Origin of the sequence: Mucilaginibacter lappiensis, assembly GCF_050433765.1 — a bacterium.
GTDB lineage: Bacteria > Bacteroidota > Bacteroidia > Sphingobacteriales > Sphingobacteriaceae > Mucilaginibacter > Mucilaginibacter lappiensis_A.
Map to the genome: position 1 here is coordinate 403701 of NZ_JBNPWP010000005.1, position 57671 is coordinate 461371.

Below are 57671 nucleotides of genomic sequence, written 5' to 3' on the forward strand. Positions count from 1 at the left end.
TTGTACTTGCCCTGGGCACGCAACAGCTATATGCTCAATCTATCGAAAAAAAGCTGCAGCTATCTTTAGCTACGGGTTATCAGCAGGAAAATTTTCACTGGTCAATAGCCGGCAATATTACCGGGCAAAACCCCAATGTTTATTCGGAACTTAAATGGAAGCACCTTGGCGGGCAAAGCATTAACGCGGTTACGCAATGGAATATATGGAGGCGCTTTTCCATATATGCTGATTATTCCAGGCAGTTCATATCATCGGGCACTATAACCGATACCGATTATGGGGCTGACAACCGCAGCAACCCTACCTATAATGAAACATTTAATGGCGATAAAGGCAACACACAAGCATGGAGTGCAGGAGCCGGGTTTATCCTTTTTAATAATAATCTTTTTAGCCTGATCTCTTATGCCGGGTACGGAACTAATACACAGTCGTTGCACCTGTTTGATCGCAGCGGAAACTTCCCCAACCTCAACAGCACTTATCAAACCACGTGGAAAGGGCCTTTTATAAAGTTAACTTCTTCTATAAGGATCATAAAGAAATTTAAATTCGCTGCTGATATTACCTACAACCAGGTAAGCTACAACGGCAAAGCCAACTGGAATTTGATCCAGAGTTTTCAGCACCCGGTGAGCTACCGTCACCATGCAACCGGTTACGGGATCAATGCAGGCGGACAATTTGTTTATACCGTGTACCATAACCTCGAGGTACATGCAGGCGGCGGATATTTTAGCTGGCAAACAGGTACCGGCACCGATGAGCTTTACCTTAACAACGGCCAAACCGATAAAACCCAATTGAACGAAGCCGTGCGTACCGGCTTCAGGCTACAGGGCGGGATAGGGCTGACCTTTTAATATATCTCCTGATTACAGCCCACTTAGCGGCTTTATTGACAGATGTGCCCCAAACACCCCATGTGCTAAATCCGGGTATATGTCTCACCTGTATTGGGGATATGAACCCAACGCGTCAGTCAATAATATTGTATCATGTTTAATACCCTACATGATATTTCTATGAAAACACAAACTCGTCGTCCGCTTGGTGGACCAGAAAGATTTTTTTGGCTGCTTGATCAGCAAAGACCCGTACATTTTACCATGGCTGCTACAGTTACAGGTACCCAACCCATTACAAACTGGCAGCAGGCTTTGGCCGCTATACAGCAACAGCATCCTTTATTTTCGGTATGTATCAGGCTTAATGAAAATAACTCCCCTGAGTTTGTAACACAATCCGGCAACCCAATTCCGTTAAAAGTTGTAAAAACCATTTCTGAAAACGCCTGGGTAGCGGAGTTGGAGCATGATACGACCCAAAGGTTTGATAGTACCTCTGCCCCCCTTGTAAGGGCAACTGTATATGAATTTGAAAACCAATCGGTTATTGCGTTAACCGCCCATCATGCCATAAGTGATGGCCGCTCATTAACATATGCTCTGCGCGATCTGTTGAACGCAATGAACGGCAAGTATGCTTCACCTTATGTTATGCCTCCATCAATAGACCCTTATACCGATCTTCCTGAAAATGCTGTAAACGAGATTCCGGTAAGTGATGAGGTTATTACCGCGTTTAAACAAGCACCGGTTGCCGGGGCAAACCCGCAAATACAACTGCTGGAATTATCAAAAGAGCTTTCCAGCCTGATCATTTTGCGCTCAAAACAGAAAGGGACTACTGTTCATGGTACTTTATGCGCGGCCCTTGCACTGGCAAGCAGAAGCTGGAAACCAAATCCAATCCGTTTATATTCTCCAGCATCGGCACGTGAAACACTGGGGACAGGAGAAACATCCTGTTTATCAATTGCCGGTCGGGTAGTGCCTTTTGATATGGATACAATCGGATCTTTTTGGGAAACTGCGCGTTATGCCAAAGAAACTTTAATCGGCGCCAATTCCATGGAAGATATTTCAGGGTTTGCACACTTTGTATTCAGCGTGATAAAAGATGGTATGAATGTAGAGAAAGCCGGGCATTTTGTAAACACCGTATTGGCCAATGAATACCTGGTAACCAATGTTGGCTCATTACCATTTGACACCGACTATGGTCAATTAAAATTAGATGCCATTTGGGGTCCCTTCACCATGACGGGATATGAAGATAGCCAAACCGTGGGTATAGCAACCATCAACGGTTCCATACGTATAGCTTTCACCTCTTTAGGGCACATTCAGGTTAAACCGGTTCTTGAATTTATGGAGCAGATTTTAAGCATGGAATGCATCCCGTTGAACAGTTTATCGGAGGAACAAAGCCTATAATAACAGCCCTCATTAAATAGTCAAAAGGCCAGCATTTTAAACAAATGCTGGCTTTTGTGATAGTGTAGTTGCAGCTACGCGGTAATAACCATATTATTAAAAAGTGTAATATTACTATTACAGATTATATTGTTTAAACTATTGTATGTTTTATAAATCATATAGATACTAAACTATTATTTATATGACCTTATTTACATCACACCCTGTTTTTAATACTTTGAAAGTATTAAAATATTTTACAGTCCTCCTTGCCATCACCATTTTCAGCGGATGCGCTGTTTCGAACTTTAAAACGGTAAACAACACCAAACTTATTGATCCTTACGGAAAAATTGCGGTTATCGTTATCAACACGCAAGAGGAACTAATAGATTTTACGGAGCAATCCTTTGACGATTTGGTGAGGCCAACCTTTAATGACCTGAAAAATATAGAGGTTAGATCGCAACTGGAAAAAAGTTTTCAAAACAATCTAAGCTCCGCACATACAGCCGTTGTTAAATCTTCTGATCTGTTCAAGGTACATGAAAATGTATCATATGATGGTTTTATGAACCAATTAAAAGATAATAAGGTTGAAGCAGTGTTGGTACTTAATATGAGCGGCTATTGGAACACCTATTCAGAATCTAATAACGCGATACCTAATGCCTCGTTTCTTTGTTACCTGGTAGATTTGAAATCGGGGCAACAAGTTTGGCTGGCAACATCAACTGTAAATGGAACAACCGAATGGGCTGCATACAACAATGTATGTAATACGCTGGCCCGTGGCACAAGCCGAAAACTTTATAAAGCCGGGTTTATTTATAAATCAGGCTTTCCGTATGTGGAACCTGGGCAATAATGAAGTAAAAGAACAGCAGCCATCCGGTAATCATATTATTAAAATAGTTGGAAAATTATTAACGGGCGGCTTACTGCCCGTTAATAAACTTTCTTACCTGCGGGTTAACGGCATTTCTGTCTAAACCATCTGTAATTTTAAGATATTTCCTGGCACTATCCTTTTGAATAAAAAAAGTGTATGCGGCTGTTAATGAGGCGTAAGTTCTTGGGTTATTAGCATCAAGCTTAATGGCTGTTTTTAAATATTTGATAGTTGTATTCAAATAGGTTTTATCCTTGGTTTTAAAAAACAATTGCCCATAACTATTCGACGCGCTTTCCCATATTTTGGCATTTGTACTATCAAGCTCAATAGAGCGCCTAAATAGTGGTAACGACTCTTTGAACTTTCCCTGTCTGCCAACCAGGTTTGCAAACCCCCAGTATATATTTGCATTTAAACTATCCAATAACCAAGCTTGATTAAACCTCATCATGGCTGTATCGGCTATATTTTTATAATAATAATCCCATCCGCGGTTAGTAAAATATTTTGCAGCCTCTTTTCTGTTATTAAAATCATGGTCACATTGTTTTAAAAATGTGCTGTCGCTTTCAATTTGTGCACTGCACTTTTTAACCCTTCCATACATTGGCAAATGATTAATACCCTCCGGGCAATCTTCATTTAAAGAGCAGCCTAAAAGCAGAGCGGACATAAGGCAAATTAACCGGGAGATCTTTTTCATAAATGCAATAAGGTTAATAAGGTGTAAATACATATGATTTGACTATTGTATCTCACTATGGTTACAGCTCTCCCTTAATTTTCCTTTACAAAAAGATAAGGGTCAAACTCCAAACCGTCGTTCACTTTAATTTCATTGGATATTACCTTATTGTTCTCTGTTTTAAACTTTAATGGAAAAATACCATAGGCAGGGTTGTTATAGATTAACAACCATTCGTTATTATCCATGTATTGCAGGGTGGCCGTAAGGTCCTTATGCAGGTTGAACTTGATCAGCAGATCTTTCTTGTTTACCGAAATTTCAATAGGGCCATACAACGTGTTTTGATATTGGCCGGCATAAGCTTTAAGCGGCAGCTCGGGCGATTTTCCTTTTACACGTGCCTGCATATCATTGGTTTTCTTTACGGTTTCCTGCTGTTCTTCATTAAACCCCTTTAGCATAGCCTGGCTGCGGTCAACGTAGGGAACGCCCAGGTAAGCATCCAGGATCTGGTAACGCAGCGCTTCAAAAAACGACTGGTTATCATTATTGGTTAAAATGGTAATGGCCAGCTTTGCTTCGGGCACAAAGCAGGTGTTGGTAACAAAGCCATCCGCGCCGCCGGTGTGCCAAAAAATCTGTTTGCCATTATAATCGGCCTCAAAAACACCCAGACCGTAGCCCCTAAAATGCGTTGGATAAACCGCCGATGCCCTGCTGCTAACGATAGTGTTTTGGTCGCGGGTCTTTTGCAGGGCCCTCCATGATACTACTTGTTTACCCTCATACTTGCCGCTGTCCAACTGCATGGTGAGCCATTTGGCAACATCTTTTACACAGCTTACTATACTACCGGCGGGTGCCAGGTTATCTATCTGGTCATAAGGCAGCTCGGCCATTTTACCTGTAAAAGCATTAGTATAGGGTTTTGAAACCCCTTTACGCTCCGCTATGCCAGCAGTAAGCGGATAAGTATTGTTCATGCCTAATGGCGTAAGTATGCTATCCTGAATATAGGTTTCCCAGGGCTTGCCGGTAACCTGTTGTATCACCTGCCCAGCGGTTAAAAAGCAACTGTTACAATAACCATAACTTTGGCGAAACTCCATGGAGGGTTTCAACAGCTTCATTTTATCTATAATTTGCTGGCGCGATAGGGTAGTATTCCAAAAGGTAAAATCGCCCTGAAATGTTTTGGTACCCAAATGGTGTCCCAATAAATCCTTTATCGTTATTACTGCAGTTGTATTGGCGTCATACACCGAATAATCGGGGAAATATTTGGTGATCTTATCGTTCAGCGAAAGCTTTTTAGCCTCATCCAATTGAGCAAGCGCGGTACCTGTAAAAAGCTTGCTGTTGCTGGCAATCATAAACAGGGTATTCTCGTCAACAGGCTCATTGGTTTTAATGTCCTTAACGCCGTAGCCCTTCATCACAACCACCTTACCATCTTTAACAATGGCTATGGCCAGGCCGGGCAAATTCCAGTCTTTGAGGCCTTGTTTAATATAAGTATCAAGGTTGTTTTCAATAAACGATGGTTGTTGCTGCCCGAAGGTAAGTGTTGCAGCAAAAAGGTTAAATAATAGGAATAAGGCTGGTCTTTTCATTTTGATTTAAAAAATGAAAGATAGGAAAATCCCACAGACGAAAAAAACCTGCTATAAATAGCAGGCTTTCCTTAAAAATATATTATCAACCACTTATCTCAAGTGCACCTTATTTATTTTATACTGATAGCCATGCCGCCGCCCGAGGCAACTTTTTGTTTCAGTACGGTTTTAGACGTAACCCTGATCTTTCTGATAGCATAACTTTTTGGGTTTTTATCATAGCTGGCATCTTTACCATCAGCATAAATGGTTGCTTCATAGGTTTTACCTTTAGGCAGATACTCAAAAGTGATATTGGCTATGCGGGGGTTTTCATCGGTAATGCTACCAATGTACCATTCGTCTTTATTTTTGGCTTTACGGGCAATGGTGATATAATCGCCGGGCTCGGCTTCCAGTATGTGGGTTTCGTCCCAGTCAACAGCTACATCCTTAATAAACTGAAAAGCATCCATATATTTATTATAGGTTTCGGGCAGGTCGGCAGCCATTTGCAGCGGACTGTACATGGTAACATATAGGGCCAGCTGATGCACCAGCGTAGTGTGTACAAATGATTTATTTTCGGGGTTATACGCGCTTACATGGGTTTCAAATATACCCGGTGTATAATCCATTGGTCCCCCCATCAGCCTGGTAAACGGCAGGATAGTAGTATGATCGGGATTGTTACCGCCAAAGGCCTCATACTCCGTTCCGCGGGCCGCTTCATTACCAATGAGGTTGGGATAGGTACGACTTAAGCCTGTTGGCCTGATGGCCTCATGCGCGTTAACCATAATTTTATACTTGGCAGCTTCGGTAATGGTGTACAGGTAATGGTTTACCAGCCATTGGCCATAATGATGCTCACCGCGTGGGATGATTTGCCCTACGTAGCCGCTTTTTACAGCGTTATACCCATTCTCGACCATGAATTTATAGGCAGTATCCAAATGGCGTTCATAATTACGTACCGAGCCCGATGTTTCATGGTGCATAATGATCTTTACCCCTTTTTCTGCAGCGTAACGATGTAGTTCCTTTACATCAAAATCAGGGTATGGGGTTACAAAGTCAAATACATAATCTTTGGTTTTACCAAACCAATCTTCCCAGCCCTGGTTCCAGCCTTCAACCAATACGGCATCAAAGCCATTTTTTGCGGCAAAATCAATATATTCCTTCACATGTTTGGTATTGGCGGCATGCTTTCCGTTAGGAGTGGTTTTTGAATAATCGGTTACGCCAAGCTGAACGTTTTCAAGATCGGTATAGGCCCAGGTGCTTTTTCCGGTGATCATTTCCCACCATACCCCAATGTATTTAACGGGTTTTATCCATGATACATCCTTGTATTTGGTTGGTTCGTTTAGGTTTAATATCAGTTTGGATGCTAATATATCAGCAGCCTTATCACTTACAACTATGGTACGCCATGGCGATTGCGTAGGTGCCTGCATATAACCTTTATCGCCAATGGCATCAGGAGTAAGGAATGACTCCAGCACAAAGTTTTTGTCGTCGAGGTTTAATGACATGCACGAGTAGTCAACCAATGCGGCTTCATGAATATTAATATACAGGCCATCCTTACTTTTCAGCATCAGGGGCGTTTGTACTCCCGTTGGCGAAAATGTTGTTTGCGAAACATTCGGTGTAACCGCTGCTTTCATCTTACCGCGTATTTCTGACAGGTTTGATGTAACCGTGCTGTACTCCTGCGTGTCAAAGTCGCCGGGCAGCCAAAATGCTTTGTGATCGCCGGTTAAGGCGAATTGGGTATGTTCTTCTTTGATGATGAAATAATTCAGGTTTTTTTGTGAAGGGAACTCATACCTGAAACCCAAACCATCATTAAATAAACGGAAACGGATGCGTATAAACCTGTCCTGAACTGCTTTTTGAGTTAAAGTAACAACCAGTTCATTGTAGTTGTTACGGATGGTTTTCTGCTCGCCCCAAACCGGGTTCCAGGACTCATCAAAAGTATTTTGCTCTGATTTGGTTACCGTAAAACCATCCAAAAAAGAAGGGACATCTTTGGTTTCCAAACCCAGCTTACTTGATTTAATAACCTCCCTTTGTTTGTAATTGAGCTGGTAGGTGGGTACGCCGTTGTCTTTAAGCTCAAATTTGAACGTCAGGTTTTTGTCGGGCGATGATATTTCCTGTGCCTGTAAAAAAAACACACCATGAAGTATTAGTACTGCAACGAGTAAAGTTTTACGCATAATTTTTATGGGATTAGTATTGGCTTGGTCTATTGGTTACAGCAAATTTTATAATCCTTTTATCAGCCTCCTATTTATTTATGTAAAATATAAATAATTTTTTTATTAAGATTCTATATATCAATATGTTAAATATATTTTATTGTCGTTTTGGTTTGTTTTTTTTAACAATATTATATGCTTTTTATTCGCTAAAAAATAAGAAAGCCCTAAATCTTCCGATTAGGGCTTTTCTGCAATATTGCTTTTAGGTGTTACTTGCCAAATACGTAGTAAACAGACAGCGCCAAATTATCAACAAAACTTAAGTTAAAAGTATTGGATGTGCCCACACTGGAGCCTGTGTCTTTTTGATGAAAATAGGTTAGTTTTCCTAAACCGGCGGCAAGTCCTATATTTTTTGCCGGATAATAAACAAAATCCAAACCCAAGCCTCCACCGTAAATATCGGAATTGACGCTGGAAATGTACTGATTGTTACTGTCTTCATAAGATTGTTTTGATTTTCCATAGCTTAAATATGGTCCGGTACGAATACCTATCTTATTATCAAACAAAAAATATTTCCTTAACGATATAGTACTAAAGAAACCCTTATAGATTTGGTCATTATTTGCTGCCTCTCCCGAATAAGATTTCGACCTGCTATAACTGTAGCCTAATCCTACGCCAATATCAAGTTTATCGGCTATAAAATAATTATACTCCGGCACTATAGAGTATGAGGTTAGTTTGATCTTTAGATTATCGCCTAAAGAATTGGTAGCGTTATTAAATGCTCTTCCATTGGTGTTTGTAGTTGATACACCAAAACTTAATCCGAGGTTTTGACTGCCTTTTTCTGTTTGTGCTTTAGCCGCTTGAATTGTAATAATTGATAATAATACCAACAGGAGTTTTTTGTACATAAAATTGTTTTTAAGGTTAATATTTAGATAATAATTGCGGATATGACTACTATAATATTAGTTGGTTTAACCTTTAAATATTATAATATTTAACCTGCTTATAATGTGCGGTTTAAAATTTAACAGCTTGGTATAGCGTCATATTTTTAAATATTTTCCCGATGATGTCCAATTCCTGTGACCTCACTTGATATGGTGGTATAGTTCATAAATTCAATAAACCATTAATATCATTTGACATGAGAAAAGTAACAGTTTTTAATTTCGTGACCCTGAATGGTTACTATAAAGGACCAAATGGGGATATCAGCTGGCATCAGCATAACGCGCATAACCCCGAGGATGAAGAAAGTGAATATGCGATGGAAGGTATTCAATCTGATAGCACACTTCTTTTCGGGCGTGTGACTTATGAGATGATGGCTGGTTTTTGGCCAACACCAAACGCGCTGAAAAGCGCACCGGCAATGGCCGAAGGAATGAACAAGTCCGACAAAATTGTTTTTTCAAGAACGCTGAAAAAGGCCGAATGGAACAATACCCGACTGGTAAATACCGATATGCTGGAAGAAATAAAGAAAATGAAACAGCAAACAGGGAAAGACATGACTGTGCTGGGCAGCGGAAGTATTATAACCCAACTGGCCGAACAGGGTTTGATTGATGCCTACCAGTTTATGATTGACCCGGTTACCCTTGGGGATGGTACATCCATATTTAAAGGCATAAACCATCAAATCAATCTGAAACTTACCGATACAAGGATATTTAAGAGCGGAGCGGTTCTGCTTTCTTACCAGCCGGTATAATAAAAGTAATTGGTGTATAATTCATATATTTAATAACCAGACAGCCTTTAGCAGGCAATTAAACCAAAATAAAATGGACGAGTTTGTATTATTGTTCCACATGGACAAAACAATGGAGAGCCCATCTCCTGAGCAATTACAAGGCTACATGAAACAGTATCATGACTGGGTGGGTGGTATTGCCGCCCAAAACAAATTTAGCGGGGGCACAGGCTTATCAACCGAAGGCAAAGTTTTAAAGCCAAACAATGTAATTACTGATGGCCCTTATGCCGAGATCAAAGAGACCATTGCAGGTTTCATTGTGATAAAGGCAAAAGATTTTGACGAAGCAGTTAGCCTTGCCAAAGACTGCCCAATGTTGCAGGGCGGAGGCAATACGGTGGAAATAAGAAAAATTACAGGGGTTCACAATAACGATTAGTATAATAAAAAGAGCGCCGTATATTTATCTCTATGTGTAATACCAATTTATATGCTCCGTTAGGAGCTACCTATTTGTAGTCCATTAAGCAAAGTAGGTGCAACCCAAAAGTGGATGGGTAGCCTCTAAGAGGCATAGGATATCCTGACCATTTATATGCTACAAATAGGTAGCTCCTAACGGAGCATATGATATGGTTGGTTGTTTTCGAAATCTGTTAACACATGATGTAAATATTACAGGGGCATTTTATTTATGGAGACTGGCGAATTAATACCTCATTTATTCAGAACAGAGTACCGCAAAATAGTTTCGGTATTGTGCCGGCGCTTTGGGTTTGATCAAATGGAAATTGCCGAAGATATTGCCAGCGATACTTTTATGACTGCAACACAAGCCTGGGGAGTAATGGGCGTTCCGCAAAACCCAACGGCGTGGCTTTACAATGTTGCCAAAAACAAGGCGAAAAATCATTTACAGCGTGGCTCTGTATTTGAAAGTAAAGTTGCTCCCGAAATAAAGAACACCACTTCTGAGCTTCAGGAAACTGAAATTGACCTGTCGCCTCAAAATATTAATGACAGTCAGTTGCAGATGATGTTTGCCGTTTGCCACCCTATCATTTCGGCCGAAGCACAGATCGGATTATCGCTCCGGATCCTATGCGGTTTTGGTATTGAAGAAATTGCCGACGCGTTTTTGACCAATAAAGAAACCATTAACAAGCGGTTATTCCGCGCAAAAGAAAAACTCCGGGAGGAGAAAATTAAAATCGAACTTCCCAATAAATCTGAAATCGATGAACGGTTAACCCCTGTGTTAACAACCATTTATTTGCTGTTCAATGAGGGATATTACTCTGTAAGTCAAAATAAAACAGTTCGTAAAGATCTTTGCCTGGAAGCCATGCGGCTTTGCACTATGCTGGTTGAAAACAAAGCCACCAATAAGCCCCGGGTAAACGCCCTGCTTGCGCTGATGTGTTTTCATGTCTCCAGGTTTGAAGCCAGGACAGATAAAAACGGCGAGCTTATTTTATATGAAGATCAGGATACAAGCCTCTGGAACGTTAACCTGATCAATAAAGGAGCATACTTTTTGCATTGTGCGGCAAGCGGCAATAAGCTTTCAAAATATCATCTGGAAGCCGGCATCGCGTACTGGAATACCCAAAAAGCCGATACCAAAGAAAAGTGGGAAAATATACTGCAGTTTTATAACCGATTGCTGCAAATAGCGTATTCGCCCATAGCCGCACTCAACAGGACCTATGCGCTTTCAAAAGCAAACACCAAACAGGAAGCAATTGCCGAGGCCGAAAAATTAAACCTGACCGGCAATCACTTTTACTTTATGCTATTGGGCGAGCTTTATACCGGTATCGACAATGAAAAAGCCATTTCAAATTTTAAAACGGCATTTTCCCTTGCTAAAACCCAAGCCGACAAACAGGCGATTCAAAAGAAAATAGATAAGCTTTAATAATGCAAAATACACCTTCACCAACAATGAAACAAAGAGAACGCATCATCAATAACTACGTCAAAGCCTATAATAATTTCGATATTGACGGAATGCTTATCGATCTTGACCAATCAATAAAATTTGTAAATATTTCATCGGGTGAAGTAAACATGACCCTTAACGGCTTATCAGCGTTTAAAGCCCAGGCCATACAAGCAAAGGATCTGTTTAGCATCAGGGAGCAAACTATAAAGTCTTTTAAACACCCTGACGACCAATCCGAAATTGAGATAGCCTACAGTGCCGTTTTAGCTATCGATTTGCCCAACGGATTAAAGCGGGGAGATAAACTTAACATTAATGGAAAATCAACATTTAAATTTTCGGGTGATAAGATCATAGAGATAACAGATATTAGCTAAAATAAATAATCCCTCTTTTATTGATCCGCACTATGAAAAAAATGATTTTATGCTGCCTGTTGCTGGCCGCGCTTGGCGGCAGGGCACAGGTAGCAACCGTTGGCAAACCACTGCCCGAATGGAAAGAAGGCTATCTTGATCTGCACCACATTAATACAGGCCGTGGCAACGCTGCTTTCTTTATTTTTCCGGATGGAACCACCATGGTGCTGGATGCCGGTGAACTTGACCCTACCAATGCACGAACCACGTCAAAACGCAATACCCCCATCCGGCCGGATGATAGCAAGCACCCTTATGAATGGATTGTGCAGTACATTAAACAGGTAGCGCCGCAAAAAGAAAAAACAAAACTTGATTATGCACTCATCACTCATTTTCACGACGACCATTTCGGCAGCTATTATCCCGATGCGCCATTATCTGCCGACAAGCAATATGTGTTAACGGGCATCACTGGTGTAGGCGGCTTACTGCCAATACATTACCTGTTGCAGCGCGATTACCATTACCCGGTAAACCTATCAACCATTGTAAACCGTTTGCCACAGGATACGCATTACAAAGCTACCTGGAACAATTACCTGGCATTTATTAATGCGGAATCAAAAAAAGGGATGCAGGCACAGTTTTTTAAAGCCGGTTCCAATTCACAGATCAGGTTGCAGCACCATGCCAGTAATTACCCTGGTTTTTATGTGCAGAATGTAAAATCAAACGGATGGATATGGACCGGCAAAGACAGTTCGGTAGTACAGCATTTTCCACCGGTCGATTCGCTCAACAGTAAAACCTGGCCCGATGAAAACGCGCTCAGCAATGTGCTGGTGATCCATTACGGCGCCTTTGCTTATTATAACGGCGGCGATAGTCCGGGGAATGTTTTTCTGGGCGACCCAGCCTGGCGGGATGTGGAAACACCTGTGGCAAAAGCCGTAGGGGCAGTAGATGTGGCTACCATGGATCATCATGGCAACCGCGACGCGATGAATGAAAACCTGATTAAAACCCTGCAGCCCGGCGTATGGATAGAGCAGGTATGGACAGCCGACCATCCCGGACATGAAGTGTTGATCAGAGCTACTTCTCCCTATCTGTACAAGGCCAAACGCGATCTGTTTGCCACTAACATGATGGAGGCTAATGAGCTGGTGATAGGGGGCCTGGTTCAACAAGCCTACAGAAGTTTGCAAGGGCACATTGTTGTGCGTGTATTGCCCGACGGAAAAGAATACTATGTAATTATCCTTGATGACAGTAAGCCATCCATACCCGTAAAAAGCATATTTGGTCCGTATACAGCCAAGTCCAAACCGTAAAAAGCAAAAAAGCCTCAGATCTTTTCGACCTGAGGCTTATTGTTAATTTATAATGATCAGTTAAATCTAACACTTACATTTCCGCTGGAGGCATCCGCATTTACCGGAATACCGCCGCCATTTACGCTCCCTTTTATGTGGTCTTTTTCCCATTGGCCGCTAAAGCCACTTATTCTTTCGGGGTGCTGGTTTATCCTGTCGCCCCTTATGTCAAGATCAAGCCCTTGTTTTAATGGTAGTTCAATGTTGATATTTCCGGAGCTGGCCTCTAATTTCAAATATTTACCAACCTGTTTCATTTGCACACTCAGGCTGCCGGCACTGGTTGATGCGTCCAAACTGCAATCCATCTGTTTAAGATCAACCCCTCCGCCAGAAGTGCTGGTGATCAGTTCGCCTGTTATATTATTGCCTTGTACACCACCACCGCTGGTGCTCGCATTTATGTTTCCTTTTAGGTTTTCAAGCTGCAATCCGCCACCACTGGTTTCCAGTTTGATCTTGCCCGAACAGCTTTTCGCTATAATGCCACCACCACTGGTTTCCAGGTCAATGTTGTCGCTGGAGTTAGAAACCTGTATGCCACCACCCGATGTTACGCCATGGATCGTTCCGCTAAGCCTGTCAATTTGTAAGCCGCCACCACTGGTAGTAAAGTTTTCATTTCCTTTTAAATTATCCAGACGGATACCGCCTCCGCTGGTTTTCAGATCGGTAGATGTTTGCGACGGAACATATATTTTGAATGATATACTGATAGATTTTTTCCAATCAAAATTACTACGCTTGTTTTTAGCCGTAGCACGTACTTCATGACCAACAACAGAAACGCTCAGGTCATAATCTTCATCCAGGCGTTTTTTGATTTCTTCTTTTGAAAGCTCCCGGCCATTATTCCCTTTAATATAAACCTCCACCCTTGAGGCCTCACCGGTTCGCCCGCTAACTAAGATCCCACCGGCTGATGTGTTTACAACAACGCTATTGATAGCGTTACTTGACAATGATTTTGTAAGATATGGTGTTTTATCTTCATTATCCTGTGCCATAACTACAACCGTTCTGCAGGCCAGGAAAAATAATAAAAGGTATGTTTTCATGTGGTTTGAATTGGATTTGTATAGAAGACAGCGGCTTTATCCAATTCGTTGCATCAGAATCAATATATATTTAAGGCTTTGGCGTAAATAACAAAAATAAAGTGTTTTCACGCAGTAGTATGCGTGTTTTTACGCATATAAATAAAGTTAACATGCTCTATATTCGATAATTATAAACCTCAATATTATCTATCCCTTAGATAACCACCTTGTTTTTTAACCTTTTAAAACTGCTGTTATGGAATTTCTGATACCCAACATGAACCGGCGTATATTTGTTAAAGGCATAGGACTTGTTAGTGCCGGCCTGATACTTGGAACCTTTGGCGGCTGCGAACAAATTGCCGAAGCCATACGCAACCGACCTACCAGGCGCAGGTTACGTGTAGGTTCGCCGGAGGTAGATGCCGATATTGCTACCTACAGGCAAGCGGTAACACTCATGAAAGCATTGCCTGCCAATGACCCCAGGAACTGGGCCAAGCAGGCCGCCATACATGGCACAGCCGGGGTTGGCTTTAACCTTTGTCAGCATGGTACAGAACACTTCTTTTCATGGCACAGGGCTTATTTATTTTATTTTGAAAAAATTTGTCAGAAACTAACAGGGAATACCCATTTTGGTTTGCCTTACTGGAATTGGAACCAAAACCCAGCCCTGAACCCCGCTTTTTTAGATACCTCGAGCGTACTTTTTCTTTCCAGGGTAAATACTACGGTGGCGGGTGTGTCCGCGGTTTCAACTGCCGAACTTGATCCCATTTTTGCTGATACTAATTTTTACACCTTCTGGCAGCAAATAGAAGGCACGCCGCACAATACGGTGCACACCTATGTAGGCGGTACCATGGGTGGCTTTGGCTCTGCTATGGACCCTGTGTTTTGGACCCATCACTGCATGATTGACTATTGCTGGGCCAAATGGAATATTGACCTGGGCAATAATAATACAAGCGACCCGGCCTGGAACAATACTGCCTGGAACTATTTTGTTGATGGCGATGGCAATACCGTAAGTTCAATTACTGCAGGCATAACCACTATAATGCCATTGCTGAGTTATCAATATGAGCATAGCGATATTGGCTCACCAGTAGCGCAAAAGATCGTAAAAACAAAAGCAGATTTTAACAAGCTGGAGGACAGGATCAAAAAAGGTGCTAATATTAAATTTGATATAAAAAACAGGATATCCATTGCCAGCAAAACAGCAATAAGCATTGCAAAGCCGTTTACTGCCCAACCAAGAGCAAATGCCGGTGATTTTGCCGGCATTATAAATAATGATGCAGCAAAAGATCATGTATTTGTGCGTGTAAACTATGCACAGCTACCTGCCGAAAGCGATTTCTTTGTGCGGGTATTTATAAACCTGCCCGATGCTAATGCCAATACCCCTGTTGATAACATCCATTATGCAGGCAGTTTCGCGTTCTTTGGTTCGCCCATGCCCGAAAATAATATGCACATGGATATGGCGGCACATCATCATGTACCTAAATTCCTGGTAAATATTACGCCTACCCTTCAAAGATTAAAAAAGAACCAGCAACTGACCGACAAAAGCCCTCTCTCGATACAACTGGTTGCGGTACCCTTTTTAGGCAAGTTTGAAAACCCCGCCACTGAGTTATTGCTGGATACTGTTGATCTGATTGTTAGCCCGATAATTATAAATACCAAGGAGCAATAATATCCATGGTTTTTGAGCGTATAAGGATTTGTGATGATAACCTCTAAAATATACATCTGTATTATAGGTATTGCCTGTTTAACTTTACCCGGATACTGTAACGGCAAAATGCCTAAACAATATCCGGGTGATACCATTGTAGCGGCCATGGATAGTTTGTATCATTTAAACCTGCAAAAAAGAGATCTTGTACAGGGAGTTTGTCAGGCTATGTTGTTACAGCATACATACCAGTTTGTGCAGGTTGAAGTAGTAGAAGTACATAACCCGCAAAATTACCCGCTGATATTTTATGTGTATTATCAATACCCCAATCATGAAAAAATCTTGCTGAATAGCTTTAGTCTTTACCCTGCCAACAACCCGGGTAAGTTTATTGTAGCAACACATGGCAAATTGAATAAGGAAGGATCAATTATAGTATCACTTACAACTCCTGCCAAAATTAAAGCTGGTGATAAGGTAGAAGTGGCGATAAAAAAATTAACACTGCTTGAAAAATAGTGTGACAGATTGCATACATATTCACGATTACAGTATAAAAAAGTAACAAACTGCGCGGCGGGTTAATTTGTCTTTTCCAAAGGCTTAAATTTATGCACCAACTATATATAAGTGCTATGAAAACATTAAGCTATATTTTAATCCTTGGGGCTTGTACAGTTACTTTTATTTCCTGTAAAAAAAATGAAGTCGCGCCTTCAGTCGATGCAAATGAAAACACTTTAGACCTTAAAACCACAGCAACAGCTGCATTAACCGTCAATAGTTTTAAAATCACCACAATAGCCGGTTCGGCTTTTAAAGATGGTTTAGTAGATGGCATAGGTAAACAATCAAGATTGTATAATCCAATTGGGATTGATTTGGCAGCCGACGGTTATCTGTATGTCGCAGATGCCTATAATCACAAAATACGTAAAATTTCGCCGGTAACTAATGCGGTTTCCACAATAAACATTCCTAACGCAAGTGATGGGAGCAGTATTAGTTACCCTGCCATCGTAAGGGTATCTAAAGACGGCACATTAAATATGATGGCTAATGAACCGCATACATCATGGATCTTAAAAACTAACGGTACGGTATTAACACCTGATCACACTCCTGATGCACAAATTCCATCAGACCTGGAGCGCGATCCGTCAAATAACTTTTTTTGGATGGCTGAGATTAATTCGAAAGTAGTTAATGGTCAGCATGTTCAAAAAGCATACTTAAAGAAGTTTTATATTAATGATATCACCGGCCTGATTGGCACTTCGCCATTAAAATTGCCTGCCGATTCAATAGAGGTTGCGGATAGAAATGATTTTAACATTTTAACTTTTTACCCGGGTTACAATGGCGTAAAGTATGTTGTTATTAATTATACAAAACTATATAAGCTAACTCCATCCGGATCTTTTGTCAGAATTTATAAGGATCTAAAGTTTAATGAAATCCATAGTATTGTTTCCTCAAAAGACAGCCGCACGTTATATCTTGTAGAAAGCGGATCAATTAAATGTATTGCTAACGGAGTACATAAGTTTCTTGCGGGCCCCAACTCAAACTATCATGATGGCAGAGACGGCGTTGGCTCAACTGCTGATATTTATGCCGAAAAGCTGGTATTGTCAAAAGATGAAAACACCCTTTATTTTACCGATTCTTATACCAGTACCGTAAGAAAGATGCAGTTGAAATAGGGTACAGTGGTCCTCGCCTTTGGTTGGTGTTTTCAACATAAATTTAGCGAAAAAATAAAACGTATGCCGCCCGGTGTACAGCGTTTTGTTGTAACGCCAAAAAAAGTAAACACCTGATTATCAAGCGTAAATTAGTGTTCACGGTATTCATGGGTGTACATATGAACACTAAACACAAATCTAACTGCCCCCTAAAAGCCCTGATCAAAAATATAAGCTAATTCATTTAAATTAAACACTATGCATACTTATTCATACCTTGCAATAATGACGGATTATATTACCATATTTAAAGACTGGGTTATTGGCTTAGGCGAAAAACATGAAGTTAATCCTTTGCTTCTCGGTAGTCTTTATATAGTTAGTAAACTTTGTTTTTTTTCGTTCCTTGGCTGGGTACTGAAAAATTTAAGATCAAAAAAAACGATCCTTATTCCGTTACTATTGGCATGTGTTAGCTTTAGCCTGCCCTATCTCTACCTGGTGATCGCCGGTCGTAATATTTCTATTTGGGTATACCTGTGTATTGGCTTGATGTTCACTTACGGAGGATTTTCTATCTGGAAGAAAATTACAGCAAAACCTATTCCGGTTAACGCTTAATCCTATACCCTGGCTGGATTAGGCGGATTAGAAAACATTCCATTTTAACTATGCACTCATCTTTTTGTGGGCTCATAGTAAAGCGTTACTGCACCACAACCAAATGTTTTTGTTTTTAAGAGTTTAAGATCAACCCTATCCTTCCCGTTTTTAAATAATGGTAAGCCGTTTCCTAAAACAGTTGGCTGAACGCTAAGCTGGTATTCATCAATTAAGTCAAGTTGCATTAAGGCTACTATTAAACTTGGACTGCCAACTAAAATGTTTTTACCCGCTTGTTGCTTGAGTTCTAAAATGTCTTCTTTAATGACTTCCTTTTTCAATTTTGTATTTTTCCAATCAACATTTTTCAGCGTGCGCGAAAAAACAATCTTTGAAATATTGTCTATCAATACTGCAAATTCATCCGTTGGTTTGTTACCAGTAGGATTTTTTACAACAGATGGCCAATAACTTTCCATAAGTTGATAGGTTATCCTTCCGTATATAAGGGTGCCTGCATTACTTAATAGCTCATTATAATGTTGATGTATTTCATCATCTGCAATCATTGACGTGTGGTCGCAAAACCCGTCAAGTGTCATATTGATTGCTGCAATTAGTTTTCTCATGGTTTTGTTTTTAATTTCGAAGGAATATGCCGATAGCCTCCAACTATCGAATATAAGCAAAAAGCCCCCCCAAATCTTCCGACTTGAGGGGCTTCATTTAGTAGGCCCAATCAGACTAATCCCAAACCGCCTGATTGACTTTATCAGAGCTTTAGCGACCACTTAGTGAAATTTAATTGGAGATCTATTGAAGACAGATGCGAAAATGAGACGATATGTGTGAACTTTGACACAATACGAAGATATCCCGGTAATACTTTCACTTATTTTTATGATCTGAATAAAACATATAATTATATATTATCCATGAACCAATCTAACCGACTTAAGTCATTGGTCTTACTGGCCTATACATGTCTGGCCGGCACCGTGCTCAGCAAAGAAAAGCACCTGCTTACCCGCTGATCACCCACAACACCAACTTTCGCATCTGGTCAAATACCGACCAACTCAACAACTCTAATCCTATACATGGACAATAATAAACTGATCACCAAGCCGCATTACCCGATACTTGATGGTTTACGCGGTGTTGCAGCCATCATCGTCGTTACCTTTCACCTGACTGAACCGCTGGGGAGCGGTCATCTGGATATCATAGTTAATCACGGGTACCTGGCTGTCGATTTCTTTTTCCTGCTATCAGGTTTTGTTATCGGCTATGCTTATGACGACCGCTGGCATAAAATGACAATCGGCAGTTTCTTTAAACGCCGTATCGAGCGCCTTCAGCCGCTGGTGATCCTGGGCATGACATTGGGTGCTATAGGCTTTTACTTCACGGATTCGACGCTTTGGCCGCTTATCCATACCATACCATTTTGGAAAATGCTGCTGGTTTTGCTGATCGGCTACACAATCTTGCCGGTACCGCTGTCTCTGGATATACGCGGCTGGCAGGAAATGCATCCCCTTAACAGCGTAGGATGGTCTTTATTCTTTGAATACATCGTCAACATTCTTTATGCGGTTTGGATAAGAAAATTTTCAAAAACTACATTATCGGTATTAGTATGCGTTGCAGCTGTAGCACTTGCGCACCTGGCGATCACCAATGGGGATGTCAGCGGCGGCTGGACATTTAACGTGGAACAGGTGCGCGTGGGCATTACCCGCACGATATACCCTTTCTTTGCCGGCCTGTTGCTTTCGCGTATTGCTAAACCCGCCCGCATCAGGCATGCATTTTTATGGTGCAGCGTTTTAATAGCGATGGTATTGTATATGCCGCGCATCGGCGGCGCTGACCATCTTTGGATGAATGGGATATACGAGTCCGTTTGCATCATTATCGTTTTTCCACTTATCGTTTACCTTGGCGCCAGCGGTGAGGTTCATACCCAAACGGAGAACAGAATATGCAGGTTTCTCGGCGATATATCCTATCCTCTTTACCTCGTGCATTATCCGCTGGTTTATTTTTATGTGGCATGGATCAGTGATCACAAAGGCGTAACCATCGTACAGGCCTGGCCTTATGCATTTGCAATTTTGATCGGTGCAATTTTCCTGGCGTATATCACTTTGAAATGGTACGATGAGCCGGTTCGTAAATGGCTGCGAAAAAAACTTGGCTAAATAGAAAAGTCCCCCGGATTCGACAATGAGACTGAAAATAATAAATTGTAGAATTTTTACAACGAGCCGGTAGCGGGAGCAGGACTCCAACCTACGCCCTTTCGGGCTATGAGCCCGAAGAGCTACGAATCGCTCCTTCCATACTCACCGAATCAGCTTTTGAATCAGTATTATCAACAGGGCCATTGTCTGTAAATAACCGGATAGTTTTTATATACCTCCCCATGTAATAGTCGTTCAGGGGTGTTTCGGTAACCCCGTTGGCAGCACCCGACGTAGAATGTATAAACATAACCGGCTCGCCAGGTTCTGAAATCACTATACCTATATGTCCTGCTCTTTTGGATTTCTTTGTTCCGGTGAACAAAATCAGATCGCCTGACCGGGCTTCGCTCAGATCAACACGGCCAAAAGCTGATGCAAAATCTATCGAGCTCCGGGGTATGCCGATCCCAAAATGATGAAATACGTAATTAACAAACCCCGAACAATCAAAGCCTTTTTCGGGATTGGTGGAGCCAAACCGGTACCTTATACCTTTGAGCGATTTGGCAAAAGTCACCAATTCATCAGGAGTTGTACATCCGGTTGAAATGGCGGAATCCATGCTTGCCGGTCTGTAATGTACGCGGGAGTGTTTATGCGTTTTTAGCGTTTTACTGATTTTGTGATGCTTAGCAGTGATCATTAAATCAGATTTCTCCGGTTTAAAAAATGATAACAAAGCCAAAAAAAGGATCTGAAAACCAATAGGAAAATGCATGTCGTAAAATAGGAAAAAAATTTCTGCTCTTTTTATTCAAAAATAAAAAAGCTACAAATCTTTCGATTTGAGGCTTTTGACTGTCGAGGTAGCGGGAGCAGGACTCCAGACGAACCGATTTGAGCCGGTTTGAAGACATTAAAAGCAGCGTTACGCTGACCCTTAGCTTTTTTAATGCTTGATCCCTGAATTACAAAGAAACCAGCGAGCGGCTGCCTTTTGGAGTTCGCTGCAATCAGGATCGTTGTCAGAAGCCCAGGCGATAATCCCATCAGGGCGTATCAGTACAGCGCTCAAACCTAATTGCTCTTTCGCCCGGCCCGAAACATACCTTATTTGGTCACCATATTCACTCGCCAAAGTTTTAAGTGAAGCATTCTTATCAAAATCAAGCAGTATCCCCTGGCTATCGTGCATTAGCTCGCCAATCTTTGTGCCGTCTTCCAACTCAAAGTTGGGAACGCTGTGGCCTACCAGAGGGTGTCCGCTACCGAGATTGTAGTGTGTGAAAATGCCCCACACCCTTCCTGCAATATAAGTGGCCCCATCGCATGTATTTATAAAGTCGCGGACAATTGCATTCAGCGCGCGGGCCTGTGGGCTCGGCATCATAATCGCAACCTGAGCGCGTGACCAATCCAGTACCTGTGCCCCAATTGGGTGCCGTTCTGTATAATAACTGTCCAACAAGTCTTCCGGCGCTTTCTCTCGGATGGTTGCGGCGAGCTTCCAGCCGAGGTTCATGGCATCGCCCAGTCCAAGGTTAAGTCCCTGGCCTCCCAGTGGCGAATGAATGTGCGCGGCATCGCCGGCTAAAAGTATCCGTCCGTTGCGGTAGGTTGTGGCCTGCCGTGCCCGGTCAGTCCAGGTGGTTGCAATATGAAGGGCGCTGATCGTGACGTCGGTGTTCGAGATACGGCGCAGCACCGCCTGCACATGTTCAAGCGTAATTGGCTTTTCTGAACTATGAAATGCACCGCCATCAAAATCCTGTATTAATACATAACCCGGCTGAGATTGCATGTACATGCCTGTTGGTGTCATGTTTCGGCCTGGGCTGAGTTTCTCCGGATCGGCAATGTTAACCTGGGTAGTGTAACCGGTAAATTCCGGCTCGGTACCAGCGAATTCAAAACCGCCTGCCTTTCGGACAACACTCCGGCTTCCATCGCAACCCACAAGCCATTTACCTTTAAAAGATTGGTCGCCAGACTGGACAGTTACCCCGTCTGCTGTTTGATGAAAATCAGTTATAGCAAGCCCGCGCTTGATTATTACCCCCAGGGTTTCTGCGCGGCGGGCCAGCACAGATTCAAGTTCCTGCATTTCAGAAATTAAACTGGTGTCGGTCGAGCCCGGCAGGCGATACGTCCACTGCGAGGTATCAATATCGCCGTCATGAAATGGAATGCCGGCAAAGTGTCCTGCCTGACGGCGGGGCCCTTGTACAACATTTGAGTGAGGATTTTTAAGGCGTTTATGTATCTCCAATTCTTCTAACTGCCCACGGCGGTAAAGTGCTTCAATAGTGGGTGCCGAGAGTCCCCGGATCCCGAAAGGAAGTTGCTTCAATGGCGAGTGCGGATCCATTGCCTTTTCCAGTATCAGGACTGAACATTTGGCCAGGGCCAGTTCACAGGCGAGGAATAGACCTACAGGCCCCGCGCCGGAAATGATCACATCGTAAATAGAATGATTTTGTGCGGATTTATTTGTTTCAAGTGTAGCTTTCATATTGAATGATTGAAACACAAAATTCCGGAATGCTCCTGCGTTAGGCTTGTATAAACGCGACAAAATCGTTGCTTACAGCCTGTTTCCCTTTTTTTGCTTTTCGCGCGAATGCCGCCGGTGTAGTGCCGCTGTAGCGTTTGAATTCCCTGCTTAGATGGGATTGATCCGTATAGCCCAGCTCATGAGCTAAACCAGCAAGATTGGAATCCGGATAAAGCCATAATTGGTTTCGTACCTGCTCAAAACGCATCAGACCAGACACGTCCTTAACAGTATAGCCAGAAGATTGCTTAAAATTCCTTTCCAGTGTACGAACCGTTGCATGTGCCGCCGCCGCTACCTGGCTTACCGGCATGGTGCCGTTTGTTTCCGTCATAGCAACCCCCGCTTTGAATAGCATACTGCTGGTAGCAATTCGCGACCGTGCATTCAGGAAATACTGTTTTATCTCGGCCAGCGCTTCATCTATCCTGCCAGCATGAATACACTTATTCAACGTGGGTTGAAGCTGGGCGATAGGGTGCTCAAATATGCGCACCCCGTCTTTACCCGCCGGCAGTCCGAGCAAATCGAACACGGTCCAGGGAAAGCACCTGATACCAATGATCTCTAAACGGTTTTTCGTGTAAAAAACAACAGGCTGATTGAGCAGCCCCATCATAAACGGCGATGGCAATGGCTGCAATTCTCCATTGTAAGAAATGCTGCAGTCGCCTCCGAAATGAAAAATAATTTCAGCGTAGCCATCTGGTTGTACCTCAAAACTCGATTGGTGTTCTCCCGATTCTCTTCTGTTATACCAAAAGCACTTTATGGTATCCCGTAGCTCTTCAGGAGGTTCAAATTCTTGATGCTGCATTTTGAAAGATACAAAAAAAGCCTTTAGTCGTGTGTCTAAAGACTTTTGACTTGAAAAAGATAAATGTTATTCGGGCGTTGTTCGGGTAACAGGCACTGGGCAGTGCTTGTAATTTTTATTAAGTTAGTACTTTATTTAAATGATGTAAGTAAACTGAAAAACTCGCAAAACCCCAAATGTTGTGAGCATCCTAAAACACCAATGAAAGTAATCAATGAGAAAAACCTTATTTTTAATTTTAATCACAATATTTACAATTGGCTCAATTTATGCCTTGGTTCATTACATTAGAATGGATGGTTTTTCATTCGCGTGGGCTCTTAACTTCCTGTTGATGCTTTGTGTGCTTGCTTTTACTGAAGCACTAAAAAGCCAACTTACTTCTTCTTACTATGATGAAAAGGGATGGGAACGGAGAGGAAAAATATACGAACCTCTTGGAATAAATTTTTTCAGAAAATTATTGGTTTGGATTGGTTGGGAAAGACTGAATAAAAAATCTACCCCAATAGAAAAAAACACCAAAGCTTTGATGAATCTACATTATCAAACAAAAAAATCTGAACTGGGTCATATAATTATCTTGATTATAGTCTTAGGGTTTAACGTTTTCGTAGCATTCAAATTTGGAGCTCTTAAATCTTTGTGGTTACTAATATTAAATGTCTTATTAAACCTTTATCCAATTTTCCTTCAACGATATAATCGGCCACGAATTGAAAGAGCTATAAATTTAAGTAAACGGAGCTGAAACGGGACACACTCTATAGCAGCAACCGAACGCTACAGATAACGGGTTTATGTTTTAAATAATAGCAAATAATCATTAGAAATGACACCAACATTTTTTGCAAAGCAATCTGATTTTAGAAAGTGGTTGGAGAAAAATCATCAAACAGAATCCGAGTTGGTAGTTGGTTTTTATAAGGTTGATAGTGGAAAGCCGAGTATAACCTGGTCGCAATCTGTTGACGAAGCCCTTTGTTTTGGTTGGATAGACGGCGTTCGTACATCCATTGATAAAAACAGTTATCAAATTCGTTTTACCCAACGAAAACCAACAAGTATATGGAGTGCAATTAACATTAAAAAGGTAGAAGAATTAATGCAGCAAGGGTTAATGCAACCACCAGGGCTTGCAAGTTTTGAAAAACGCACAGAAAATAAATCTCGGATTTATGCGCACGAAATTGCCGAAGCAAATCTTTCCTCTGATTTTGAAAAACAATTTAAAGCAAATAAAATAGCCTGGGATTATTTTCAATCCCTTGCACCATCTTACCGAAAAATTTCGGCCAATTGGGTAATGAGTGCAAAGCAAGAGGCCACAAGAATAAAACGATTAAATGAACTTATTGCCGATAGTCAATTATTAACCAACAAATGGAAAGACAATAAATACAAAAAGTGATCGGTTAGTAATTATGGTGGCCACAAGCTAAAATCTAACTTTTTAGCTGATTTTCAAGCAAATTCCATAATATCCAACCACTTCAGCGAACTAAAAATCCTGTCAAATAAAAAGCCGCTCATATTAACTTATGAGACGGCTTTATTTGTATCGAAAGATTTCCGGTTGAATTATTGTCCTATTTTAGTTAACAATATTGCCACTGAATCTGGTTTGGCCAAGAATGCGGAATGGCTGGTGTTTAATTGATATACTGTTTTTACGTTGCCGGATGCGATCATTCTGTTTTGTAGGCCTGGAGAAACTACGTGATCCTGCAAGGTTTTGATGTAAACCTTCTCAACAGAACCGAAATTGGCAGCGGTCAATGTCACCGGATTCGTAAATGGAATTGCTGGTTCAGGACGGTAATTTTGTAAAACAAGATTTTGAATCTGAGCAGAACCATCCTGGATAAAGATGTTCACAATCTGGTCGTGTAGCACATCAAGGGTTCCGTTAGCATTTTGCGTAAGTATGGGAACTTTATTAACTGAGTCACCAAGTGCTGAGCCGGCATCGGTACCAGCAAGAGCAAGTAAGGATTGGCCGGAAGATGGCAGATAGGCTGCGAGATAGACAAGTTTTTCAATTTTTGAAGGATTTTGCTCGGCAACAGCAGAAATGATCATACCGCCTAAGCTATGGCCTACCAGGATAACTTTGCCGTTTATCTTTGACATAGCATCAAGCACTTTGTCTCTGTAAGTGTTTAAGGTTAAGGTTGAAGGAACAGTATTATCGCTGCCGTGGCCCGGAAGTTCTACAACGGTCACATTGTTTCCTTCATTAATAAGTTTGGCTTTTACCGCGTCCCATACATAAGGAGCCTGCCATGCACCGTGTACCAGTACATAATTTTTAGCTACCGGTTTCACTTCATCATTCTTTTTTGAACAAGATGAAAACATAATAGTAGCAGTAGCTACAGAAAGTAAGATTAATATATATTTTTTCATGATTTGAGATGCCTAATTGTTTAGGACATGACAAACATCGGGGTATGCGCTCTGGATAAGTTTAACCCAGGTTAAAATCGAAAAATAGTAGAAAGCCGCCAAAACAAGCTATCCTATAAAGCAACCAGTACAATAATTAATCAGTAATAATGATAGCTATTGACTATCGCGCGTCTTCGTGTGTGATATTATTAAATTTTATATTTTTATAACATGTTAGAGAACAAAACAGAAATAGATTTATTACGAACGATTTTAGGATCTGCCGGTATGAAACCGGAAGCATTTGAATTATCATTACCTCACTGGAAATTAAAACAATATAAAAAAGGCGAGTTTTATAACGAGTATAAAAATGTTTGTAAGCACCTCGGGTTTGTTATCACCGGCGTGTTTAGAATCTACCGGGTAAATAATGATACGGGTGAAGAAAAAAATATGCTGTTTTTTACTGACCACCAATTTGTAGCATCCTATAAAAGTTTTTTAGCTCAGACAGCCTGCGATTACTATACTGAAGCGATGGTTGATTCGCTTATATTATATATACATATCGATCACCTGAATGAACTTTATGCGCAATCACACCAGTGGGAACGATTTGGAAGGATAGTTGCCGAAACGGCTTTTCATGAGGTTATGGTTAATACGGAAGGATTCTTGTTTAAAACGCCGGAGGACCGTTACCGGGAAATGATGGAAAAACATCCGAATATTTTTAATTCGGTACCACTTTATCACATCGCCTCTTATCTGGGTATCCAGGGACCGTCACTGAGCCGGATTCGTAAAAGAATGGTTGGAAGGTAACACCCGTTATTCTGCCATCAGGTTTCTGAATTGCTGAAATCCTCTAAAAAAACTTTTTTTTAGAGGATTTTCGATTTTAACCTGGGTTAAACTTATTGCAGCGGCATAGCCCGATGTTTGTCATGTCCTAAACAATTAGGCATTAAACAACATGAAAACAGCAATAATAATGATGGCAATGAGTGTATTAGGTTTTACCGCTCAAGCCCAAAAAGCAAACAACAAAAATTCTAAAACAATTGTACTTGTTCACGGAGCCTGGTCAGATGCTTCTTCCTGGGATGCAGTAACCCCTTTGCTAAAAGCCCAGGGCGAAGAGGTGATCAATGTTAACCTTGCAGGTCACGGAAAAGATACCACCTCATTTGCCGGTATCACCTTTCAAACTTATGTTGACCAGGTAAAAGCAGCAATCGGCACCCGCACTAATGTGGTTTTAGTAGGCCATAGTTTTGCCGGACTGGTGATCAGTCAAGTTGCTGAGGAAGTTCCCGCCCAGGTTAAAGAACTGATCTTCCTTGCAGCAGCGCTGCCGCATGACGGCGACAGCCTTTTAGGACTTGCAAAAGGCGATCCGGCTTCTCATATAGGCAAGTACCTTACAATCGATAAGGAACATGGTGCAGCAATAATTGCTAAAGAAGGAGCCGCCGATATCTTTGCTGCCGATGCTCCTCAGCAGGTTCAGGACTATATTGCAGCCAATATTAAACCGGAGCCGTTGGCTCCCCTTGCCACACCAGTTCATCTGACTGAAAAAAATTTCGGCAGCATTAAAAAAGTCTATATCCATACAGTTAATGACCACGCGATCAGCTATCCTGCACAACAGTATATGGTAAAAGCAGGTAACGTGGCTAAAGTATACACCCTGCAAAGCAGCCATACACCATTCATTTCTATGCCAGACAAACTGGCTGCGATTCTTATCGCTGAAAGCAAATAATAAATCGTTAAACATCAAACAATAAATTTTACATCATAAATCAAAAAATCATGAAACGTATAGCAAAAGCACATTGGAACGGTACTTTACAAGAAGGCACAGGAGAAATTAGCACACAAAGCACTGTGCTTAATCAAATACAATATTCATTTAAAACCCGCTTTGCCGATGCCATCGGCACCAATCCTGAAGAACTGATCGCCGCCGCACATGCAGGTTGCTTTTCGATGGCCCTTAGCGCAACATTAGCTCATCACAACATCACTGCAGGCGACATTTTTACTACAGCAATAGTTGATCTTGATATGCTGGCGTTAAGCATTACAGGTATTCATTTAGATTTACGGGCCAGTGTTATTGAAGGTGTAGATGAAACAACATTTACTGAAATCGCTGAAGGCGCAAAGGCGCATTGCATTATCTCCAAAGCATTGAATGTGCCAATTACATTAAACGTTGTTTACGCTTAATATAAATCTGAACCATCTGGTAGCGTGCTACCAGAAAAAAAAGTTGAACGTGCCATTTAGCTAAGACTTGCACCGCAAATTGCACCGTTTAAAAACAAAAAGCCTCAAATCTTTCGACTTGAGGCTTTTAACTTGTAGCGCCACTCGGATTAAACCCGAACCATTGCTAAAGATTTGGAAGTTTTATCGACTTTGTCTTTTCAGACACTTAACCAGGCAAATTGCTGACCAGGCACCCACTGATGAATCAGGAATGTTCATAGATCAAGATAACCAGAATTAATTAATCACTTACCATTATAGGCCTGCTGCAGGGTTTCGATGTCAACTTTCTTCATTGTCATAAAAACTTGCGTAACGCGCGCAATCTGTTCAGGGCTGCCGTTCCTGAGCGCATCTAACATAACGGTGGAGGCCACCTGCCAGGATACACCGTACTTGTCCTTCAGCCAGCCGCATTGCCCGGGTTCGCCATCAGCTGCAAGCGCCGACCAGTAGTAGTCGATCTCTTCCTGGGTTTCACATGGGATCAATAGCGACACCGCGTCGTTAAACCCGAAACCATGCTGATGGGCGCTGTCCATAGCGGCCAGCCAGGTTTGATCAAGATAATAGTCAGCGTACATGAGTGTACCTGCTTTATCCGGCCCCATATCCTCCGGGCGCGGGGCGGTGGTGCCGCGCTTGCCGTCTTTAAATACCGAGGTGTAAAAATCGATGGCTTCATTGGCTTTACCTGCCATCGGTTCGGTAAATAACAGCGACGGAACGATCATGGGCCTTTCCTCACCGGTTGGGTTGGTCAGGATCAGCTGCCAGGATACACCGTATTTGTCGGCTACCCAGCCGTAACGCTCGCTGAAAGGATAGCTGTCCAGAGGCATCAACACTTTCCCATTTTCGATTAGCTTATTCCAAATTTCGTCGATATGTTGGGCCGCTTCCGGATCGCGCGAGGGGTCGAAATGGATCATAAAGGAAATGGACGGATTGATGCCAAGCTTGTGTCCGGAACTGATACCGAAAAACGACTGGCCGGCAATAGTAAATTCTACTATTTCACATTCATCACCGGGCATTGAGAAGTGATTGGCATAATTGATGGCTGAATCAGGCATGAATGATGCGTAGAATTCAGCTGCTTGTTTTGCATCCTGGTCGAACCAGAGATGTGGTTTGATTGGTAACATAGGTAAATGATTTTGGTGTTGATATAGTTAAAACTCGTAAGCGTTAATTGTTTTGATAGTATATTATTTAATTATCTCAAAATTAAATGGTTTTTTGCTGCTGGGGCAGGGGTGTCCGGGACATTTTAGGAGGTGTATTGCGACAGGGTTTAACACGCGATCAGCCTGCCAAACTGCATGAAAAGCCGTTTATTTTTCATGCAGGTAAGCTATATTGCACTCATTGAAAAATAACATTTATTCCTGAGTTATGAAAAAGCCGATGCCATTTGATTTCCTGCTGGATTATTTACCTGCCGGCGTGATCGTCAAACCGGCTATTGGCATGTTTTATATCTATTTCGATAAAAAGATCATATTGATCTTCCGGAAGACCGGCAAGAACCCGCAGCACAATGGTATTTGGATCTCTACTAAACGGGAAGATCACGCCAGTCTGAAAGCAGAGATACCGGCAATCACAGACTTTGTATTCGACGAGGCCTTTGATACGGCCTGGCTACTGCTCAGCGACAGCCACGACGATTTTGAGAGCGCGGCCATACAGCTCTGCGAACTTGTTTCAGGAAAGGATAAAAGGGTAGGAAAAGTAACGCCTAAAAGCGCAGCGATGTTTGAGCATTAGGCATGTCGCCGGTGTTACCACTGCACCGCCTGCAAAATCCAACACAAAACAAAAAAGCCTCAAATATTTAGACCTGAGGCTTTTAACTTTCGTAGCGGGAGCAGGATTAAAGTCGAACCGCTTAATACCGGATTTACAAATTTTCTCAAGTATTAACATCGGTTCGAGCCGAGTTTGAGGAACTGATAGTAGATTGCTTTTTAATACCCGCTGTAGTAATATTTGTCTTAATTTGCCCTTAAAATGTCGTTTTCACACAGCATATAATCATCATACTCCTTCGTTCTTTGTATTGTCAATAAAACCAAAACAATTTAAACAACACAATATGAAAAAAGCAGTTAAAGGATTTAACATCCTCAAACCGGTTCTATTAACCGCTATTCTATTTTTTACAGTGCTTAGGTCAAATGGCCAACAGCTTAAACCTGCAGACAGTGGCTATGCGCCTGTTAATGGTATTAAAGTTTACTATGAGGTGTATGGTGAGGGTAAGCCCCTCGTTTTGCTACATGGTGCATTCTATACCATTGAAATGAACTGGGGGCAATTAATACCTGAATTGTCAAAAACAAGAAAAGTAATTGCTATAGAATTGCAGGGGCATGGGCACACACCATTTTCAGAAAGAAAATTAGACATTGCTACCCTGGCAAATGATGTGGAAGGAGTAATGAATTTTTTAAAAGTTGATAGTGCTGATGTTGCAGGATATAGTATGGGTGGGTCAATCGCTTATCAGTTGGCAGTAAAAAGCCCTAAACGGGTAAGAAAATTAGTGATCATTTCTTCTACCTACAAAACTAATGGCTGGCTGCCAGTTATAAATAATGGGTTTAAAGGGTTTAAGCCTGAATTTTTTAACAATACTCCTATAAAAACGGCATATGATGCAGTAGCACCTGACAAAACAAAATGGACAAAGTTCATTGAACAAATGATTGCTTTTGCCGGGGTCCCCTTTGATGTGGGTGACGCCAATATTGCGAAAATTACATCGCCGGTATTGCTTATATCAGGCGACAATGATGGCTTGGACAAAGTGGAGTTAATGAAAACGTATCAATTATTGGGAGGTGGCGTATCTGCTGATTTGGGGCCGATGCCAAAGTCACATTTAGCCATTGTTCCTGCGCAGGGGCATGTCAGCTTAATGCAGCAGACGAACACGATATTAACTTATCTGGATGGTTTTTTAAAGTAACCTTGATCGCATTTGGTATTAAAAAGATGCTTCGATAAATATTTTCGAACTATTCCCCGCCTGCCGAAACGTTATCTCTTAACCAAAAAATAATTGTGGGTGTCTACACTCGCGTAAATAGCGATAAGGGTAGAAAACAAAAAAGCCTCAAATCTTTCGATTTGAGGCTTTTAACTTTCGTAGCGGGAGCAGGACTCGAACCTACGACCTTCGGGTTATGAGCCCGACGAGCTACCAACTGCTCCATCCCGCACTGCTATTCTTATATGTTGCATTCCGTCATAACTTCGGAAAGTTGCTTCCAATTGTCAAAAATGCAATTTGCACTCCGTTTTAATTGGACTGCAAAGATATAATTCGTTTCTTTGCAGTCCAAATATATTTTTAATTATTTTTATATGAGTCATCAGGCAGGTTTTGTAAGTATAATTGGTAAGCCCAATGCCGGTAAATCAACCCTTATGAACGCCCTTGTTGGCGAAAAAATGTCCATCATCACCCCAAAAGCGCAAACCACAAGGCACCGTATTTTGGGAATTGTGAACACTGACGACTACCAGATCGTGTTTTCTGATACCCCGGGAGTAATCAAACCGCACTATGCCCTGCACGAAAGCATGATGCACCAGGTGGATGGTTCCATTGTTGATGCCGATCTTATTTTACTGGTTACCGACATTTACGAGGAGTACGACGAAACCGACGTATTAAAAAAACTCGAAGGTTCGCTGGCACCCATAGCTGTACTGATCAACAAAATTGACCAAAGCGACGAGGAAACCGTAAAAAAGAAAGTTGAGTTTTGGCAGGAAAAACTAAAACCTAAAGCTGTTTTCGCCATATCTGCATTGCTTGAACACAACATTAAAGCCGTTATGGATTTTGTTGTTGAAAACCTGCCCGAGCATCCAGCCTATTATGAAAAAGACGCGCTTACTGATCGTAACGACCGCTTTTTCGCGTCAGAAATGATCCGTGCACAAATCTTGAAACAATACAAAAAAGAGATCCCTTACAGTGCCGAGGTTATTGTAACCGCGTTTGTAGAAGGCGAAAAGCTGCACCGGATCAGTGCTGAAATAATAGTTGAGCGCGATTCACAAAAAAATATCATTATTGGCGAGGGCGGTAAAATGCTTAAAATAGTAGGCACCTACGCCCGCCGCGATATGGAAGACTTTTTCCAAAAGAAAGTTTTCCTGGAGATGTTTGTAAAAGTGATCCCCGACTGGCGCAGCAAAAAAAATTACCTTAAAAAATTCGGGTACGAATAAAATAGTTTTGAGTAATGAGTATTAAGTTTTGAGTTATCTTTAACTTAAAATTCAGTGCCGGGACTAATATTTTTTATAATTGAGTATGATATTGAGGCTTTAACTCAAAACTCATAGCTCAAAACTTACAACTAATAACCATGAGTAACATAGTAGCCATAGTGGGCAGGCCTAACGTAGGCAAATCAACCTTATATAACCGCTTAACCGAAACCCGCAAAGCCATTGTTGACGATTTTAGCGGCGTAACCCGCGACAGGCATTATGGTGTTTCTGAGTGGACCAACCATCACTTTACCGTAATTGATACCGGCGGTTATGTCGCCAACTCTGCCGATGTATTTGAAGCCGCCATTCGGGAGCAGGTTGAAATTGCCATTGAAGAAGCTTCTGTTATTTTGTTCATGGTTGATGTTACCACCGGCATAACTGATCTTGATGATGAAATTGCCAGCATGCTGCGCAAAAGCAAAAAGCCAGTATTTGTAGTGGTTAATAAATTGGATAATAACGCGCTTTTAGCTGATGCTACTGTATTTTACAGCTTAGGCCTGGGCGAGATCTATAACATATCGTCCATGACCGGCTCCGGAACCGGCGAACTGCTTGACGACGTGGTTAAGCATTTTGAAGATGAATTTCCCGAAGAAAACACCAGGCCCAAATATGCCATTGTTGGCCGGCCAAATGTGGGCAAATCATCCATCATCAACGCGCTGATAGGTAAAGACCGTAACATTGTTACCCCAATAGCTGGTACCACCCGCGATTCTATACATATCCACTACAACCAGTACGGGCATGATTTTATGCTGATTGATACTGCCGGGATGCGTAAAAAAACAAAGGTTAAAGAGAACATTGAGTTTTATTCTGTTATGCGTACCATTAAGGCGCTTGAAGAAGCCGATGTGATCATCCTGATGATTGATGCTGTAGAAGGCATCGAATCGCAGGACATCAATATATTCCACCTTGCCGAGAAGAATAAAAAAGGCATCATGGTGGTGGTGAACAAGTGGGATTTGATTGAGAAGAACAACAAAACCGTTAAGGTTTTTGAAGAGCAGATCCGCGAAAAAATAGCGCCGTTTACCGACGTGCCTATCGTGTTTACCTCCGTTACCGAAAAACAAAGGGTATTAAAGGTAATTGATGTGGCCAACCAGGTTTACCAAAACCGTGCCCGCAAAATAGCCACCTCCAAATTAAACGAGGTAATGCTGCCTATCATTGAAAACTATCCCCCGCCATCCATCAAAGGCAAATACGTTAAAATTAAATACATCACCCAAATTGCAGGCGCATCGCCCATGTTCGCGTTCTTCTGTAATTTGCCCCAGTACGTAAAAGAACCGTATTATCGCTTTATCGAAAATAAACTAAGGGAAAACTTTGATTTTTCTGGTGCGCCAATACAGGTTTGGTTTAGGCAGAAATAGGAGAGGATGTCTGATTATTTAGTCTGAACCGCGATTTATGCGATTTAGGGATGCCCCGGATTTCTTCAAACAGTTTGCTCTGTTTAAAAAAATCTTGTTAATCATTTAATCCGCTTAATCCCGGTTCAGACTAAATCCCGGTTCAGACAATTATATACTCAGCGCCTTTTTATATGCTTCGTCATGAATATTCATCACCTGGTAAAAGGCATTATCGCCCCATTTAAAACGGGCGGCATTTGCTTTCAGAATGCTCTTGATATAATCCCGGGAGATCAGCAGTTCATGTGAATCCATTTCTTTGAGCGTTTGTGATGAGTAAAGGATAAAATTGTGCAAGTCATCATCACTTACGGTATAATTTTTTATAAAATCATCATCAGTCGCGAATTTGTTTAAAATGGGTTGCATCCGATCAATCACATAGGCCGAAAAAAGCTGCTGATCAAGTAAGTTTTGTATCAATAAGGTATTCTGTGTGGTATCGGCCGGTACAAACACATCGGGCATAATGCCGCCGCCACTAAAAACCTTCCGGCCGTTCAGGGTATGGTATGATAGGCCATTAAAAGCAACGGTATCGCTCCGGCTGCTTTGTTCCGAAAACAATTCACCTTTTTGCATGCGTACCGCCAGTTCGTTCCGGTAACTTTCCAGGCCGCCTTTATATGATTTTTGTATCGATCTGCCCGATGGGGTATAATACCTTGCCACAGTTAAATTTACCGCCGAGCCATCGCCAAACGGAAACTGCTGCTGAACCAGGCCCTTGCCAAATGACCGGCGACCAACAATGGTGGCCCTATCCAGATCCTGCAGGGCGCCTGCCAGGATCTCACTGGCCGAGGCGGAGTACTCGTCTATCAGTACTGTTACTTTACCCTGCTGAAACGTACCTGAATCTGTCGCAAAATAATCAGTGCGTGGTTCATGAACCCCTTTGGTATACACAATTAATTTCCCTTTTCCCAAAAACTCATCGGCCAATGATGTAGCCGCGTTCAGGTAGCCGCCGCCATTGCCACGCAGGTCAAGCAACAGTTTACTCATACCATCAATTTTAAGCTTGCTCAGTGCTTTGCGAAAATCAATATCTGTGGTTGCTGCAAATTTACTTATCTTGATATAGCCGGTATTAACATTGGCCATATAGGCGGCATTTACGCTGCTCAGGTCAACGCGCCCACGTTTTATCGTATATGTTTTTATTCCCTTACCCTCGGCAACACCCAACAGTATAATAGCATCTTTAGCACCCCTGAAAGCATTATTCACCCTTTCTGGAGTAAGTTTGGTGCCAGAGAATTTTTTATTGTCTACATTAATTACCCGGCTACCTGTTAATAAACCAGCTTTTGCCGCCGGCCCTTCGGCATACACCTGTGTAATGATCAGTGTATCGCGCATTATTTGGTATTCAATACCAATTCCGTTAAACCCACCATCCAAGCGTTCATTTATAGATTGCGCCTGTTGCGGCGGTAAATAAAGCGAATGCGGATCAAGGTTTTGCAGCAGGTCATTAACCGATGCACCTTCAATACTATCAATATTAACGCTATCTACATAGTTTTGCCCTACCAGTTCCAAAACCTTTGATAGCTTGTCATTACCCGAAAATGAAAAACCAAGATTCCGGTCAGCGAAATTATTATCGCTTATCAGCAACCCAATAGTTATACCCACCAGTATCAGGATCATCGTCCTGAAAATAACGCCCGCAGTTTTTTTCATGTTCAGTAAGCAAAGTTAATCAATGCGCAATCAATAATTTTTATTGGTACCGTTGCATTTGATGTTTTTTACCGAATTTTGTTATAAATTATTTGAAATTAATGGAAACCATCACCGAAAGGGAATCGCATTATAAAAATTTAGAGCAGCTATCTGTTCTTGAGATACTTGAAAACATTAATAAAGAGGATCAAACAGTAGCGCTGTCTGTTAAAAAAGCGTTGCCGCAAATTGAGCAGCTGGCAACTATAACCGCTTCACGGATGAAAGCAGGCGGTCGCTTGTTTTATATTGGTGCCGGTACCAGTGGCCGTTTAGGCGTGGTTGATGCGTCAGAGTGCCCGCCAACATTCGGGGTTCCGTTTGATATGGTTGTTGGTCTTATTGCCGGCGGCGATGGCGCCATACGCAAAGCGGTTGAGTTTGCAGAAGACGATACCGAGCAGGCCTGGAAAGACCTTTTGGAGTTTAACATAAATGATAAGGATGTAGTAGTTGGCATAGCCGCATCGGGCACTACGCCTTATGTAATAGGAGGGTTAAAAATGGCCGCTCAAAATAATATTGTAACCGGCTGCATTGTTTGCAATAGTGGTAGCCCGGTTGCCGCCGAGGCGCAATATCCGGTTGAGGTGGTTACCGGACCTGAGTTTTTAACCGGATCAACCCGAATGAAAGCAGGCACCGCGCAAAAAATGGTTTTAAATATGCTGAGCACCAGTGTAATGATACAGCTGGGCCGCGTAAAAGGAAATAAAATGGTTGATATGCAGTTAAGCAACAATAAGCTGGTTAACCGCGGGGCCCGTATGGTAATGGAAGAAACCGGCCTGAATGAAGATGATGCCGCCGCACTCCTAAAAAAACACGGAAGTGTTAGGAACGCGGTGGATAATTATAAAAAATGATTAATTGATGTGCATTTGAAATTGAAGGAAGTATGCATGAAATAGAACCATATTACCGCTGGAGAGATGATTACATAGCATCGGAAGATGAATATTCGCCTTTTTATGCTACTGAATATAATGAGTTTGAGTTTGATAAACAGGTATACAATTATCTGTTGCACCCCCAATGGGATTCATTTGGGTCCAATACCCTATACCTGAAAGTGCTGTTTGCCGATTACGAAAAGGGCTACACCATTATTGAGTTTATAGGCGAATGGAATGATGCTATCAATAACGATATCATGCTGCTTAAGCGTGAGTTGCTGGAGCTAATGATAGATAGCGGCATCAATCATTTTATATTGATAGGCGAAAATGTGCTCAACTTTCACTCGTCGGACGATCTTTATTACGAGGAGTGGTTTCAGGATGTGGAAGACGGATGGATCGCGGGTATCAATTTCAGGGAACACGTGATAGACGAATTTAAGCGCAACAATATTGATTACTTTATCAACTTTGGCGGCGTGCTTGATGACCTTGGCTGGCGCTCACTAAAACCCATCCAGGTATTTAAAATGGTAGAAGAGCAGATGGTAAAGCGCCTGAATTAGGAGCCCCACCCAACCCTTTCGCCGTTGTTGGTGTTGTCACCATAGGTGTTCGGAAGAAATAAAAAGAAAGCTTGGGCCTAGTGCGATTCCTTCCTTGGGGAAAGGGGAGGTAGGGGTTTATTGAACATTACAGGTTTAATCGCACGTATAAACCCCTCCCTGCCATTTCACAATCCACGGCACCCCTCCCAAGGGAGGGAATATATACTGCAATTACAATCTTCCGAACACCTATAGTGTTGTCACCAACAACATCCTACCAAACGAAGGAATATAATGTTGGTGACAACACCAACATTGGCGCAATGACAATCAAAAGTCTCCCCTTCCGGGGGAGATTTAGAGGGGGCCCTTAAATCTCCTCATGAATATACGTCATGATCCTTACCATTTCATCTCTGATCTCTTTAACGGGCCGGGTAAAATTATTGTTCATGAACGAGAATGCCAGCCGTTTACCTTTCCGGGTAACCAGGTAGCCGCTCTGGTTATAATTGTTTGATAACGATCCTGTTTTTGCCCAGATAAATACCTGACCGTTATCCGTTTTATAGGCATTCCGGATAGTGCCGGTTGCGCCGCCCGCCGGCATCATACTATGTAAAAGCTGCTCGTCCTTTACCTCATCCTCAATTTTACATAACAACGCGATGATACTGCGTGGTGTAAACAGGTTTTGCCGCGAAAGCCCTGAGCCATCAACCCATTGCGGGGTATCGGGCAGGTCATTTAAAAAATGCTCTTTTGAATAGCTGATCACCGAGCCGGTGTTAAGCGTATTAAATTTTACTGATGAACAGGCCAGCAACAGTTGCTCTGCAATAAAATTATCACTGGGCTGCAGCATCCGCCTGTAAACCGAATCGGCATTGGTATTATAAATGGTTTTCGCGTTGCTGCTTAACGGCAGGTTTACGAGCCACACCAGTTTCTTCAGGGTATCACGCAGTAAGGCCAATGTTAACTCCGGGCTTGTTTTCCACGGAATTTCCTGCCTGAAGTTTGGAGGAACCGGCATTACAGGATAAACAAAGTTATTACCTGAAAAATCGCGCTTAACCATAAATTTATACGGATGATAACTGGCATCGCTGTTTAAAAATCGTTTAAGGTATGATGGTTTAACCTGCAGGTTGCCGTCACTGTCGGCATATAGCAGGGCTACGTTATCTTCTATGGGCAGACCCGTTATTTCGGCCTGGTAATAATCATTATAATCGTCCCAGGCCCATCCGGCCCCATAAAAATCATTGCCATAACCCGTTGCCGAATAATAAAGCTTTTTATCACTGTGTTGCAAAAAATTTAAGCCATTCACGCCTTTAAGGTCGCTATGTAAAAATGAAGGATCGCCCGTACCCCAGAAAACCAGCGAATCGTTGCGCAGTTCATACCGAAGGGCCGGGATAGAATCGCCCAGCATTTTAAGACAGGTATAAAAAGTAAACAGCTTGGTATTTGATGCCGGAATAAAATATTTATCGGCATTTAATTCATATATCATTTTTTTATCATCCAGGTCATATAAAGCAAAACCTGTAAAATGATCATTTACTATCTGCGAGTGCTTAAACAGCTTTTTTATCTTCCGTTTTTTTATTGACCGGCCATAAAGGGTATCATTAAACAATAATAAACCACATATCATTAACAGAAATACAAAAGTTGTTCTTAGCATAAATTTATTCTATTTAACCAATTATTGTTGTAAATTTAATACACCGATTAATATACCAACTTGTTACTTACGTTATTTCATAAATTAAAGCTATTCCGGGCATTATGGCTGGCGTGTTCGCTTTCGTTTTGCTTTTTATCGGCCCAGGCACAGTACTTCGATCTTGAATATCATAAAAAAAAGATCACCATACCATTTCACCTGGTACGCAGCCTCATGGTAATAAAGTTAAGCATTAATCATAAGGGGCCTTATAATTTTATATTAGATACCGGGGTTGGGCTTATGATCATAACTGATCCTAAATTGGCCGACTCTATCCCGATTCCTAACAAGCGTACCTTAAAAATACCTGGACTTGGCGAGGGGGAGGACGCCGAAGCCTACGTTACATCGCCTTTGGATGTTGAAATACCTGGGCTGGTAAGTTATGATGTGGCCGCGGCTATCCTCAAAAAAGATCTTTTTAGTTTATCGGGCTATGCCGGAATGCCTATACATGGCTTGCTTGGGTACGAGTTTTTTAACAACCTGGCGGTTAAAATTAACGTTCAGGACAGCACTTTAACAGTTTGGCGGCCAAAGGACCTAAAAGTATTTAGAAAAGGTGTGCACATACCCATTACTATTGAAGACAGGAAACCTTACGTTGAGGCCTGGATAACCTTACAGACTGGCGAAAACATAAGAAGCAAGCTGATTATTGACCTCGGTGCAGGGCATCCGGTCTCGCTCGAAAATATCATACCGCGCTATGGCCTGCCTCAAAAATTTATTGCTTCTGCAAACCTGGGCATTGGTTTAAACGGGCCAATTAATGGTTATATAGGGCGCCTGGAGGCGCTTGAAATAGGTAAATTTAAAATCAAGCAGGTTATAGCCTCCTTTCCTGACGCTGGCAATAACCAAAGTGAGCTATCCGTTAGACGGGATGGCAACCTGGGTATCGGCATATTAAAGCGCTTTTCTGTAATATTAGATTATGCGCACAATACCATGTATTTAAAACCAGGTTCAAAGTATCGAGAACCCTTTGAGCACGATATGAGTGGGCTTGAATATTATGCGGCTGGTGATAATTTTGATCGCATAATTATTAACCGTGTCGAGCCCGGCTCGGCCGGCGATGAGATTGGCCTGGAAAGGGACGATGAGATAGTAACCATCAATTTTAAACCGGTATCAAAAATGACGCTCGAAGAAATTGATGACCTGTTTAAATCAAAAAATGACAGGAGCCTTTTGCTTGATGTTTATCATGATAAAAAGCTTGATAAGGTAATCCTTACTTTAAAACGGCGCATTTGATAAGCACTTGCTTTGCAAACACCCTGCAGTTATTATTATAAAGGCGATATTTTACCTAAATTTACGTTTCAAATTATCATCATAAATGAAAAGATACTCCTTAGCAGCCCGCTATTTGTGTGGCGCTGCGTGCTTGTTTGTTGTTTTAGCCAGTTCATGCGCCACTAAAAAACAAACCGCAAACCAAACCCTAACCCTTAAAACCACAGCGGGGCCATCAGGAACAGTGGCAACCGCAACAGTTGGCGCGCCCAAAAAAGAAGGTATTAAAAAATTCAGTGACCTTATAACCGGCAAAATAAAAGCCGATAGCGGACTTTTTAATACGTACAAAGTTGACGGTAAATATTATTATGAAATTCCCGATTCATTAATTAACCGCGAAATGCTGGTTGTTACCCGGTATATTAAAACTCCGGGCGGCTTAAAAACCTTTGGTCAGCAATATGGTGGCGAAGAATTGAATAACCAGATATGGAAGTGGGAACGCCATGACAAGCAAATTTTTATACGTGTACCCAGCTATTCTATAAGGGCCGATAGTACAACCGATATGTACCAATCGGTTAAAAATTCAAACCTTGATGCCGTGCTGGCCGGGTTTGATATTAAAGCTTTTAATAAAGATAGCACCGGTGTATTAATTGATGTTACTGACTTTTATAATGGCGATATAACGGCTATTGGTTTAAGTGATAATGTAAAAAAAGCCTATAAAATTTCAGGGATCGATAATACAAGATCATATATTGATACCATTAAAAGCTTCCCGATAAATCTGGAAGCCCGTGTCTTAAAAACCTATCGCTCTGGCGAATCGCCTACTGATAACTCCAACGGCGCGGTAACTTTTGAGCTCAACACATCCATGCTGTTGCTGCCAAAAACACCCATGAAAGCCCGCATCAGCGATGAAAGGGTTGGCTTTTTTGGCCAGCGCCAAACCGATTATGGGACCAGCGCACAAAAGGCCCTGGTAACTGCCTACATACACCGCTGGAAACTGGAACCTAAAGACCCTGCTGCCTATGCCAAAGGCGAACTGGTTGAACCTAAAAAACAAATAGTTTATTACATTGACCCCGCTACCCCTAAAAAATGGGTGCCATACCTTATTCAGGGTATAAATGATTGGAACAAGGCTTTTGAAGCTGCTGGTTTTAAAAACGCCATTATAGGCAAGGAAGCCCCAACACCCAAACAGGACCCTGAATTTAGTACCGAAGATGCACGCTACAGCGTGATCAGGTATTTTGCATCAGACGTTGAAAATGCCTATGGGCCCCATGTTTCTGATCCGCGGAGCGGCGAGATATTGGAGAGCCACGTAGGCTGGTACCATAATGTGATGAGCTTGCTGCGCGACTGGTACCTGATACAAACCGCTGCGGTAAACCCGGCTGCCCGCAAAGCTCAGTTTACTGACGAACAAATGGGCGAGCTTATACGCTTTGTATCGTCGCATGAAATTGGCCACACCCTGGGCTTGCCCCATAACTTTGGTTCGAGCTATGCTTACGCGGTTGATTCATTGCGGTCAAAATCATTTACAGACAAGCATGGTACAGCGCCATCTATCATGGATTATGCCCGTTTTAATTACATTGCCCAGCCAGGCGATGGGGTTACCCACCTTTATCCGCAAATAGGCGAGTATGACCTGTGGTCGATAAAATGGGGATACAGCTGGTTCCCGGGTAATAAAACCCCTCAGCAGGAAAAAGAAATATTAGCCGACTGGACAAATAAAAAAGCCGGCAATCCGCTTTACTATTATGGCAGGCAAGGCACATCTATAGATCCTCGTTTGCAAAATGAAGATCTGGGCGATAATGCCATGAAAGCAAGTACTTATGGCATAGCCAATTTAAAACGCATTTTGCCTAATCTCGAAAAATGGACCTACCAAAAAACCGAGAATTTTAGTGATGTATCAGAGTTATACAACGAAGTAATAGGCCAGTTTTACCGTTATATGGGTCACGTTACTACCAATATTGGTGGCATGAACGAAAACTTTAAAACGTATGATCAAAAAGGTGCGGTATATGGTTTTGTTAGCAAAGCCCGCCAGCATGATGCTGTGCTGTTTTTAAACAAGCAATTATTTGAAACCCCGCTTTGGTTAATAAACAAACCCGAGCTAAGCAAATTTGATAATGGCGTTATTCTTAACCGCATTAAAGCCTTGCAGGTAGCTGTATTAGCCAATGCCATTAACCCGTCAAGGCTGGCACGTATGTATGATAACGAGGCTAAAAACGGCAATAGCGCCTACACGGTTGCTGAATTGTTTACCGATATACGCCTGGGTGTTTTTAGCAATAACAAACCAGATGCCTTTAAACGTAACCTGCAACGCGGCTATATTGATAACCTGAAGAGTTTACTGGACAACGATTTAAGCACTACTATACCGGGCGTAACCAGCGCACAGCTGGCATCGTATGGTTTAACTCCCATAAACATTGCCCTGTCTGACATAAGGCCAATGGTACGTGCGGAATTAAAGAAAATAGACGTTGGATTGCCAAAGGGTGGTGATGCTTTAACAACGGCGCATTTCGCAGATCTTCATTTAAGGATCAAAGAGGCATTAAACCCAACCAGGCCAGTAGTGAATTTCCCACAATCGCTTATGCGTGGTATAAATAGCGACGAAATTATTAGAGAAAATAATGGTGGTTATATGAATTGCTGGCCGCGAACAGTTATTGACAAGTAATTTACTATAACCGTTAAAATCTATTACCCAGATCCTGCTTAAAAACTAAGCAGGATTTTTTTAAATATACGCGAAGGCAGCATTGATCAGCTGTAACTGAACACTGGCAATAATATAATATTATATCATTCAAAATAATGTTACTTGAGCTGGCTGATGTTTTCAAAAAAAGCAACCTGAAGATCCAACAACGACCTCACATTAATTTTTTCGCCGTAGGCATCAAAACATAAAAATTTTGTGCTTTCAGGATGATTTCTCTTCTCTTTTTCGAAAAAGTTAAAAGTTTCAAAAAAATAATGATTGGTTGTTACATTATTTTTGCCATTAGTTTGCGATGCATTTAGCCGAAAGCCAATCGCATCAATCCAAACATGCACTTTTGAGTGCAATGTGCTGCCAATATTTTTCATAGGTTATATAGATTTTATAGATTTTATAGATTTTATAGATTTTAAGTATAACGAAAGTTACGGGCTTTTTGTTGTCATTTTTTTTCAAACATTTGTGCATTCTTCACACGCGATATACTGGGTTGAAACTATATCCCGACAGCAATTTCTTCTGTGTTAATACCCCTGCAACTAATTAGCTACATATCCGTAAAAGTGTTACCATACAAACCTTAAAATCCTAATTTCATGAGAAAACTAAAACTCTTGTTGCCTATTTTATTCGTGTGCCTGTTTAGTGTGAGTGCATGTAAAAAAGATGGGACGAACGGGGCAAACGGCGCCACTGGTGCCGATGGGGCACAAGGCCCGCAAGGGGATACCGGCGCACAAGGACCTGCGGGGCCGCAAGGACCAACGGGGCCTACCGGGCCCACTGGCGCAACCGGAGCGCCTGGGGCAAATGGAGCAAACGGCGCAAATGGCGCGCCAGGGGCCAATGGCTCCACAGGAGCTACGGGCGAAACCGGGGCCACTGGTCCACAGGGGCCGCAAGGACCAACAGGGCCGGCAGGGGCCGATGGATCTGTTGATATTAAAAGTTATTTATTAATTAACAAAAGCGTCACTTTAACCGGGTTTACCTCTTTTTCAATACCCGCAATTACACAGGAAATTGTTGACAGTGGTGTTATTTTAGTTTATTTCAGAACTACAGGCAGCACAAGCGGTTATTTTGCATTACCTTATAGCGAAGCCGGGCGCACCATAACACTATCTGATTTTGGTGTTGGTTATATAAATGTTAAAGCCAATTTCTCACAAGGCGGGCTTGATTTTAAAGTTGTCATTATTCCTGGCGGCAGTCTTACCACCATGAAGGCCGCACACCCAGGCATCAACCTTAAAAACTACAGCGAAGTTGCAAGAGCCCTGCACATAAATTGATATTCCATTATGTATACATAAACAGAAAAAGCCGGTAATACCGGCTTTTTTCTGTTTTATAATGTAACAATGACGTGATTGATAAGCGTTTAGCCCAACCAGTGTAACAATCATATGGTTTTTTAACAATTAATACTTTATAAATTGAACATTTGCATTCAAATTATGTCTTATGACTAATTAATAAAATAGCAAGCTGATTAAACACTTTATGAAACCCCTCTTTCTTATTTTAAGTTTTATCCTTTTAAGCGTATTTAACACATTTGCGCAAACCGCGCATGATGTAAGTGGTACTATTGCCGACTCAACCAAATTATCGTTACCGGGCAGCAGCATCAAATTGGTATCAAATAGTGGCGATAGCACCATATCCATTGCCGATGCCAACGGAAAGTTCACCTTTGCCGGGGTTAAGGGAAGTAAAATTACGCTCACCGTATCATCTATTGGTTTTACAGCTGTTAAAAAACATTTTGCGCTTACTGATGATGGCAAACCTGTTGATCTGGGTAATATTATTTTGCAGCCCCAAACCAATATGTTAAACCAGGTTACTATTGTTGGCGCGGCAAACCCTATTACCCTTAAAGAGGATACCGTGGTATATAACGCGGGGTCCTATAAAGTGCGTGAGAATGCCCCGGCCGAGGATTTACTCAAAAAACTTCCGGGTGTTGATGTGGATGTGAACGGTAATATTACAACTCAGGGTAAACAGGTAACCAAAGTGCGCATAAACGGTAAGGACTATATGGGGGGCGATGTTCAAAGCGCAACCAAAAACCTGCCTGCGGATATTATTGAAAACATCCAGATGATTGATGATTATGGCGATCAGGCAAATTTAACAGGTGTTAAAACCGGCGAACCTGATAAGATCATGAACATAACGATCAGAAAAGATAAAAACTACGGCTATACCGGCCAGGCTACTGCCGGTGATGGTGAGGACGCATTACCCAAAAGCCAGGGTATCCCAAATCAAAACCGTTACATAGGGTCGTTAAATGTTTTCAATTTTAATGGCGATCAGCAAATTGCTGTTCAGGGAAGTTTTAATAATACCAACGTAAATACCTTTTCTTTTGGCAGCACCGGCACCCGTGGTGGTGGAGGCGGCGGTGGCGGAGGTGGCGGCTTTGGGAGCGGCGGCGGTGGTTTTGGTGGCGGAGGTGGCCGTGGGAATGCCGGGCGCGGAAGCACAAACTCCGGAAGCCTCATAACGGCTCAAAACGGGATTACTGTTGCCCGTTCTATCGGCGTAAATTTTCGCGATCAGTGGGGTAAAAACCTTTCGGTATACGGTAGCTACAGCTTCGCGGATAATACCACATCAACCATTAATAATATATTTCAGCAAAACCCCTCAAGTGAGCAGCGCCAGTACAGTCTTGAAAAAGATGAGAACATCAATCACCGTTTTACCTGGAATATGGAGTACAAGCCCGATACGGTAAATTATTTAAAGGTTACACCTACGTTTTCATACGGTGGCACCAATACCAATGAGGCCGACAGTTCTTCACTTAGCCAAAAGCAGGCTATATCAAATGCATATACTTCCATTACCAACGGCGATTCGCAGGCGCCTAACTATGGTATTTCGGCATTGTATAATCACCGGTTCAAGCATCGCCGTAATTTGAGCATCTTTGCCAACGCGAGCTCGGCCCCAACCTGGTCGTTCCAGAACCCGGTTTATAATTATACCGTTGGCATCCCGCGTACTCCAATAAACCAGTTGATAAATACTTCCAGCCGTACCAATAGTTATGGTGTAAATTTATCATACCTTGAGCCACTTGGCACGCGTTCATATCTTGAGCTTAATTATGCATTTAACCATTCAGTTACTGCAAACAACAAAGAAACAGACACCTTAAGCAACGCCAATACTTATGACCGGTCTGATTTATTAAGCAATCAATACAACTATACTTTTACTACAAACAAGGTTGGTTTAAATTACCGCTTTGTTGAAAAGAAATATAACTATACATTGGGTATAGGTGTACAGCCCTCTGTTTTAGATGGCAACTCTCCATTAAGCGGCATCGAAACGCACAGATCAACCTTTAATATTATTCCTACGGCCAGGTTTATTTATAACTTTTCGCGCAGCAAAGCATTCAGTATTAATTATAACGGATCAAACGCGGCGCCAACATTTAATCAGTTGCAACCCGTAACCGATTATTCAACCGCATTTTATCCGGTTATAGGTAACCCTAACCTTAATCCGGCATTTACAAACAATGTTTCCATTAGGTACAATAATTTCAGTTTTGCCACAGGCGATGTATTTTTCGCCAATCTATCTTATCAGCAAGTAAATAACCAGGTGGTAACCAATACCATTACTTCAAGCTCAACCGCACCCGGTGCATCAAGCAATATTTTAACGCAATATTTAAATGCCGATGGCTATTATAACGTATCGGGCCGCCTAACTTTCTCTAAACCGTGGGCCGAGCGCAAATACACTGTAACACTCAACGGTACAGCAACTTACAACAATAACGTAGGTTATTTAACAAAGGTAGCGTCTGATCCGCTTGCTGCAACCCCTCAGGAAATTAACGCAGCAATGCAAAAGAACCTTGCTAAAAATCTCGTTTTTACTCCCGAAATACGTTTCAGGGTTGATTTACCTAATATAATTGACGCCCAGATTTTAACTAATTATGCGATCAACAGAACCAGCAACTCTGTAAAAGATACAATTAATGATGCATTATCAAACGTAAGAACATGGAACATAGGTGTAAACGGAAAAAACTACTTTGGCGACTGGGTATTTAGCTACGACTATTCAAAAGCTACCAACTATGGCTATAACTCTAATATTAAGGTAACCAATCCAAACATCCTGAACCTTTATGTGGAGCGCAGGTTCCTGAAAAATAAAGTGGCTACTATCCGCCTTTCCGGATTTGACTTATTTAACGAAAATACCGGTTTTACATCTGTTCCAACGCCCAGTTCCCTTACACAAACACGTGTTAACCGGCTTGCGCGCTATTACCTGCTAACCTTTACCCTGCGCCTGCAAAAATTTGCAGGGAAAGCTCCTGTACAGGATGGTGATATGGGCGGCGGACGCCGGTTTAGAGATGGTGGCGGAAGACGCGATGGCGGCGGTACGGGCCCTGTACCAGGCGGCCCTCCCGGAGGACCACAATAATATAAATAGAAAGCCCCATCCGTTAAGATGGGGCTTTCTATTTATGATCGTTTAGATTTATAATGGTTTATTGTATTACTAATACGTTGTTAATAACCCGCTCCAGTTCTTCCAGATCAAACGGTTTGGCCAGGTAGGTTTGGGCGCCGGCATTGCTGGCCAGTACCTGGATATCACTGTTGGCCGAAAAATAAATAACCGGTATATGCTTTAACTCTGCCGATTTTTTAAGGGTTTGTGTAGCAACAATACCACCGGCATCGGGAATCCAGTTATCCATTAAAATCACATCAGGTAAAACACCCAACACTTTGTCAATTATATTGTTGCAATCGGTAAAAGTGTGAACTTCCCATCCCTGCTCTTCCAAAATATAACTGCAAATAGAAAGTATATCTTCGTCGTCATCAAATATAATGATCTTTTTGTTCGGCTCTTTCATTTCATACCCTGAGTGAAAATATAAATAAAATTTAACAAAATCAAATATTTTAAAGTCCTGATAATACAAGCAATGAATCAACTAATTGTTTATCAGTAATGAATTAAATCATTTTTCTGATAACGCCAATGCTGCTTGTCACAGTCCTTTTTTACTAACATCGCGGATTTTTAATGGTGTATATATTACACTTTGGTAATATATTAGTTACTCAATATTTTATGTGCCTTTTTATTAAAAACAATAATAAATTTACCTATCCTATTATAACCGTATCAAACCAGGTTGCTTCATGCACTACTGCTAAATTTTAACGTATGAACAAAAATATCCGATTTTTACTGTGGCCCCTGCTATTGGGCGCCGTAACCACTGTTAACGCGCAAAAGAATGCGCAGGCCAGTCTGTGGCTAACTAAAGCCGACAGGTCTGTTTTGTTTGAGAAGCAAAAAGACGCCCTGATCTTTAAACCTGCAAGCGGCAGCAACTTTACCATAAATATTAATGATAAGCAAACCTACCAACCAATTGACGGGTTTGGTTTTGCCTTAACAGGAGGCAGCGCCATGCACATCATCCGCATGAGCGCCAATAGCCGGGCCGCCCTTTTAAAGGAACTGTTTGCCACCAGCGATAATAATATCGGTGTTAGTTACATCCGGTTGAGTATTGGCGCCTCAGATCTGAACGAGAAAGTGTTTTCATATGATGATATGCCCGCCGGCCAAACCGACCCCACGCTGAAACATTTTGATCTGGGTCCCGACAAGCAGGATGTGATCCCGGTAATGAAACAGATCCTGGCCATAAATCCGGCCATAAAAATATTAGGATCACCCTGGTCGCCACCAGCATGGATGAAAACCAATAACGATACCCGCGGCGGCAGGTTAAAACCAGAATATTATAGCGTTTACGCCAAATACCTGGTAAAATACATACAGGGTATGAAGGCTCAGGGCATACCTATTGATGCCATTACCATTCAGAACGAGCCTTTGCATCCGGGCAACAACCCAAGTTTATTACTCGTAGCGCCAGATGAGGGCGCGTTTATTAAAAACAACCTCGGTCCGGCTTTTAAAGCGGCGGGCATCCGTACCAAAATAATTATTTATGACCACAATGCCGACAGGCCCGATTATCCTATCTCTATTTTAAATGACCCGGCCGCCCGTAAATATATTGATGGCTCTGGCTTTCACTTATATGGCGGCGATATTGAGGCCTTAACAGATGTGCACAACGCCCACCCGGATAAAAACCTTTATTTTACCGAGCAAATGGTTGTTGAGCGCGAAAACAGCGCTACCATTAATATTGTATCGCCGGTTAAAAGGCTTATCATTGGCGCTACCCGCAACTGGAGCCGTAATGTACTGGAGTGGAACCTGGCCGCCGATCCGGATTATAAACCTTATACTGACAGGGGCGGCTGCCCGTCATGCCAGGGCGCTGTGACTATTGATAAGGATGCCGTAAAAAGAAATATCGCTTACTATTCCATAGCACATGCATCTAAGTTTGTTCGGCCAGGCTCGGTCCGTATTGCCTCTAACAACTCAGGTAATTTGCCTAACGTGGCCTTTAAAACGCCCGATGGTAAAAAGGTTTTAATTGTGGCCAACACCAGTGACGCATCTCAGGATTTTAATATCCAATACCTGGGCAAAGTGATAGCCGCTACGTTAGATAAAGGATCGGTTGGTACTTATATCTGGTAAAAACAATATTTGTTCATCAATAACCTAAGTATATCATGTTACTACATACTTTTAAAAATATAATGTTAAAGTCGCCGGTAAAAGTTCTGTTAATGACTCTGGCTGTTTCCTTTATTTCACAACAAAGCAATGCCCAAAGCTTTTTAAGGGCCGATGGCAAAAAGATAGTTGACCAAAACGGCAAAAATGTGTTGTTGCGCGGCATGGGCCTTGGCGGCTGGATGCTGCAGGAGGGTTACATGCTGCATGTTAATAAGGATAGTCGCCAGTACCGCATACGCGAGCGGTTGGAAGAACTGATGGGGCTGGCCGAAACAAAGGAGTTTTATGATACCTGGCTGGCCAACAATACCCGCAAAATAGATATCGACTCCATGCGCCGCTGGGGCTTTAACTCAGTGCGGTTGCCTATGCACTATAACTTGTACACGCTGCCCATTGAAAAAGAACCTGTTGCCGGGCAAAACACCTGGATTGACAAAGGTTTTAAAATGACCGACGATCTGCTGACCTGGTGCAAGGCCAATCATATGTACCTGATACTTGACCTTCATGCCGCTCCGGGTGGTCAGGGCAATGACTTGAATATATCGGACCGTAATACCGATAATCCTTCTTTATGGGATAGTGAAGCTAACAAGCAAAAAATGATAGCTCTTTGGCGCAAACTGGCCGACCGCTATAAAAACGAACCCAATATTGCCGGTTACGATATTATTAACGAACCAAACTGGGGTTTTGATGATCCGGAAAATGACAAGAACGGCTTAAAGGAAAAAACCAACGCGCCACTAAGAAAACTGATGGTTGATATTACAACCGCCATCCGTGAGGTTGATAAAAAGCACATCATTATTATTGAAGGTAATGGCTGGGGTAATAATTACAACGGCATATTACCCCCATGGGATAAGAATATGGTGCTCAGCTTTCACAAATACTGGAATTATAATGATCAAAAATCAATTGAACACATCATTAAAACCCGCGACCAGTACAATGTTCCCGTATGGCTTGGCGAAACCGGCGAAAACTCCAATGTTTGGCTTACAGAAGCCATTCGACTTTTAGAGAAGAACAACATTGGCTGGGCTTTATGGCCATTGAAAAAGATGGGGAACAACAATCCTATCGAAATACAATCAAACCTGAATTATGATGATGTTACCAATTACCTGAATACCGGTAAACATAAACCCAAAGAGAGCAATGTATATAGTGGCACACTCGAAATGGCCACCTACGCCAAATTGGAGAATGCCATTATTCACCATGATGTAATTGATGCTATTTTCAGGCAACCATTTTCGGCGGCTTCCAAACCGTTTAAAGCCAATAAGGTTAAAAACGGGACCATCATTAATGCCGTTGATTATGACCTGGGCCGCAATGGCATTGCTTATTTTGACACCGATACTGCCGATTATCATGTATCAACAGGTAAATATGGCAAAGGCAATGCTAGCCGCGTTTATCGTAACGACGGTGTGGACATCAGCAAAGACTCGACCGCCTACAACAGCTATTATGTTGATCATATTGAAACCGGCGAATGGCTGCAATTCACCCTGCAGGTAAAAATACCGGGAGTTTACTCGGTTAGCTTAAAAGTGGCCTCTGATACAAATGATGCTAAACTGTCTCTTGAAACTGCAAATACTTCAGCAACTAAAGAGATCCCGAATACCGGCGGCCTTAAAAAATGGCAGGTAATTACGGTAAAGAATATCCATTTAAAAGCTGGCAGTAACAAGCTTAGGGTTAATGCTGACAAGGGTGGTTATAATTTGCATTCCCTGCAATTTTGGCTGGCAAAATAATGTTGTTTCCTATCTGTATTAAAAATTAAATGCTTTTTTGCTAAGTATTTGATTTTTAATACAGGTTTGAATAATATTTTACAGATTTTATCGTATTTCTTAGAACAATTTACACGGGATTCTGCGTATAACAGTGAGTTTAACAGTTAATAACTAATAAATGAAAAATTTCCTTTTTGCATTTAAGGCATTTGCTGCCGTATTAAAAGCAGATAGCTACTGTTTAATTACTACCCGTGGCAATGCCTTTACTTGTAATGGTGATATAAAACCTACCGATTTTTATAATGTTGTTAACGAAGTTTGGGATAACATTGAAGGCCCGGAAGATACCCTGAAAAAGTATAAAGAATTGTTAGAAGATACTGAACACCAGTAATTATCCTTCCACCTTTGCACAAGCATTGAAAGACGCATTAGAAACCCTCTCTTCTTATTTTAAAAATGGCCGCTCAATTCGGTTATTGTCTCTCTAAACTTGTCTCTCTGGTCTCTGATTTAGGCTTTCTTTTAAAAAATATATAGGTTTGGCTTGTGTAACTAAAAACTACAACCAATAAAGTTGTAATAATTTTAGCCGGTGTTGGATAAAAGCCTAAATAATCAACAAATAGTTTCAGAAAAACATAGTTGAGAAAAATACAAATGGTAGTAACCATAATGTACCTGGCAAACTGGCTTCTTCTCCGTAACCCTGATTGCTGAAATACAATATAACGGTTAAGATAAAACCCGGACGGCAAGGAAATACTTAATGCCAAAAACAGAGATGCAATGTGCGGGCTCAATGTAAAAAGCCCTAAAGACACATCATGCTTTTTAAAAATAAAATTATAGCTTAACGAAAAGAGGAAAATATCCAATACTGTATTACCCCCACCACAGGCCGCATATCTAAAAGTATGTAATGGGATGTATTTTTTAAATGGGGTATAAAAGAAATCTATCATCTTTAGGATGGTTTCTCTGATATATTGATGAATTTTCCTCATGTGGTGTCAAAAATAGTAAATCTATCACAAGGGCACGCCCTCTCGCTGCTGCAAGCGTTTCGCCTTGTGATCTTCTCATAAAGTAATTATTTATAGTTTTTGTTTTGTGCGGGGCTCAATTTCTGGCTCTACGCTCCCGCGAGTTTAGCGTAGCGTAACTCGTGGAGATCATGTGGTAAGCCTCCGGCTTACATTTCAGCTGAAAGCTGAAACCATTTTTACCACGAGCTACAAGCTCGCGGCAGCGGGGGTATTTAATTTATGAACAATAGCCATTCTTCCAATAAAGACTTCATTTCTTGCATTGGAATAATTAGTCCGTCGTCAATATTAATGTTTGGATACTGATACAAAATACTCATCTGTTCTACACTATCTGAAAAGAAACCTTCATCTACGTTGCCATGATCATTAATACAGCTATTTAAGTCATTGATAAAACTTTCACATTCTGGCCTGCTTAATCCACGCATAAATGTTAAAACAGAATTATCTCCCCCTGGGGTTTTCTCAGTAATTACAACTGCTATTTCTCCATTTGATAGCTTAATTTTATTGAATAATAAACCGTATTGCTCGCGTTTTGACATTGTGATTTATATTATTATTCGCTTGTGATGTACATTGTAATTTTCCCTTTACCCCGCTATCCGTAGTTTCCAAAACTAGCCTCCTATGCCTGGAGACTCTGTCTCCCCAATTCTATCCAGCCCATCCTTCTCTATCCAAACTCCTAAAGTGTATCGCCTCGGCCAAATGCTCCAGTTTAATTTCTTCACTGCCGGCAAGATCGGCTATGGTGCGGGATACTTTCAGGATACGGTCATAGGCCCGGGCAGAGAGGCCCAGTTTTTCCATGGCTTTTTTGAGCAGGGTTTGTCCGGCTACATCTATTTTACACAGGTCGCGCACCATTTGGGGGCTCATCTGGGCGTTGGCATGCAAGTCGGGGCGGTTGTCGAAACGTTCTATCTGTATTTCCCTGGCTTTGATCACCCGCTCACGGATCAATTCGCTTTTTTCGGCGGCACGGTCTGACGATAGTTCATTAAAATTAACCGGCGTAACCTCCACATGCAGATCTATCCTGTCCAGCAGCGGACCAGAGATCTTACTCAAATATTTTTGCACCATCCCCGGCGGGCAAATACATTCCTTTTCGGGGTGGTTATAATAACCACAAGGGCAGGGGTTCATACTCGCTATCAGCATAAAGCTCGATGGATAATCAACCGTGAATTTGGCTCTTGATATAGTTACCTTGCGTTCCTCCAGCGGCTGCCGCATTACTTCCAGCGCGCTGCGTTTAAACTCGGGCAGCTCATCCAAAAATAATACACCATTATGGGCCAGTGAAATTTCGCCGGGCTGGGGGTTGCCGCCGCCGCCAACCAGGGCCACATCGCTAATAGTATGATGAGGCGATCGGAACGGCCTTATAGTCACCAAGGCATCAGCCGCGGCCAGTTTGCCGGCAACGGAATGGATCTTGGTAGTTTCTAATGATTCATAAAGACTTAGCGGTGGTAAAATAGAGGGCAGTCTGCGGGCCAGCATGGTTTTACCTGCCCCCGGTGGACCGATCAATATCACGTTATGGCCGCCTGCGGCGGCAATTTCAAGCGCACGTTTAATATTTTCCTGGCCCTTTACTTCGCTAAAATCGCTGTCGTAATTGCACAGGCTGTTGTAAAACTCCTCGCGGGTGTTTACTACCTCCGGCTCCAGGTTAATATCGCCATTAAAAAATCCGGCCACCTCTTTGATGTTTTCCACACCATAAACTTCCAGATCGTTCACAATGGCTGCTTCGCGGGCGTTTTGTTTGGGAAGTATAAATCCTTTAAAGCCATCCTTTCGGGCCTGTATAGCAATAGGCAGGGCGCCCTTAATGGGCTGTAAGCTGCCATCAAGCGATAGTTCGCCCATGATGATATACTTGTCCAGGTTTTCGGGTTCTATCTGGCCAGAGGCGGCTAAAACACCGGTAGCGATGGTCAAGTCGTATGATGAGCCTTCCTTTTTTATATCGGCCGGCGCCATATTCACCACTACCTGCTGACGTGGCATTCTGAAACTACAATTTTTTAAGGCCGATTCGATACGGAAATAACTCTCTTTAACGGCCACGTCGGGCAGGCCAACAATAAAATATTTGGTCCCCGCCGCTATATTTACTTCAACCGTTATGGTAATAGCCTCAATACCATAAACCGCACTCCCAAAAGTTTTAACTAACACTGTGATAAGTTTAAATCAAAGCGTAAGATAAATATTTTTATGTAGGTGATAAAGGAATAATAATTTTGTATGAGCCATGGTTTTTAAGATATTCTATTATTGATCATAAATCATGGTAATCCTAAAATCAGGAGAATCGCAGTTCAGACAAACTTGATACGGGCAATCTTCATATAAAAAAATCGTCCGTGAAACACGAACGATCATTAAAAGTATATTTCTTATTCTACCTGTTGATTCTTAAACCTATCTAACTGTATCAGCAAGCAACAAAAACCCACAGGAAACAATTACGCTGGCCAGAACCATTATTGACCATGCATTTTGATGCCGCCTACTCATTTTTTCGAAAGCGACATTAAGTTTTTTCAATCGCTTATTATTCAACAATATAAAATAGTTTAGCAGCAAAGCGCCCACTGCCCCAAAAAGTATAACCGTGCCCGATATTGCATTTAAATTAAACCAGCCAGATCTTAAATAAAGCTGGGCGATCAGCATTAAATTGGTTAATAAAACGATCATCAGGAAACTCACACCAAAAAGTGAATTGAAGCGGGGTAAGCTTACCAGGCCGAAATTTTTAAAGTTCCACCTGTAAAAGCTTACATACATGGATTTATAAAATCTTGCAGTGTTCATGATGTTGGGGGTTTAAGGTTAATAAATTGGCTTTAGCTAATATAAAAATATTATATATGGAATAAACGCATTTTTGTAAAATATTATTGCGTCAATCTTCATTAATATTATTTATTTATGTTTTTTTATTAAAAAGATAGCCAATGTCTGCAAAAATTGAAATTGTTGCAAGCCACCTTTGTTAATAAAGAAAAAACCAAAATATCAGCCCTTATTTTGCAGCCACTATTTGCAAAAGGTTTTTATCCGGGTTGCTTTTTACCTCACATTGGTTATCAAATATCATAGTAGCTCCATTAGCCTCGGTATATTTGGGCCAGCTGGGCAGGTCTTTATTGTTAGGGTCGCCTTTTGTAGCAAAGTTTATCCAGGCCTGGCTTATACGATTGGCAAGCGTATAAGCCGCTTTACCTCCTCCCGTCATTTCTTCGCAACGGTCAATATTATTAAACTGAAAAGCCAGATCCATGCAATGAATAGCTTTAAGCGTACCATCTAACACGGGCGATTGCCAGGTGAACAAGTAGGTATAAACCGGTGCCGTAGCCGATGCCGACTTGGCATTAGCCTGTTTTATCACTCCCGGCCTGAAACGCAGATCGATATCCACATAATCACTTGGTTTTAGGGTGCTGTTGGGGTAGGTCTTTTTTACCTCGGCTATATAGGCATCCGTTTTATCGCCGTATGTTTTTTGCAAGTAGGTTTTGATCGAATCCATAGAATATTCCTTTAGCGCAGGGTTCATGGCCGAAGCAAAAATTTCGTTTTTGGTAGAGCCTACCAACAGCGGAACATCTTTTGACAGGGCAAGCGCAGCAGCGTCGCCCGGCTGATAGGGCAGGAAATTATTATCAAGAATCGGTCCCCATCCAAGACCAAAGCCCGGGAGGTTTTTACCTTCGGCTTTTAAAACATCCGATACTTTTTTAATGGCTTTTTTACTTGCCGCGTATAAGCGGTCGTACGGTACGGTTTTCAATGAATCTGCCTGTGCTGGTTGTAAATTCAGTTCTTCCAGCAATGCGGCCGAGACTCTTTTGGCAATCGTATTATCCAAAAAATTGTTCACATAACTACCGCTTTGTACAATGGCTTTTTGAAATAAACCTTTGGCAGATGGGGCAGCCATTAGGGTTGATACCTTACCACCACCGCCTGATTGGCCGAAGATGGTTACGTTATCCGGGTCGCCGCCAAACTGCGCTATATTTTGCTTAACCCATCGCAGGGCAGCCACAATATCCAGCATACCCGCATTGGGCGATGATTTATACTTATCGCCATAGGCAGACATATCCAGAAAACCCAGCACATTTAAACGGTGGTTGATAGATACCACCACCACATCGCCTTTGCGGGTTAAGTTTTCACCGTCATAAGATGGCAGCTCAACAGACGAACCAGCCGTAAAACCCCCGCCATGTATCCAGAACATTACAGGCCGCTTTTTGCCATCGTTAAGTCCCTTTGTCCAAACGTTAAGTACCTGACATTTTTCGCTGCTGTAACCCCAGTCATGATGATAGGCAAATTCAGACGGATCATTAACCTGTGTTGTTACATCGGTAGGGCAAACCGGCCCGTACGCCCTTGAGCTTCTTACGCCTTTCCAGGGAGCCGGCTTTTGAGGAGCCATAAAGCGTTCTGCCGTGGCATAGGGAATACCTTTATAAGTATAAATCCCTTTATGGATATAACCCGCTACCTGTCCGTTATCGGTATTGGCTACAGCAATATCATTACCGGCAACAATGGCATCATCGCCGCTTTTACTTTGGCAATAGCCATACACGGGCAACAGACATACGGCTAAAAAAGCCCAAAATGTGGAGATTTTCTTCATGACTTATCTGGTTTAGTATAATTGGTTTATTGATTATCCGGAGCTTGAATAACAACCTAAAATGATACTACAGATAAGTTACTGTTAGCAGAAATATCTGCCGAAAGCGGACGCTTATTCTATAATTATCATTGTGTAGGTATTACACAATGATAATTATAAATTCTTATAAATCAAGGGCGACAAGCAATTTTGTTACAAAGTATATTATTGCAATGAGTTAATTTGCAATAACATTAAATGTGGCCAGTAAGTTAACATTAGGATCGGCAACAATGGTTTCAGGTTTTGCTTTCACCGCGATTTGGGCCGTAGCCGCTTTACCATTTACCGTAATGGTGTGAAGCTGGCCCGCTATGGTTATCTCCAATGGAAACACATACACGTTATCCTGTTTTTGCTCTATGCTGATATCAACCGTTCCCTTATCCGCATCATAATGCCAGGCTACATTTAAATCA

At 41.9% G+C, this 57671-nt stretch carries 53 protein-coding genes and 1 tRNA gene (2 of these 54 cut by a window edge); 32 read left to right on the top strand and 22 right to left on the bottom strand.

The genetic code is table 11. The annotated features are described in order from the left end of the window. The 3 genes from M2273_RS18125 to M2273_RS18135 form a co-directional block, all read left to right on the top strand. Nucleotides 1–866, top strand: the 3' portion of a protein-coding gene (locus tag M2273_RS18125; RefSeq protein ID WP_429399167.1) for a hypothetical protein. Its footprint begins 25 nt before the window's first position; 866 of the gene's 891 nt are visible here — the last part of the coding sequence; its start codon lies beyond the left edge, outside the window; it ends in the stop codon at nt 864–866. A 162-nt stretch (nt 867–1028) separates the two neighbouring features. Continuing rightward, on the top strand, nt 1029–2282 hold the full coding sequence (locus M2273_RS18130; protein WP_429399168.1) for a condensation domain-containing protein: 1254 nt from the start codon (nt 1029–1031) through the stop codon (nt 2280–2282). Between the two features lie 184 nt (nt 2283–2466). After that, nucleotides 2467–3132, top strand: coding sequence for a hypothetical protein (locus M2273_RS18135; RefSeq protein WP_429399169.1), 666 nt, complete (start codon nt 2467–2469; stop codon nt 3130–3132). Between the two features lie 70 nt (nt 3133–3202). Here the strand turns inward: M2273_RS18135 and M2273_RS18140 are convergent, their stop codons facing one another. From M2273_RS18140 to M2273_RS18155, 4 genes are all read right to left on the bottom strand, one after another. After that, nucleotides 3203–3862 carry a tetratricopeptide repeat protein gene (locus tag M2273_RS18140; RefSeq protein WP_429399170.1) on the bottom strand — a complete coding sequence of 220 codons (660 nt, stop codon included), beginning with the start codon at nt 3860–3862 and terminating at the stop codon, nt 3203–3205. A gap of 74 nt (nt 3863–3936) precedes the next feature. Beyond that, on the bottom strand, nt 3937–5460 hold the full coding sequence (locus M2273_RS18145) for a serine hydrolase (protein ID WP_429399171.1): 1524 nt from the start codon (nt 5458–5460) through the stop codon (nt 3937–3939). Nucleotides 5461–5573: 113 nt separating this feature from the next. Beyond that, nucleotides 5574–7676: a glycoside hydrolase family 97 protein gene (locus M2273_RS18150; protein ID WP_429399172.1), complete on the bottom strand. Its 2103-nt coding sequence runs from the start codon at nt 7674–7676 to the stop codon at nt 5574–5576. 254 nt (nt 7677–7930) lie between these two features. Beyond that, nucleotides 7931–8584 carry a hypothetical protein gene (locus tag M2273_RS18155; RefSeq protein ID WP_429399173.1) on the bottom strand — a complete coding sequence of 218 codons (654 nt, stop codon included), beginning with the start codon at nt 8582–8584 and terminating at the stop codon, nt 7931–7933. 239 nt (nt 8585–8823) lie between these two features. On the opposite strand from M2273_RS18155, the gene M2273_RS18160 reads away from it, so the two are divergent. The 5 genes from M2273_RS18160 to M2273_RS18180 all read left to right on the top strand — a co-directional run bounded on the left by M2273_RS18160 (nt 8824) and on the right by M2273_RS18180 (nt 13022). After that, the gene (locus M2273_RS18160; RefSeq protein WP_429399174.1) at nt 8824–9393 is read left to right on the top strand and encodes a dihydrofolate reductase family protein; all 570 of its coding nucleotides are present in this window, start codon (nt 8824–8826) and stop codon (nt 9391–9393) included. Nucleotides 9394–9466: 73 nt separating this feature from the next. Continuing rightward, nucleotides 9467–9817: a YciI family protein gene (locus tag M2273_RS18165; protein ID WP_429399175.1), complete on the top strand. Its 351-nt coding sequence runs from the start codon at nt 9467–9469 to the stop codon at nt 9815–9817. A 255-nt stretch (nt 9818–10072) separates the two neighbouring features. Further along, a complete protein-coding gene (locus tag M2273_RS18170) occupies nt 10073–11299 on the top strand; it encodes an RNA polymerase sigma factor (protein ID WP_429399176.1) in 1227 nt (408 codons plus the stop codon). Between the two features lie 26 nt (nt 11300–11325). Continuing rightward, on the top strand, nt 11326–11703 hold the full coding sequence (locus tag M2273_RS18175; protein WP_429399177.1) for a nuclear transport factor 2 family protein: 378 nt from the start codon (nt 11326–11328) through the stop codon (nt 11701–11703). Between the two features lie 32 nt (nt 11704–11735). Further along, nucleotides 11736–13022 (top strand): hypothetical protein, encoded by a 1287-nt coding sequence (locus tag M2273_RS18180; RefSeq protein WP_429399178.1) that lies wholly within the window; start codon nt 11736–11738, stop codon nt 13020–13022. 56 nt (nt 13023–13078) lie between these two features. Here the strand turns inward: M2273_RS18180 and M2273_RS18185 are convergent, their stop codons facing one another. After that, nucleotides 13079–14122, bottom strand: a complete 1044-nt coding sequence (locus tag M2273_RS18185; protein ID WP_429399179.1) for a DUF4097 family beta strand repeat-containing protein — start codon at nt 14120–14122, stop codon at nt 13079–13081. A 238-nt stretch (nt 14123–14360) separates the two neighbouring features. Between M2273_RS18185 and M2273_RS18190 the strand changes: the two genes are divergently transcribed. The 4 genes from M2273_RS18190 to M2273_RS18205 all read left to right on the top strand — a co-directional run bounded on the left by M2273_RS18190 (nt 14361) and on the right by M2273_RS18205 (nt 18109). Next, complete coding sequence (locus tag M2273_RS18190) at nt 14361–15815, top strand: tyrosinase family protein (RefSeq protein WP_429399180.1); 1455 nt, start codon at nt 14361–14363, stop codon at nt 15813–15815. Between the two features lie 33 nt (nt 15816–15848). Then, nucleotides 15849–16319 (top strand): hypothetical protein, encoded by a 471-nt coding sequence (locus M2273_RS18195; RefSeq protein ID WP_429399181.1) that lies wholly within the window; start codon nt 15849–15851, stop codon nt 16317–16319. Between the two features lie 116 nt (nt 16320–16435). Beyond that, complete coding sequence (locus M2273_RS18200; RefSeq protein WP_429399182.1) at nt 16436–17506, top strand: hypothetical protein; 1071 nt, start codon at nt 16436–16438, stop codon at nt 17504–17506. 240 nt (nt 17507–17746) lie between these two features. Then, nucleotides 17747–18109 (top strand): hypothetical protein, encoded by a 363-nt coding sequence (locus tag M2273_RS18205; protein WP_429399183.1) that lies wholly within the window; start codon nt 17747–17749, stop codon nt 18107–18109. A 56-nt stretch (nt 18110–18165) separates the two neighbouring features. Here M2273_RS18205 and M2273_RS18210 read toward each other — a convergent pair whose 3' ends face one another. After that, on the bottom strand, nt 18166–18720 hold the full coding sequence (locus tag M2273_RS18210; RefSeq protein ID WP_429399184.1) for a dihydrofolate reductase family protein: 555 nt from the start codon (nt 18718–18720) through the stop codon (nt 18166–18168). A gap of 353 nt (nt 18721–19073) precedes the next feature. Here M2273_RS18210 and M2273_RS18215 point away from each other — a divergent pair, with 353 nt between their 5' ends. Both M2273_RS18215 and M2273_RS18220 read left to right on the top strand, forming a co-directional pair. Further along, the gene (locus M2273_RS18215) at nt 19074–19202 is read left to right on the top strand and encodes a DUF4964 domain-containing protein (RefSeq protein ID WP_429399185.1); all 129 of its coding nucleotides are present in this window, start codon (nt 19074–19076) and stop codon (nt 19200–19202) included. Further along, nucleotides 19192–20298: an acyltransferase family protein gene (locus M2273_RS18220; RefSeq protein WP_429399186.1), complete on the top strand. Its 1107-nt coding sequence runs from the start codon at nt 19192–19194 to the stop codon at nt 20296–20298. Before M2273_RS18215 ends, M2273_RS18220 begins: the two co-directional genes overlap by 11 nt. A gap of 106 nt (nt 20299–20404) precedes the next feature. Here the strand turns inward: M2273_RS18220 and M2273_RS18225 are convergent, their stop codons facing one another. The 3 genes from M2273_RS18225 to M2273_RS18235 form a co-directional block, all read right to left on the bottom strand. Continuing rightward, entirely contained in the window at nt 20405–20986 is a 582-nt protein-coding gene (locus M2273_RS18225) for a C40 family peptidase (RefSeq protein WP_429399187.1), read from the bottom strand. Between the two features lie 246 nt (nt 20987–21232). After that, a complete protein-coding gene (locus tag M2273_RS18230; protein WP_429399188.1) occupies nt 21233–22795 on the bottom strand; it encodes an FAD-dependent monooxygenase in 1563 nt (520 codons plus the stop codon). A 40-nt stretch (nt 22796–22835) separates the two neighbouring features. Beyond that, nucleotides 22836–23654, bottom strand: coding sequence for a helix-turn-helix domain-containing protein (locus M2273_RS18235; protein ID WP_429399189.1), 819 nt, complete (start codon nt 23652–23654; stop codon nt 22836–22838). Between the two features lie 214 nt (nt 23655–23868). Between M2273_RS18235 and M2273_RS18240 the strand changes: the two genes are divergently transcribed. Both M2273_RS18240 and M2273_RS18245 read left to right on the top strand, forming a co-directional pair. Further along, nucleotides 23869–24405, top strand: a complete 537-nt coding sequence (locus M2273_RS18240) for a hypothetical protein (RefSeq protein WP_429399190.1) — start codon at nt 23869–23871, stop codon at nt 24403–24405. Between the two features lie 81 nt (nt 24406–24486). Then, nucleotides 24487–25065 (top strand): YdeI/OmpD-associated family protein, encoded by a 579-nt coding sequence (locus M2273_RS18245; RefSeq protein WP_429399191.1) that lies wholly within the window; start codon nt 24487–24489, stop codon nt 25063–25065. A gap of 170 nt (nt 25066–25235) precedes the next feature. On the opposite strand, the gene M2273_RS18250 is transcribed toward M2273_RS18245, so the two are convergent. Further along, nucleotides 25236–26063 carry an alpha/beta fold hydrolase gene (locus tag M2273_RS18250; RefSeq protein ID WP_429399192.1) on the bottom strand — a complete coding sequence of 276 codons (828 nt, stop codon included), beginning with the start codon at nt 26061–26063 and terminating at the stop codon, nt 25236–25238. 213 nt (nt 26064–26276) lie between these two features. On the opposite strand from M2273_RS18250, the gene M2273_RS18255 reads away from it, so the two are divergent. From M2273_RS18255 to M2273_RS18265, 3 genes are all read left to right on the top strand, one after another. Next, nucleotides 26277–26873, top strand: coding sequence for a Crp/Fnr family transcriptional regulator (locus tag M2273_RS18255; protein WP_429399193.1), 597 nt, complete (start codon nt 26277–26279; stop codon nt 26871–26873). Nucleotides 26874–27024: 151 nt separating this feature from the next. Further along, a complete protein-coding gene (locus tag M2273_RS18260) occupies nt 27025–27819 on the top strand; it encodes an alpha/beta fold hydrolase (protein ID WP_429399194.1) in 795 nt (264 codons plus the stop codon). Nucleotides 27820–27869: 50 nt separating this feature from the next. Further along, nucleotides 27870–28289, top strand: coding sequence for an OsmC family protein (locus M2273_RS18265; protein ID WP_429399195.1), 420 nt, complete (start codon nt 27870–27872; stop codon nt 28287–28289). Between the two features lie 287 nt (nt 28290–28576). On the opposite strand, the gene M2273_RS18270 is transcribed toward M2273_RS18265, so the two are convergent. After that, nucleotides 28577–29479, bottom strand: coding sequence for a VOC family protein (locus M2273_RS18270; RefSeq protein ID WP_429399196.1), 903 nt, complete (start codon nt 29477–29479; stop codon nt 28577–28579). 250 nt (nt 29480–29729) lie between these two features. Between M2273_RS18270 and M2273_RS18275 the strand changes: the two genes are divergently transcribed. Both M2273_RS18275 and M2273_RS18280 read left to right on the top strand, forming a co-directional pair. Then, on the top strand, nt 29730–30104 hold the full coding sequence (locus tag M2273_RS18275) for a hypothetical protein (protein ID WP_429399197.1): 375 nt from the start codon (nt 29730–29732) through the stop codon (nt 30102–30104). 193 nt (nt 30105–30297) lie between these two features. Further along, complete coding sequence (locus tag M2273_RS18280) at nt 30298–31308, top strand: alpha/beta fold hydrolase (RefSeq protein ID WP_429399198.1); 1011 nt, start codon at nt 30298–30300, stop codon at nt 31306–31308. Between the two features lie 180 nt (nt 31309–31488). Here the strand turns inward: M2273_RS18280 and M2273_RS18285 are convergent. Further along, nucleotides 31489–31561: transfer RNA gene (locus M2273_RS18285), tRNA-Met, on the bottom strand. Between the two features lie 145 nt (nt 31562–31706). On the opposite strand from M2273_RS18285, the gene era reads away from it, so the two are divergent. Together era and der are read left to right on the top strand one after the other, a co-directional pair. Continuing rightward, complete coding sequence (gene era, locus M2273_RS18290) at nt 31707–32582, top strand: GTPase Era (RefSeq protein ID WP_429399199.1); 876 nt, start codon at nt 31707–31709, stop codon at nt 32580–32582. Nucleotides 32583–32722: 140 nt separating this feature from the next. Then, on the top strand, nt 32723–34024 hold the full coding sequence (der, locus tag M2273_RS18295; protein ID WP_429399200.1) for a ribosome biogenesis GTPase Der: 1302 nt from the start codon (nt 32723–32725) through the stop codon (nt 34022–34024). Nucleotides 34025–34174: 150 nt separating this feature from the next. Here the strand turns inward: der and M2273_RS18300 are convergent, their stop codons facing one another. Next, nucleotides 34175–35758 carry a S41 family peptidase gene (locus tag M2273_RS18300; protein ID WP_429399201.1) on the bottom strand — a complete coding sequence of 528 codons (1584 nt, stop codon included), beginning with the start codon at nt 35756–35758 and terminating at the stop codon, nt 34175–34177. 101 nt (nt 35759–35859) lie between these two features. Here M2273_RS18300 and murQ point away from each other — a divergent pair, with 101 nt between their 5' ends. Together murQ and M2273_RS18310 are read left to right on the top strand one after the other, a co-directional pair. Then, nucleotides 35860–36666, top strand: a complete 807-nt coding sequence (gene murQ, locus M2273_RS18305; RefSeq protein WP_429399202.1) for an N-acetylmuramic acid 6-phosphate etherase — start codon at nt 35860–35862, stop codon at nt 36664–36666. A gap of 32 nt (nt 36667–36698) precedes the next feature. Further along, a complete protein-coding gene (locus tag M2273_RS18310) occupies nt 36699–37265 on the top strand; it encodes a hypothetical protein (protein ID WP_429399203.1) in 567 nt (188 codons plus the stop codon). Nucleotides 37266–37617: 352 nt separating this feature from the next. Here M2273_RS18310 and M2273_RS18315 read toward each other — a convergent pair whose 3' ends face one another. Next, nucleotides 37618–38943, bottom strand: a complete 1326-nt coding sequence (locus M2273_RS18315) for a D-alanyl-D-alanine carboxypeptidase/D-alanyl-D-alanine-endopeptidase (protein ID WP_429399204.1) — start codon at nt 38941–38943, stop codon at nt 37618–37620. Nucleotides 38944–39003: 60 nt separating this feature from the next. Between M2273_RS18315 and M2273_RS18320 the strand changes: the two genes are divergently transcribed. Further along, nucleotides 39004–40251: an aspartyl protease family protein gene (locus M2273_RS18320; protein WP_429399205.1), complete on the top strand. Its 1248-nt coding sequence runs from the start codon at nt 39004–39006 to the stop codon at nt 40249–40251. A gap of 85 nt (nt 40252–40336) precedes the next feature. Beyond that, complete coding sequence (locus M2273_RS18325; RefSeq protein ID WP_429399206.1) at nt 40337–42976, top strand: zinc-dependent metalloprotease; 2640 nt, start codon at nt 40337–40339, stop codon at nt 42974–42976. A gap of 140 nt (nt 42977–43116) precedes the next feature. On the opposite strand, the gene M2273_RS18330 is transcribed toward M2273_RS18325, so the two are convergent. Then, entirely contained in the window at nt 43117–43389 is a 273-nt protein-coding gene (locus tag M2273_RS18330; protein WP_429399207.1) for a hypothetical protein, read from the bottom strand. Nucleotides 43390–43617: 228 nt separating this feature from the next. Here M2273_RS18330 and M2273_RS18335 point away from each other — a divergent pair, with 228 nt between their 5' ends. Beyond that, nucleotides 43618–44316 (top strand): hypothetical protein, encoded by a 699-nt coding sequence (locus M2273_RS18335; protein WP_429399208.1) that lies wholly within the window; start codon nt 43618–43620, stop codon nt 44314–44316. Between the two features lie 211 nt (nt 44317–44527). After that, on the top strand, nt 44528–47503 hold the full coding sequence (locus tag M2273_RS18340; RefSeq protein ID WP_429399209.1) for an outer membrane beta-barrel protein: 2976 nt from the start codon (nt 44528–44530) through the stop codon (nt 47501–47503). Nucleotides 47504–47570: 67 nt separating this feature from the next. Here the strand turns inward: M2273_RS18340 and M2273_RS18345 are convergent, their stop codons facing one another. Continuing rightward, complete coding sequence (locus M2273_RS18345; RefSeq protein WP_429399210.1) at nt 47571–47945, bottom strand: response regulator; 375 nt, start codon at nt 47943–47945, stop codon at nt 47571–47573. A gap of 317 nt (nt 47946–48262) precedes the next feature. Here M2273_RS18345 and M2273_RS18350 point away from each other — a divergent pair, with 317 nt between their 5' ends. The 3 genes from M2273_RS18350 to M2273_RS18360 all read left to right on the top strand — a co-directional run bounded on the left by M2273_RS18350 (nt 48263) and on the right by M2273_RS18360 (nt 51868). After that, complete coding sequence (locus M2273_RS18350; protein ID WP_429399211.1) at nt 48263–49669, top strand: glycoside hydrolase family 30 protein; 1407 nt, start codon at nt 48263–48265, stop codon at nt 49667–49669. A 35-nt stretch (nt 49670–49704) separates the two neighbouring features. Continuing rightward, nucleotides 49705–51489 (top strand): cellulase family glycosylhydrolase, encoded by a 1785-nt coding sequence (locus tag M2273_RS18355; RefSeq protein WP_429399212.1) that lies wholly within the window; start codon nt 49705–49707, stop codon nt 51487–51489. Between the two features lie 160 nt (nt 51490–51649). Continuing rightward, entirely contained in the window at nt 51650–51868 is a 219-nt protein-coding gene (locus M2273_RS18360) for a hypothetical protein (RefSeq protein WP_429399213.1), read from the top strand. An 82-nt stretch (nt 51869–51950) separates the two neighbouring features. Here the strand turns inward: M2273_RS18360 and M2273_RS18365 are convergent, their stop codons facing one another. The 6 genes from M2273_RS18365 to M2273_RS18390 form a co-directional block, all read right to left on the bottom strand. Then, nucleotides 51951–52481: a GtrA family protein gene (locus M2273_RS18365; RefSeq protein ID WP_429399214.1), complete on the bottom strand. Its 531-nt coding sequence runs from the start codon at nt 52479–52481 to the stop codon at nt 51951–51953. A 254-nt stretch (nt 52482–52735) separates the two neighbouring features. Continuing rightward, entirely contained in the window at nt 52736–53071 is a 336-nt protein-coding gene (locus M2273_RS18370; RefSeq protein WP_429399215.1) for a hypothetical protein, read from the bottom strand. Between the two features lie 112 nt (nt 53072–53183). Further along, entirely contained in the window at nt 53184–54722 is a 1539-nt protein-coding gene (locus M2273_RS18375; protein WP_429399216.1) for a YifB family Mg chelatase-like AAA ATPase, read from the bottom strand. A gap of 246 nt (nt 54723–54968) precedes the next feature. Next, a complete protein-coding gene (locus M2273_RS18380) occupies nt 54969–55364 on the bottom strand; it encodes a hypothetical protein (protein WP_429399217.1) in 396 nt (131 codons plus the stop codon). 211 nt (nt 55365–55575) lie between these two features. Next, nucleotides 55576–57210: a carboxylesterase/lipase family protein gene (locus tag M2273_RS18385; RefSeq protein WP_429399218.1), complete on the bottom strand. Its 1635-nt coding sequence runs from the start codon at nt 57208–57210 to the stop codon at nt 55576–55578. 220 nt (nt 57211–57430) lie between these two features. Beyond that, on the bottom strand, nt 57431–57671 hold the 3' end of the coding sequence (locus M2273_RS18390) for a M1 family metallopeptidase (protein ID WP_429399219.1). 1352 nt of this gene lie beyond the right edge of the window; the window shows 241 of its 1593 coding nt (coding positions 1353–1593); the start codon falls outside the window, past its right edge; its stop codon occupies nt 57431–57433.

Excerpts from the sequence above, each read along its gene's own strand:
- M2273_RS18130 (WP_429399168.1), top strand. The coding sequence starts at position 1,029 with ATGAAAACACAAACTCGTCGTCCGCTTGGTGGACCAGAAAGATTTTTT.
- M2273_RS18135 (WP_429399169.1), top strand. The coding sequence starts at position 2,467 with ATGACCTTATTTACATCACACCCTGTTTTTAATACTTTGAAAGTATTA.
- M2273_RS18140 (WP_429399170.1), bottom strand. The coding sequence starts at position 3,862 with ATGAAAAAGATCTCCCGGTTAATTTGCCTTATGTCCGCTCTGCTTTTA.
- M2273_RS18145 (WP_429399171.1), bottom strand. The coding sequence starts at position 5,460 with ATGAAAAGACCAGCCTTATTCCTATTATTTAACCTTTTTGCTGCAACA.
- M2273_RS18150 (WP_429399172.1), bottom strand. The coding sequence starts at position 7,676 with ATGCGTAAAACTTTACTCGTTGCAGTACTAATACTTCATGGTGTGTTT.
- M2273_RS18155 (WP_429399173.1), bottom strand. The coding sequence starts at position 8,584 with ATGTACAAAAAACTCCTGTTGGTATTATTATCAATTATTACAATTCAA.
- M2273_RS18160 (WP_429399174.1), top strand. The coding sequence starts at position 8,824 with ATGAGAAAAGTAACAGTTTTTAATTTCGTGACCCTGAATGGTTACTAT.
- M2273_RS18165 (WP_429399175.1), top strand. The coding sequence starts at position 9,467 with ATGGACGAGTTTGTATTATTGTTCCACATGGACAAAACAATGGAGAGC.
- M2273_RS18170 (WP_429399176.1), top strand. The coding sequence starts at position 10,073 with ATGGAGACTGGCGAATTAATACCTCATTTATTCAGAACAGAGTACCGC.
- M2273_RS18175 (WP_429399177.1), top strand. The coding sequence starts at position 11,326 with ATGAAACAAAGAGAACGCATCATCAATAACTACGTCAAAGCCTATAAT.
- M2273_RS18180 (WP_429399178.1), top strand. The coding sequence starts at position 11,736 with ATGAAAAAAATGATTTTATGCTGCCTGTTGCTGGCCGCGCTTGGCGGC.
- M2273_RS18185 (WP_429399179.1), bottom strand. The coding sequence starts at position 14,122 with ATGAAAACATACCTTTTATTATTTTTCCTGGCCTGCAGAACGGTTGTA.
- M2273_RS18190 (WP_429399180.1), top strand. The coding sequence starts at position 14,361 with ATGGAATTTCTGATACCCAACATGAACCGGCGTATATTTGTTAAAGGC.
- M2273_RS18195 (WP_429399181.1), top strand. The coding sequence starts at position 15,849 with ATGATAACCTCTAAAATATACATCTGTATTATAGGTATTGCCTGTTTA.
- M2273_RS18200 (WP_429399182.1), top strand. The coding sequence starts at position 16,436 with ATGAAAACATTAAGCTATATTTTAATCCTTGGGGCTTGTACAGTTACT.
- M2273_RS18205 (WP_429399183.1), top strand. The coding sequence starts at position 17,747 with ATGCATACTTATTCATACCTTGCAATAATGACGGATTATATTACCATA.
- M2273_RS18210 (WP_429399184.1), bottom strand. The coding sequence starts at position 18,720 with ATGAGAAAACTAATTGCAGCAATCAATATGACACTTGACGGGTTTTGC.
- M2273_RS18215 (WP_429399185.1), top strand. The coding sequence starts at position 19,074 with ATGTCTGGCCGGCACCGTGCTCAGCAAAGAAAAGCACCTGCTTACCCG.
- M2273_RS18220 (WP_429399186.1), top strand. The coding sequence starts at position 19,192 with ATGGACAATAATAAACTGATCACCAAGCCGCATTACCCGATACTTGAT.
- M2273_RS18225 (WP_429399187.1), bottom strand. The coding sequence starts at position 20,986 with ATGATCACTGCTAAGCATCACAAAATCAGTAAAACGCTAAAAACGCAT.
- M2273_RS18230 (WP_429399188.1), bottom strand. The coding sequence starts at position 22,795 with ATGAAAGCTACACTTGAAACAAATAAATCCGCACAAAATCATTCTATT.
- M2273_RS18235 (WP_429399189.1), bottom strand. The coding sequence starts at position 23,654 with ATGCAGCATCAAGAATTTGAACCTCCTGAAGAGCTACGGGATACCATA.
- M2273_RS18240 (WP_429399190.1), top strand. The coding sequence starts at position 23,869 with ATGAGAAAAACCTTATTTTTAATTTTAATCACAATATTTACAATTGGC.
- M2273_RS18245 (WP_429399191.1), top strand. The coding sequence starts at position 24,487 with ATGACACCAACATTTTTTGCAAAGCAATCTGATTTTAGAAAGTGGTTG.
- M2273_RS18250 (WP_429399192.1), bottom strand. The coding sequence starts at position 26,063 with ATGAAAAAATATATATTAATCTTACTTTCTGTAGCTACTGCTACTATT.
- M2273_RS18255 (WP_429399193.1), top strand. The coding sequence starts at position 26,277 with ATGTTAGAGAACAAAACAGAAATAGATTTATTACGAACGATTTTAGGA.
- M2273_RS18260 (WP_429399194.1), top strand. The coding sequence starts at position 27,025 with ATGAAAACAGCAATAATAATGATGGCAATGAGTGTATTAGGTTTTACC.
- M2273_RS18265 (WP_429399195.1), top strand. The coding sequence starts at position 27,870 with ATGAAACGTATAGCAAAAGCACATTGGAACGGTACTTTACAAGAAGGC.
- M2273_RS18270 (WP_429399196.1), bottom strand. The coding sequence starts at position 29,479 with ATGTTACCAATCAAACCACATCTCTGGTTCGACCAGGATGCAAAACAA.
- M2273_RS18275 (WP_429399197.1), top strand. The coding sequence starts at position 29,730 with ATGAAAAAGCCGATGCCATTTGATTTCCTGCTGGATTATTTACCTGCC.
- era (WP_429399199.1), top strand. The coding sequence starts at position 31,707 with ATGAGTCATCAGGCAGGTTTTGTAAGTATAATTGGTAAGCCCAATGCC.
- der (WP_429399200.1), top strand. The coding sequence starts at position 32,723 with ATGAGTAACATAGTAGCCATAGTGGGCAGGCCTAACGTAGGCAAATCA.
- M2273_RS18300 (WP_429399201.1), bottom strand. The coding sequence starts at position 35,758 with ATGAAAAAAACTGCGGGCGTTATTTTCAGGACGATGATCCTGATACTG.
- murQ (WP_429399202.1), top strand. The coding sequence starts at position 35,860 with ATGGAAACCATCACCGAAAGGGAATCGCATTATAAAAATTTAGAGCAG.
- M2273_RS18310 (WP_429399203.1), top strand. The coding sequence starts at position 36,699 with ATGCATGAAATAGAACCATATTACCGCTGGAGAGATGATTACATAGCA.
- M2273_RS18315 (WP_429399204.1), bottom strand. The coding sequence starts at position 38,943 with ATGCTAAGAACAACTTTTGTATTTCTGTTAATGATATGTGGTTTATTA.
- M2273_RS18325 (WP_429399206.1), top strand. The coding sequence starts at position 40,337 with ATGAAAAGATACTCCTTAGCAGCCCGCTATTTGTGTGGCGCTGCGTGC.
- M2273_RS18330 (WP_429399207.1), bottom strand. The coding sequence starts at position 43,389 with ATGAAAAATATTGGCAGCACATTGCACTCAAAAGTGCATGTTTGGATT.
- M2273_RS18335 (WP_429399208.1), top strand. The coding sequence starts at position 43,618 with ATGAGAAAACTAAAACTCTTGTTGCCTATTTTATTCGTGTGCCTGTTT.
- M2273_RS18340 (WP_429399209.1), top strand. The coding sequence starts at position 44,528 with ATGAAACCCCTCTTTCTTATTTTAAGTTTTATCCTTTTAAGCGTATTT.
- M2273_RS18345 (WP_429399210.1), bottom strand. The coding sequence starts at position 47,945 with ATGAAAGAGCCGAACAAAAAGATCATTATATTTGATGACGACGAAGAT.
- M2273_RS18350 (WP_429399211.1), top strand. The coding sequence starts at position 48,263 with ATGAACAAAAATATCCGATTTTTACTGTGGCCCCTGCTATTGGGCGCC.
- M2273_RS18355 (WP_429399212.1), top strand. The coding sequence starts at position 49,705 with ATGTTACTACATACTTTTAAAAATATAATGTTAAAGTCGCCGGTAAAA.
- M2273_RS18360 (WP_429399213.1), top strand. The coding sequence starts at position 51,650 with ATGAAAAATTTCCTTTTTGCATTTAAGGCATTTGCTGCCGTATTAAAA.
- M2273_RS18365 (WP_429399214.1), bottom strand. The coding sequence starts at position 52,481 with ATGAGGAAAATTCATCAATATATCAGAGAAACCATCCTAAAGATGATA.
- M2273_RS18370 (WP_429399215.1), bottom strand. The coding sequence starts at position 53,071 with ATGTCAAAACGCGAGCAATACGGTTTATTATTCAATAAAATTAAGCTA.
- M2273_RS18380 (WP_429399217.1), bottom strand. The coding sequence starts at position 55,364 with ATGAACACTGCAAGATTTTATAAATCCATGTATGTAAGCTTTTACAGG.
- M2273_RS18385 (WP_429399218.1), bottom strand. The coding sequence starts at position 57,210 with ATGAAGAAAATCTCCACATTTTGGGCTTTTTTAGCCGTATGTCTGTTG.